The 57671-nt window shown below is 41.4% G+C and carries 54 protein-coding genes and 2 pseudogenes (2 of these 56 cut by a window edge); 17 read left to right on the top strand and 39 right to left on the bottom strand.

The features are described 5' to 3' along the window. The 6 genes from L5L77_RS05455 to L5L77_RS05430 all read left to right on the top strand — a co-directional run. Positions 1-641, top strand: partial view of an amidohydrolase family protein gene (locus tag L5L77_RS05455; protein WP_263184980.1) — the final stretch only. It extends 706 nt beyond the left edge of the window; 641 of the gene's 1347 nt are visible here — the last part of the coding sequence; the start codon falls outside the window, past its left edge; its stop codon occupies positions 639-641. Positions 642-719: 78 nt separating this feature from the next. Beyond that, positions 720-1100: an Rcs stress response system protein RcsF gene (rcsF, locus tag L5L77_RS05450; protein WP_263173654.1), complete on the top strand. Its 381-nt coding sequence runs from the start codon at positions 720-722 to the stop codon at positions 1098-1100. A 193-nt stretch (positions 1101-1293) separates the two neighbouring features. Continuing rightward, the gene (gene tsaA / locus L5L77_RS05445) at positions 1294-2028 is read left to right on the top strand and encodes a tRNA (N6-threonylcarbamoyladenosine(37)-N6)-methyltransferase TrmO (protein WP_263222256.1); all 735 of its coding nucleotides are present in this window, start codon (positions 1294-1296) and stop codon (positions 2026-2028) included. Beyond that, on the top strand, positions 2029-2658 hold the full coding sequence (locus L5L77_RS05440; RefSeq protein ID WP_263222253.1) for an acyltransferase: 630 nt from the start codon (positions 2029-2031) through the stop codon (positions 2656-2658). Between the two features lie 27 nt (positions 2659-2685). Next, the gene (locus L5L77_RS05435; protein WP_263184978.1) at positions 2686-2901 is read left to right on the top strand and encodes a hypothetical protein; all 216 of its coding nucleotides are present in this window, start codon (positions 2686-2688) and stop codon (positions 2899-2901) included. Positions 2902-2962: 61 nt separating this feature from the next. Beyond that, positions 2963-4678: a proline--tRNA ligase gene (locus tag L5L77_RS05430; RefSeq protein ID WP_263176958.1), complete on the top strand. Its 1716-nt coding sequence runs from the start codon at positions 2963-2965 to the stop codon at positions 4676-4678. Between the two features lie 140 nt (positions 4679-4818). Here the strand turns inward: L5L77_RS05430 and L5L77_RS05425 are convergent, their stop codons facing one another. Together L5L77_RS05425 and L5L77_RS05420 are read right to left on the bottom strand one after the other, a co-directional pair. Further along, a complete protein-coding gene (locus tag L5L77_RS05425; protein ID WP_317629704.1) occupies positions 4819-4989 on the bottom strand; it encodes a helix-turn-helix domain-containing protein in 171 nt (56 codons plus the stop codon). A gap of 9 nt (positions 4990-4998) precedes the next feature. Continuing rightward, positions 4999-5685 carry an AraC family ligand binding domain-containing protein gene (locus tag L5L77_RS05420; RefSeq protein ID WP_263184976.1) on the bottom strand — a complete coding sequence of 229 codons (687 nt, stop codon included), beginning with the start codon at positions 5683-5685 and terminating at the stop codon, positions 4999-5001. Positions 5686-5886: 201 nt separating this feature from the next. Here L5L77_RS05420 and panB point away from each other — a divergent pair, with 201 nt between their 5' ends. The 6 genes from panB (at position 5887) to L5L77_RS05390 (ending at position 12424) form a co-directional block, all read left to right on the top strand. Then, entirely contained in the window at positions 5887-6729 is an 843-nt protein-coding gene (gene panB / locus L5L77_RS05415) for a 3-methyl-2-oxobutanoate hydroxymethyltransferase (protein WP_263184975.1), read from the top strand. A gap of 136 nt (positions 6730-6865) precedes the next feature. Further along, positions 6866-7990, top strand: coding sequence for a patatin-like phospholipase family protein (locus L5L77_RS05410; RefSeq protein WP_028761134.1), 1125 nt, complete (start codon positions 6866-6868; stop codon positions 7988-7990). A gap of 194 nt (positions 7991-8184) precedes the next feature. Beyond that, a complete protein-coding gene (locus L5L77_RS05405) occupies positions 8185-8424 on the top strand; it encodes a hypothetical protein (protein ID WP_105252028.1) in 240 nt (79 codons plus the stop codon). A 148-nt stretch (positions 8425-8572) separates the two neighbouring features. Then, entirely contained in the window at positions 8573-9283 is a 711-nt protein-coding gene (locus L5L77_RS05400; RefSeq protein WP_263184974.1) for a YjbF family lipoprotein, read from the top strand. A gap of 10 nt (positions 9284-9293) precedes the next feature. Further along, positions 9294-10079 (top strand): capsule biosynthesis GfcC family protein, encoded by a 786-nt coding sequence (locus L5L77_RS05395; protein WP_263166600.1) that lies wholly within the window; start codon positions 9294-9296, stop codon positions 10077-10079. Next, the gene (locus tag L5L77_RS05390) at positions 10079-12424 is read left to right on the top strand and encodes a YjbH domain-containing protein (RefSeq protein ID WP_263222250.1); all 2346 of its coding nucleotides are present in this window, start codon (positions 10079-10081) and stop codon (positions 12422-12424) included. Before L5L77_RS05395 ends, L5L77_RS05390 begins: the two co-directional genes overlap by 1 nt. A 108-nt stretch (positions 12425-12532) precedes the next feature. On the opposite strand, the gene L5L77_RS05385 is transcribed toward L5L77_RS05390, so the two are convergent. The 5 genes and pseudogenes from L5L77_RS05385 to L5L77_RS05365 form a co-directional block, all read right to left on the bottom strand. Continuing rightward, entirely contained in the window at positions 12533-13627 is a 1095-nt protein-coding gene (locus L5L77_RS05385) for an NADH:flavin oxidoreductase/NADH oxidase (protein WP_105252024.1), read from the bottom strand. 33 nt (positions 13628-13660) lie between these two features. After that, positions 13661-14200: a dTDP-4-dehydrorhamnose 3,5-epimerase gene (gene rfbC, locus L5L77_RS05380; RefSeq protein WP_263222247.1), complete on the bottom strand. Its 540-nt coding sequence runs from the start codon at positions 14198-14200 to the stop codon at positions 13661-13663. A 44-nt stretch (positions 14201-14244) separates the two neighbouring features. Continuing rightward, positions 14245-14412, bottom strand: a pseudogene (locus L5L77_RS05375) (sugar phosphate nucleotidyltransferase); the annotation flags it as partial. Between the two features lie 216 nt (positions 14413-14628). Beyond that, a complete protein-coding gene (locus L5L77_RS05370; protein ID WP_263222245.1) occupies positions 14629-15999 on the bottom strand; it encodes a GAF domain-containing sensor histidine kinase in 1371 nt (456 codons plus the stop codon). Further along, positions 15996-17537: a DUF3369 domain-containing protein gene (locus tag L5L77_RS05365; RefSeq protein ID WP_105251973.1), complete on the bottom strand. Its 1542-nt coding sequence runs from the start codon at positions 17535-17537 to the stop codon at positions 15996-15998. The genes L5L77_RS05370 and L5L77_RS05365 overlap by 4 nt, the downstream gene beginning before the upstream one ends. A gap of 259 nt (positions 17538-17796) precedes the next feature. Between L5L77_RS05365 and L5L77_RS05360 the strand changes: the two genes are divergently transcribed. Together L5L77_RS05360 and L5L77_RS05355 are read left to right on the top strand one after the other, a co-directional pair. Further along, the gene (locus L5L77_RS05360) at positions 17797-18249 is read left to right on the top strand and encodes a copper resistance protein NlpE (protein WP_263222244.1); all 453 of its coding nucleotides are present in this window, start codon (positions 17797-17799) and stop codon (positions 18247-18249) included. Between the two features lie 197 nt (positions 18250-18446). Next, the gene (locus tag L5L77_RS05355) at positions 18447-19160 is read left to right on the top strand and encodes a HutD family protein (protein WP_263222241.1); all 714 of its coding nucleotides are present in this window, start codon (positions 18447-18449) and stop codon (positions 19158-19160) included. A 26-nt stretch (positions 19161-19186) separates the two neighbouring features. On the opposite strand, the pseudogene L5L77_RS05350 reads toward L5L77_RS05355, so the two are convergent. The 18 genes and pseudogenes from L5L77_RS05350 to rfaH all read right to left on the bottom strand — a co-directional run. Beyond that, a pseudogene (locus tag L5L77_RS05350) lies at positions 19187-19342 on the bottom strand (GDP-mannose 4,6-dehydratase); the annotation flags it as partial. A gap of 174 nt (positions 19343-19516) precedes the next feature. Beyond that, positions 19517-20527: an NAD-dependent epimerase gene (locus L5L77_RS05345; RefSeq protein ID WP_263222239.1), complete on the bottom strand. Its 1011-nt coding sequence runs from the start codon at positions 20525-20527 to the stop codon at positions 19517-19519. A gap of 36 nt (positions 20528-20563) precedes the next feature. Then, positions 20564-21730 (bottom strand): nucleotide sugar dehydrogenase, encoded by a 1167-nt coding sequence (locus tag L5L77_RS05340; RefSeq protein WP_263222237.1) that lies wholly within the window; start codon positions 21728-21730, stop codon positions 20564-20566. 216 nt (positions 21731-21946) lie between these two features. Continuing rightward, entirely contained in the window at positions 21947-22729 is a 783-nt protein-coding gene (locus tag L5L77_RS05335; protein WP_263222236.1) for a glycosyltransferase family A protein, read from the bottom strand. Position 22730: 1 nt separating this feature from the next. Continuing rightward, positions 22731-23840, bottom strand: coding sequence for a glycosyltransferase family 4 protein (locus L5L77_RS05330; protein WP_263222234.1), 1110 nt, complete (start codon positions 23838-23840; stop codon positions 22731-22733). Beyond that, positions 23818-25011, bottom strand: a complete 1194-nt coding sequence (locus L5L77_RS05325; RefSeq protein ID WP_263222232.1) for a hypothetical protein — start codon at positions 25009-25011, stop codon at positions 23818-23820. Before L5L77_RS05325 ends, L5L77_RS05330 begins: the two co-directional genes overlap by 23 nt. Positions 25012-25440: 429 nt before the next feature. Continuing rightward, positions 25441-26868 carry a lipopolysaccharide biosynthesis protein gene (locus L5L77_RS05320; protein ID WP_263222230.1) on the bottom strand — a complete coding sequence of 476 codons (1428 nt, stop codon included), beginning with the start codon at positions 26866-26868 and terminating at the stop codon, positions 25441-25443. Between the two features lie 42 nt (positions 26869-26910). After that, the gene (locus L5L77_RS05315) at positions 26911-27975 is read right to left on the bottom strand and encodes a TDP-N-acetylfucosamine:lipid II N-acetylfucosaminyltransferase (protein ID WP_263222228.1); all 1065 of its coding nucleotides are present in this window, start codon (positions 27973-27975) and stop codon (positions 26911-26913) included. Next, positions 27968-29101, bottom strand: coding sequence for a dTDP-4-amino-4,6-dideoxygalactose transaminase (rffA, locus tag L5L77_RS05310; RefSeq protein ID WP_263222227.1), 1134 nt, complete (start codon positions 29099-29101; stop codon positions 27968-27970). Before rffA ends, L5L77_RS05315 begins: the two co-directional genes overlap by 8 nt. Before the next feature lie 3 nt (positions 29102-29104). Then, the gene (locus L5L77_RS05305; RefSeq protein WP_263222225.1) at positions 29105-30253 is read right to left on the bottom strand and encodes an acetyl-CoA carboxylase biotin carboxylase subunit family protein; all 1149 of its coding nucleotides are present in this window, start codon (positions 30251-30253) and stop codon (positions 29105-29107) included. Further along, positions 30250-30927, bottom strand: coding sequence for a hypothetical protein (locus L5L77_RS05300; protein WP_263222224.1), 678 nt, complete (start codon positions 30925-30927; stop codon positions 30250-30252). The genes L5L77_RS05305 and L5L77_RS05300 overlap by 4 nt, the downstream gene beginning before the upstream one ends. Before the next feature lie 7 nt (positions 30928-30934). Further along, positions 30935-31798 carry a glucose-1-phosphate thymidylyltransferase RfbA gene (gene rfbA, locus L5L77_RS05295; protein ID WP_263222221.1) on the bottom strand — a complete coding sequence of 288 codons (864 nt, stop codon included), beginning with the start codon at positions 31796-31798 and terminating at the stop codon, positions 30935-30937. A gap of 76 nt (positions 31799-31874) precedes the next feature. Then, positions 31875-32963 (bottom strand): dTDP-glucose 4,6-dehydratase, encoded by a 1089-nt coding sequence (rfbB, locus tag L5L77_RS05290; RefSeq protein ID WP_263222219.1) that lies wholly within the window; start codon positions 32961-32963, stop codon positions 31875-31877. 13 nt (positions 32964-32976) lie between these two features. Beyond that, on the bottom strand, positions 32977-33726 hold the full coding sequence (locus tag L5L77_RS05285; protein ID WP_263222217.1) for a glycosyltransferase family 2 protein: 750 nt from the start codon (positions 33724-33726) through the stop codon (positions 32977-32979). Further along, on the bottom strand, positions 33727-34716 hold the full coding sequence (locus tag L5L77_RS05280) for a sugar transferase (protein ID WP_263222216.1): 990 nt from the start codon (positions 34714-34716) through the stop codon (positions 33727-33729). A 97-nt stretch (positions 34717-34813) separates the two neighbouring features. Then, positions 34814-35788 carry a Wzz/FepE/Etk N-terminal domain-containing protein gene (locus L5L77_RS05275; protein WP_263222215.1) on the bottom strand — a complete coding sequence of 325 codons (975 nt, stop codon included), beginning with the start codon at positions 35786-35788 and terminating at the stop codon, positions 34814-34816. 148 nt (positions 35789-35936) lie between these two features. Beyond that, complete coding sequence (locus L5L77_RS05270) at positions 35937-38423, bottom strand: SLBB domain-containing protein (RefSeq protein WP_263222213.1); 2487 nt, start codon at positions 38421-38423, stop codon at positions 35937-35939. A 1012-nt stretch (positions 38424-39435) separates the two neighbouring features. After that, a complete protein-coding gene (rfaH, locus tag L5L77_RS05265) occupies positions 39436-39942 on the bottom strand; it encodes a transcription/translation regulatory transformer protein RfaH (RefSeq protein WP_105251953.1) in 507 nt (168 codons plus the stop codon). A gap of 472 nt (positions 39943-40414) precedes the next feature. On the opposite strand from rfaH, the gene L5L77_RS05260 reads away from it, so the two are divergent. After that, entirely contained in the window at positions 40415-41920 is a 1506-nt protein-coding gene (locus tag L5L77_RS05260; protein ID WP_028761163.1) for a peptide MFS transporter, read from the top strand. A 116-nt stretch (positions 41921-42036) separates the two neighbouring features. Here the strand turns inward: L5L77_RS05260 and L5L77_RS05255 are convergent, their stop codons facing one another. Next, on the bottom strand, positions 42037-43140 hold the full coding sequence (locus L5L77_RS05255; protein WP_263222212.1) for a response regulator: 1104 nt from the start codon (positions 43138-43140) through the stop codon (positions 42037-42039). 121 nt (positions 43141-43261) lie between these two features. Continuing rightward, complete coding sequence (locus L5L77_RS05250) at positions 43262-44047, bottom strand: VacJ family lipoprotein (RefSeq protein ID WP_219233968.1); 786 nt, start codon at positions 44045-44047, stop codon at positions 43262-43264. Between the two features lie 219 nt (positions 44048-44266). On the opposite strand from L5L77_RS05250, the gene L5L77_RS05245 reads away from it, so the two are divergent. Both L5L77_RS05245 and L5L77_RS05240 read left to right on the top strand, forming a co-directional pair. Further along, positions 44267-46174, top strand: coding sequence for a hypothetical protein (locus tag L5L77_RS05245; protein ID WP_263222210.1), 1908 nt, complete (start codon positions 44267-44269; stop codon positions 46172-46174). 61 nt (positions 46175-46235) lie between these two features. Continuing rightward, positions 46236-46544, top strand: coding sequence for an EscU/YscU/HrcU family type III secretion system export apparatus switch protein (locus L5L77_RS05240; protein ID WP_263222209.1), 309 nt, complete (start codon positions 46236-46238; stop codon positions 46542-46544). Between the two features lie 53 nt (positions 46545-46597). On the opposite strand, the gene L5L77_RS05235 is transcribed toward L5L77_RS05240, so the two are convergent. From L5L77_RS05235 to flhF, 12 genes are all read right to left on the bottom strand, one after another. Beyond that, positions 46598-46996: a DUF2802 domain-containing protein gene (locus L5L77_RS05235; protein WP_028761168.1), complete on the bottom strand. Its 399-nt coding sequence runs from the start codon at positions 46994-46996 to the stop codon at positions 46598-46600. 230 nt (positions 46997-47226) lie between these two features. Next, positions 47227-47721: a chemotaxis protein CheW gene (locus tag L5L77_RS05230; RefSeq protein ID WP_006082380.1), complete on the bottom strand. Its 495-nt coding sequence runs from the start codon at positions 47719-47721 to the stop codon at positions 47227-47229. 7 nt (positions 47722-47728) lie between these two features. Further along, positions 47729-48724: a chemotaxis protein CheW gene (locus tag L5L77_RS05225; RefSeq protein ID WP_263191057.1), complete on the bottom strand. Its 996-nt coding sequence runs from the start codon at positions 48722-48724 to the stop codon at positions 47729-47731. Then, positions 48708-49499: a ParA family protein gene (locus tag L5L77_RS05220; protein WP_028761170.1), complete on the bottom strand. Its 792-nt coding sequence runs from the start codon at positions 49497-49499 to the stop codon at positions 48708-48710. The genes L5L77_RS05225 and L5L77_RS05220 overlap by 17 nt, the downstream gene beginning before the upstream one ends. A 71-nt stretch (positions 49500-49570) precedes the next feature. Next, positions 49571-50092 (bottom strand): membrane anchored protein in chemotaxis locus, encoded by a 522-nt coding sequence (locus tag L5L77_RS05215; RefSeq protein ID WP_263222268.1) that lies wholly within the window; start codon positions 50090-50092, stop codon positions 49571-49573. A 13-nt stretch (positions 50093-50105) separates the two neighbouring features. Continuing rightward, positions 50106-51233: a chemotaxis response regulator protein-glutamate methylesterase gene (locus L5L77_RS05210; protein WP_263222207.1), complete on the bottom strand. Its 1128-nt coding sequence runs from the start codon at positions 51231-51233 to the stop codon at positions 50106-50108. A gap of 20 nt (positions 51234-51253) precedes the next feature. Beyond that, positions 51254-53503, bottom strand: a complete 2250-nt coding sequence (locus L5L77_RS05205; protein ID WP_263184947.1) for a chemotaxis protein CheA — start codon at positions 53501-53503, stop codon at positions 51254-51256. Positions 53504-53518: 15 nt separating this feature from the next. After that, positions 53519-54256, bottom strand: a complete 738-nt coding sequence (locus L5L77_RS05200; RefSeq protein ID WP_263184946.1) for a protein phosphatase CheZ — start codon at positions 54254-54256, stop codon at positions 53519-53521. 13 nt (positions 54257-54269) lie between these two features. After that, positions 54270-54653, bottom strand: a complete 384-nt coding sequence (gene cheY / locus L5L77_RS05195; protein ID WP_007649667.1) for a chemotaxis response regulator CheY — start codon at positions 54651-54653, stop codon at positions 54270-54272. A 47-nt stretch (positions 54654-54700) separates the two neighbouring features. Beyond that, the gene (locus L5L77_RS05190) at positions 54701-55414 is read right to left on the bottom strand and encodes an RNA polymerase sigma factor FliA (protein ID WP_028761175.1); all 714 of its coding nucleotides are present in this window, start codon (positions 55412-55414) and stop codon (positions 54701-54703) included. Further along, on the bottom strand, positions 55407-56288 hold the full coding sequence (locus L5L77_RS05185; protein WP_006082389.1) for a MinD/ParA family protein: 882 nt from the start codon (positions 56286-56288) through the stop codon (positions 55407-55409). Before L5L77_RS05185 ends, L5L77_RS05190 begins: the two co-directional genes overlap by 8 nt. Before the next feature lie 4 nt (positions 56289-56292). Beyond that, positions 56293-57671, bottom strand: partial view of a flagellar biosynthesis protein FlhF gene (gene flhF / locus L5L77_RS05180; RefSeq protein ID WP_131523092.1) — the 3' portion only. Its footprint extends 4 nt past the window's final position; 1379 of the gene's 1383 nt are visible here — the last part of the coding sequence; its start codon lies off the right edge, out of view; its stop codon occupies positions 56293-56295.

The raw sequence follows: 57671 nt of genomic DNA, 5'->3' as shown, positions 1-57671 counted from the left end.
AGGCCAAGGGCAAAGATAACAACCAGGATGAAGACCAACAGTCCGCGACCAACAACCTGCGCTGGCAGGCTATGCTGCCGCTATACCAAGGCAAAGCGACACTGTTTGCCCATGCCGAAAGTGTTGGCCAAATTGAGCAAGTGATCGCCTTGACGAAAAAATACCAATTCAAACTGGTAATTGTCGGCGGATACGATGCATGGCGTTTGGACTCAAGCCTAAGGGAAGTTAAGGCTGGGGTCATTTACCCTCATACCTTGAGCCTGCCTAAACGTAAAGATGAGCCAGTCGATTTACCCTTTAAGATCCCATCTTTACTCGCCAATGCAGGTATTCCCTTCGCCCTTGGGTTCTCATCGGACTGGAATAGCCGTAACCTCCCCTACGCCGCAGGTTACAGCGCCGCCTATGGTTTAACGCCTGAACAAGCACTTAAGTCCATCACCTTAGATGCCGCAAAACTGTTAGGTGTGGAGGATTTAGGTGCGATAGCGGTGGGATACCAAGGCAGTGTCGTGCTGTCAGAGGGGGACATTCTCGACCCTATGACCAATAAAATTGAGGCAATCTGGATTGAAGGACGGCAGATAGATCTGAATAATCGCCATCAGCAGCTTTATCAAAAGTACCTTAAGCGGTAGAATTTACTCAGATAATAATATCGCATCGGCGCAGCCTACCAAGGCTGCGCAGTTTTCTCCTCAACCTCAGGTCAAACCATGAAAATTATCCTCTCAAGTGCATTAGTGCTCCTGCTCAGTGCCTGTGCAAGCGACTACAGTTTTAACAGTAATTTGGACAGTGAGGCGATTAATGACTATTTCAAGGCATCCGATGTCGTCCTTTATGAAGGTGATACCTTGCCTAAAGGTCATTATGAGTTAAAAGGATTGGTCGAAGGTGAGTCCTGTCAGGCCGATGCTAACGGTGCGCCTGCGTCACTTGCCGATGCCAGAACCGAAGCCCGTCGCAATGCGGCAGATAAAGGGGCTAACGGCATTATCATCAAGCAATGTGTCATATTTGAAGAAGCTGCCCAAGGTTGTATCAGCCGTGCATTATGCGTTGGTCAAGCAGTAAAAACGGCTACAACAGAGTAAGCCTCACGCATATTAAGCATACTGCTCGTGGCGTGATCCTATAGTGTTCTAAGATTGCCCCTATCAACCGCTTAATGACTAATCGTTTCATGACCTACGCTGCATAATTAGCGCTCAAAGATGGGCCTTAATGATGAGCTTAGAATGATGAACTTAGGCGGTTGTTATACTTACCCTTTAGGTAATTTTTTGCATGATATTTACCAACCAAATTATCGCAGTGGCAACATGCCGCACGCCCTATAAACAAAAATTTGGCATTCCAAGACAACCCGGACTTGTTGAAGCGCGCGGTTATGTCGAACTCGAACCCCATGTGAATCATATCGATGCGGTGCGTGGCATAGAGCAATATTCCCATCTCTGGTTACTGTTTTGCTTCCATGAGAATCTTGCCCAAGGTTGGAAAACCACAGTGCGCCCGCCGCGTTTAGGCGGCAATGAAAAACTCGGCGTGTTCGCCACTCGCTCCACTTTTCGCCCCAATGGTATAGGTCAGTCTGTAGTGAAATTGCACGGCGTAGTGCAGCGCAAGGGCAAAGTGTGCCTCGAAATTTCCGGTATGGATCTGCTCGATGGCACACCGATAATTGATATTAAGCCATACATTCCTTTCTCAGATTCGATTATCGATGCTGTAGGCGGCATTGCCCAAGACGCGCCTAAACTGATTTCAGTGGTGTATTCTGACCATGCCAAGACGCAGATTGAGCGTTACACCCTGCAGGAAACCTACACAGATTTAGCCGTACTTATCCGCGGTGTGCTCGGCCAAGATCCACGTCCCGCCTACAAAAAAGCCAAGGACGATCCTAAGTTATACCAAGTCGCCCTCTATGATTTAGATGTGTTCTGGCACATGGCGGTCGATGATAATGACCAAGAATACATCTTAGTATTAGAACTCAAACCGGGGAAATGTGGCTAAATGTCTGCGCCAACGCCTACATCAAAACCTGATTATCAAAGCCAGCATAAAAAGCGGCTCTCTTGGATGCCGTGGCTGTATTTTTCCTTAAAAGAGAAACATTTAATCTGGGCTAAACCTTGGCAAGACGATATTCAAGCAAAACTTTGTGCCCTCGAAACCATCAACATCGGCGAGCAATGCTTTATCGCCCCCGAGGCGCAGTTATTCGCCGAACCCAATCGTGATATCCGCATGGGTAATCGCTGCATGATCGCCGCCGACTGTTTCTTACATGGGCCTATCAGACTAGGGGACGAAGTGGCGATTAATCATGGTTGTTCCTTCGATGGCGGCAGGGTCGGGATTCAGATAGGCAATCAAACCCGCATCGCCAATAATGTCATCCTTTACGCCTTCAACCATGGCATGGCGCCAGATACCCCCATATATCAACAAGCTGCCAACTCCAAAGGCATTGTTATTGGCAAAGATGTGTGGATTGGCGCTCAGGCAGGCATAGTCGATGGTGTGACCATTGGCGATCACGCTGTGGTCGGCATGGGCAGCATAGTGACGAAAGATGTACCCGACTGGGCGATAGTGGCTGGCAACCCCGCCAAAGTGATTGGTGATAGACGAGATAAGTAAGCAATAAGGATTATCTTGATACTAGCAGTGACGAAGTCACGCTCTAGCAGCGCAGCGCTCTTCCTTGCGTTATCCGTTATCCGTTATCCGTTATCCGTTATCCGTTATCCGTTATCCGTTATCCGTTATCCGTTATCCGTTATCCGTTATCCGTTATCCGTTATCCGTTATCCGTTATCCGTTATCCAGCATCAAAAAATGCTATTTATCTCCCAGCTAGTTGAATTTAACCTAAATCCCTAGGTGACATCACCAAAGCAGGTGATAAAATGGCGACCATTCAACTCAAATTTGGACATCGGTAATGCGCGTCAGCAAGTACCTGCTATCAACACAGAAAGAAACTCCTGCCAACGCAGAAGTCATTAGTCATCAATTAATGTTACGTGCGGGCATGATCCGTCGTAATGCGTCGGGCCTTTACAGCTACCTCCCCACGGGCTTACGCGTATTGCGTAAAGTCGAAGCCATTGTTCGTGAAGAAATGAACAAAGCCGGTGCAATTGAAATTCTAATGCCTATGGTGCAACCGGCAGACTTGTGGGTAGAAACAGGTCGTTGGGAAAAGTTTGGTCCCGAGCTGTTACGCTTTAAAGATCGTCACAATCGCGACTTCGTATTGGGGCCAACCCACGAAGAAGTGATCACAGATCTCATTCGTAAAGAAGTCAGCTCATACAAGCAATTACCGCTGAACCTTTACCAAATTCAAACCAAATTCCGTGACGAAGTTCGTCCACGTTTTGGCATGATGCGCTCACGCGAATTCTTGATGAAAGACGCCTACTCTTTCCACCTTGACGTCGATACCATGAATGAAACCTATGAGGCTATGTACACAGCCTATAGCAACATTCTATCGCGCATGGGCTTAGCTTTCCGCCCAGTTTTAGCTGATACGGGTTCAATCGGTGGCAGCATGTCACACGAGTTCCATGTTCTAGCACAAAGCGGTGAAGATTTAATTGCTTACTCAACGGGCAGCGATTATGCCGCTAACATTGAGAAAGCCGAATCACCTATGCCAACTGAACCACGCGGCGCAGCCACTGAAGCATTGCGTTTAGTCGATACCCCAAATGCGAAGACCATTGCGGAATTAGTTGAGCAGTTTGGTTTGGATATCACTAAAACGGTCAAAACCTTGATCGTAGTCGGTGCAACCGAAGCCGCTCCGCTAGTGGCGTTAATCGTTCGTGGCGACCATGAACTCAACGAAGTCAAAGCCGACAAGTTAGACTTAGTCGCATCACCATTGGAAATGGCGCCAGAAGCCCTAATCCGTGACGCCATTGGCGCAGGTCCAGGTTCACTTGGTCCTATCGGTCTTAAAATCCCTATCGTTATCGATCACAGCGTTAGCGTAATGAGCGATTTTGCCGCCGGTGCTAACGTTGATGACCAACACTATTTTGGTATCAACTGGGAACGCGATCTGCCGACAGCGCAAGTTGCCGACATCCGTAACGTAGTCGAAGGCGAGCCAACACCTGATGGTTCAGGCACTTATGCTATGGCACGCGGTATCGAAGTGGGCCATATTTTCCAACTGGGCACTAACTACTCTAAATCGATGAACGCGACTGTACTTGACGAAAATGGCAAGTCACAGGTGCTACTGATGGGTTGTTACGGTGTCGGCGTGAGCCGTATTGTGGCAGCAGCCATCGAACAAAACTTCGATGACCGTGGCATCATTTGGCCAGAAGCGATTGCGCCATTTAGCGTGGGTATTCTGCCAATGAACATGCACAAGTCGCACCGCGTAACCGATATCGCCGAGCAGTTATACAAAGACTTAAATGAAGCGGGTATCGAAGTGTTATTGGATGATCGTAAAGAGCGTCCAGGTGTGATGTTCGCCGATATGGAACTGATTGGTATCCCACATACAGTGGTGATTGGCGATCGCAATATCGATGCTGGCGTATTTGAATACAAAAACCGCCGCACAGGTGAAAAACAAGATATTCCATTCGATCAACTGCTCGACTTCCTGAAAAACGCAGTTAAAGGCTAAGCCTCAACGCAAAATGTAGACAAGCTGAAGATCAAAAACGAAACGCACTTGAGCCCAGCTTAAGTGCGTTTTTTATTGGACTTTTTATTGACCTTCATCGTTCACATTGGCTCGCAACATGACTTTTTATATGCGGCTGTTTACCGCTGTATTTTGGGCAAGGTATTTTGCGCTAACAGGTACTGACTCGGAGCGACGCCCATCAACTGCCTAAACATATAACCAAAGGCTGAACCCGAGGCATAACCTAAGGATAACGCTGTAGTGAGCACAGATTCACCTCGGCTGAGCATTTGAATCGCCACCTGCAATCTAAGCCTTTACAACCATTGGCTATAACTCAGCCCTGTTTGCTGTTTAAATAATCTCGCTAACGTGCGGGCCGAGGCACCGACCTCCCGCTGCCAATCCACCAAAGTACGTTGCTCACTTGGATTGGCAAGCAAAGCCTCGGTAATGCGCAGTAATTTTTTATCCCTAGGATAAGGCAAATCCAAGGCGACCTTAGAGGCGAGTACCATAAAGTCACGGATCACCAGCAAGAGCCGCATGACGCTATCCTTAAAATCGGGATCAATTAGCCCAGCCTCACTCTTCACTAAGGCATTAGCCTCTTGCAGTAATAACTGCAAAACAGGCTTCACACTCAAACAAGTACAGTCGGGTGGAAACCCGCCTATCCTGGTTTTATCCAAATACAGACTACTCAATTGCACCTGACCTAGTGCGATAACCTCATGATCGACAAAGGGAGGCACCCACACCGCTTGCTCAGGCGGCACAATGTAACGCCCCGCAGGCGTGATCACACTCAACACGCCTTGACTGGCATAAATGACCTGTCCCCAGGAATGACTATGGCGCTGCACATGTTCAAACGGCTTGAGTGTTCGCTTAAGCAACATGATTGAGGCACTTAGCCCTACGGCGGCTAAACGTGAAGGTGCGACCTGCGTGTGCTGAGTAATATGCTGCTGGGATAAATGCGTGTCAGTGACTTGATTCAAAGTGTTATCGCCCAAGGTGATTTTTATATCGAAGCTTCTTTTCGTATTATCGAGCCTCTTCCGTATAGAAGCGCCTCTTTATTTAGAAGCACCTTTTGTAAATAAGTGTCTTTTTATCTAGACATTAAGTCAATCTATCGAGCTAAAGCCAAAGCTGCAAACGCTAACATGTCATATCAGACTGAATAAATTGGAGATGACATGAGTATCCACATGGATAAAAACCGCGTAACGCCCGTTACATTACAAAAAATGAAAGATAAAACCCCCATAGTTGCTCTCACCGCCTATGAAAAGCCGATGGCAGAAATTATCGATCCCCATGTGGATATGATTATCGTCGGCGACTCCGTCGGCATGGTGGTTTATGGGCAAGACTCTACACTCGGGGTTACCTTAGAAATGATGATTAATCATGGTCTTGCTGTCACTCGCGGCGCAGCACATGCCTGCGTTATTATCGATATGCCCTTTGGGAGTTATCAAGTATCGCCTCAGCAAGCCTTCAGACATGCCAGCCAAGTATTAATACGCACAGGCGCGCAGGCGGTAAAACTCGAGGGTGGCGCAGAGATGCTCGACACCACTCGTTTTTTAACCCAGCGAGGGATCCCTGTGATGCCACACATAGGATTAATGCCGCAACACGTGAATCAATTGGGTGGATTTAAAACCCAAGCAAGGGATGCCGCCGCCATCGAAGCCCTCGTTAGTTTAGCGAAAGACTTTGAGCAAGCAGGCGCTTTTAGCATACTGATTGAAGGCACATCCGAGCTCGCGGCGCGCACAGTGACGGCAGGAGTCTCAATCCCAGTCATAGGCATTGGCGCCTCACCCGCCTGCGATGGTCAAGTGCTCGTGACTGAGGATATCTTAGGCTTATTTTCTGACTACACGCCTAAATTTGCTAAACGCTATATCGACTTAGGACCATTGATCACTAAGGCCTGCGCCCAATATGCCCAAGAAGTGAGAACGGGTGAGTTTCCAACATCGGAGCATTGCTTTGGCCTCAGTAAAACGACTAAGGTTACTGCGGATTAATTGTCTAAAGCGAAATGTTCCAGTAATCGAATAAACGATAAATCGAAATTTACAACTAATTGAGTCTACCGACTTGCTTTTTATAGGGGGGCGTTGCTTTAATAAAACTATTAAAACAATAAATTGAGTCTGAAGATTGCCTACATCAACTGCATTAGTCTTAGGCGGTGGCGGCGCTAGGGCCGCCTACCAAGTCGGCGTGCTAAAAGCACTGGTCCAGCTTTATCCACGCAATCATGGTATTCCCTTTAAAATTATTTGCGGAACCTCTGCGGGTGCCATCAATGGCACCGCTATCGCGACCCATGCCTCTTGCTTTCACCTTGGTGTCAGAAAACTCGAATGGGTTTGGCGTCATTTTGAAACCCGAAAAGTCTACCGAGCTTCGATCACCGGTGTTCTCAGCCATCTAACGAAAATGGCCCTCAAAGGCATGCAAGATGATAAGGTCAATACCGATGCAGGCAGTCTGCTCGATAATGATCCGCTAAGAGGCTTACTCAATGAGCTCATCGACTTTAAACGTATCGACCGTAATATCCGTAATGGCTCACTGACGGCACTGAGTGTGGATGCCTCTTGTTATAATAACTCTCGCTCAGTGACCTTTTTCCAAGCCGCGAAAGAAATCGAAAACTGGACCCGTGCCCGTCGCAGTGGCGAACGTATCATGCTCAATACCGAGCACCTACTCGCTAGTTCTGCAATCCCTATGGTATTTCCATCCATTAAACTCAACCAAGCCTATTATGGTGATGGTTCAGTCCATCAGCTAGCACCGCTCTCAAGCCCTATTCATTTAGGCGCAGAAAAACTCTTAGTCATTAACTTAGAGAGCCCACACAAGCACTTTCCGATGGAACTCGAATATCACCCAAAAACAGCGACAATAGCGGGTCATCTGCTCGATACCATCTTTTCAGATACCTTAAATAGCGACCTTGAGAGACTAGAAAGGATCAATAACACTTTAAGCCTGATTCCTGAGTCAAGTCGTAACAAACTCGCCTTGCATCCGATTAAAGCCCTAGTCATCAAACCTAGCGAAGATCTCAGCAAAATTGCTGCCCGCTTCTATGATGACATGCCATGGGCCGTCAAAACCTTACTCGGCTTCATCGGCATAGACAGGCAATCAGACTCAAGTATTGTGTCCTACCTACTCTTCGAAAAAACGTATACCAGCGCTTTAATCGACTTAGGCTATAAAGATGCCATGGAAAAAATCGATGAACTTAAAGATTTCTTTTGTTTAAAATAAGCTAACGACTTAATCAGTTTCTTCACTAAAAATAATGCCAAATGGATAGATATAGCTTGAATATTAGTGCCGAAATTCAAACTTTCGCATGAGCAAGAAGATGGATTTAACATTGATAATTTTGTTTGCATCGCTTACTATGCTGTACTAGATTATCAAAAAATCATGCACATTTTTTCAAAAAGGGAATCACGATGAAAAAAACTTCACTAGCACTTATCGTTGCAATGACAGCATTCAGCTCTATGGCTGCAAATGCAGTTGAAGGCAAAGCAGCAGGCGCTAACGCTGCAGCTAACAGCACTGGTTTAATCGTTGCTGGTTCTGTTGCTGCTGGTGCTGCAATTGCCGGTGCTGTTGCAATCTCTAACAGCTCTGATGGCAACCCAATCACGAGTACAGGTACTAACACTACCACTGGTACTGGCAACTAATCAGTCTGATATAGCTATCAAACAACCGCCTACTGGCGGTTGTTTTTTTTGTTTCTCTAGAGAAACGTGAGAATTACTCCATTTCTTGAAATAAATCTCACCTCTCTCTACATTTGATATTTATGACTATTGAGAATAAGCAACTCGGATGCGTATAAATAAAAAACTACTATCACTACTCACAGCCTCCATTGCATTAATGGGAATTTCTGGCTGTAGTCAACGAATTAGCGCCCTCAACGATACGATGAAATTGGCTTTCGTTGGAGATAGCGATGTTAAGCTCACAACCGAGCAAGTGAAAGCTAATCCCTATGCCAGCATTTATGTCAAGATTGATGACACCCCCCAAGCATTTGTTGTTTTAGCCTTTGCGGAACCGAAACAAACTCTCACCCCAGTCAGACCCGTACCGGAAGTAATTGAGCTAAAATGGCTCTCCGCGGATAACGCTATGTTAGTGACGGTGAACGGACGTTTAGTAAAAACTCAAAGTCTACTTACTGGCAATTTAGCCGCAATAGAAAGCTCTAAACCCGATCCTATTCTCTTGGGCTTGCATTTAAGCAGTACTCCTAAAACTTGGACTCGAACTATTGATTGGCAGCCAGGATACCACTATGGATATAAGATTAAGTCGCAGTTTGCTTTTATTGCCGAGGAAGAGATACTCATCAACGATACGCCAACTCAAGCACTGCATTACAGTGAGCTAGTATCAGTGGAAGGCCTGAATATCCAGTATCAAAATGAATTTTGGTTAAAGCCAGATAATGGACACGTCATTAAAAGTCGCCAGAAGATAGCACCAAATCTACCTTTTATTGATATCACTTTACTTAAGCCATTTGCATCCTAGTGGAACCATTATGAGATATTACATAGCGCCATTGGCACTTGTACTTAGTTCGGTATTAACGACAACTGTTCAGGCTGAAACTCAGCTATTCATCAGCACATCAATAAATCAAGATGCTCAGGTTCAACTGAACTATCCTGCAGCAGTGCGTATTGAGCAAATAGTGCAAGATGGATTAGTCCAACTTCCAAAATATAATAAGACCAATCAAAATGAAGTCGTGCCTATTTATTGGTTAGGTGCAGCATTACTCGATATTGAGAATACCGCCGTATTAGAGACTAAACGCCAGCAAGTCTTAACCCTGCTATCCAAAATGGGCGAAGCTAAAGACGACAGTGCTTACATCGCCAAGCTAGCTAAACTTGCACAATTCATTCGCAACTTAAAACTTGGACAACGTGTAATACAACCACTGGATGTTGATGTTATTCGAATTAATGATTCGTATAATGCGCTGATTAATGGTCGTTTTCTATTAGTTTTACCGCCTCGTCCAACAACCGTCACTGTACTTGGTGCAGTGGCTCAAACGGGGAGTTTTACATGGCAGAATCAACTAAGTAGCAAAGATTACCTCAAGCAAGCAGGCATACTCGATAATGCTGAAACTAGTTTTATATGGATAATTCAACCCGATGGACAGGCAATAAAACAACCTATCGCCTATTGGAACCATCAGACTCAGGATATTGCACCTGGGGCAACACTTTACGTTGAGTTTTCAAGCGGCTTTGGTGACGACACGAGTTTGAATGAAAACATGATTGAATTACTCAGGAATCGGGCTCTGTAATGAAAAACTCTCTCCATTCTTTAGGTCGTCTATCCGCACTATCTTTGGCACTTTTGCCACTATTACATGCGACTGCCGATGAATTTAGCTATCCCACACTCTTAGCCTCGCAATCAGATTTTGGCGGTGTTGGTTTAATGCAGATGCCAACGGGGCGTATGGCACCTGAAGGCGAGTTTAATTTTGCCACTAGCTATAACGACGAATACCAACACTTTACGGCCTCTGTACAACTTTTCCCTTGGTTTGAAACCACAGTTCGTTACACCCAAGTACAAGACTTACTCTATAGTAGTGACCCCAATTTTAGTGGAAATACAAAATACACGGATAAGGGCATAGACTTTAAAGTCCGTCTACTTGAAGAAAGCAACTGGCTACCAGAAACCTCGATTGGTGTCCGCGACTTTGGTGGCACCGGATTATTCGATGGTGAGTTTATTGCAGCCACTAAACGAGTTGGGCCGCTGGATTTCACCTTAGGTATTGGCTGGGGATATATCGGTAATAGCGGCAACCTGACATCGGATAAAAAAGATCTCAACTATAACTGCGATCGAGATACGTCCTATGGTGGTAAAGGTGGCACAGTTGATTATCAACGTTGGTTTAAAGGTTGTGCGGCCCTCTTCGGCGGTGTCGAATATCAAACGCCTTGGGACCCACTACGCGTCAAAGTCGAATACGATGGTAACGACTACCAATCTGATTTTCCAGTTGTTCGCGGCGGTATTGCTATGCCACAGGACAGCAAATTTAACTATGGCCTATTATATCGGTTCGGAGACTGGGGAGATCTGCACTTAAGCTATGAGCGCGGAAACACTTGGACGCTTGGTTTTAGCCTACAAACGAATTTTAATGAGTTAACACAGATTAAACGCGATCCTGCTGCAGCGAAATATAAGCCAATTCCTGCGGCACCGTTAACACATGTGCAAACAACCAATACGCCATTAGATAGTGTTAATTCTTCAGAACAAACGCCTGCAATAGCCAGCGCCACCTTAGATAACACAACAGAAATCGCTGACGTTCATTTAATACAGCCACAAGAGGGCATGTTAGAAACAGCAATTAACTGGTCGAAAGTAGCACAGGATCTACAATCCATTGCGGGCTATAACAATCCTAAAATTTACCTTGACTCTGACAGCATCACTGTCGTTGGTGAGCAAACTAAGTTTCGAGATAGAAATGAAGCCCATCAAAGGGCGGCAACCATACTCGCCAACAATAGCGATCTAACTCGAATCAAAGAGTATCGCTTGATTGAAACTCACTATAGCCAGCCAATTACCGAAACTCGTATTAATGCGGAAAAATTTGCGCAAGTAGCAAGTTTTGGCTATCTGAATGCGAAGATTACAGACGCAAGTCAAGTCAGTGTCCCTTCATTACCTCAAGGCCAACTAGTCACACACTCAGACAAAAATTGGTTAGACAAGCTTGGCTTTGATATTTCACCAACTATGGTGCAATCCTTCGGTGGTTCGGAAGGCTTCTACATGTTTAATATCGGCGTTACAGGTAGTGCCAACTATCGATTTACCGATAACTTCGAATTTGGCGGTTCTCTCTACCTTAATTTATACGATAACTACGATAAATTTTTATATGACGTGCCACCAGACGGCACCGACTTAAAACGCGTAAGAACCTTAATCCGCCAATATGTTCACGATAACCCAGTGAGAGTTAATAACCTGCAACTCACTTGGATGGACAATCTTAGCGATAATATTTCCTATCAAGCCTATGGTGGCTATTTAGAGATGATGTATGGCGGTGTTGGTACTGAGTTCCTATATCGCCCACTTAATAGTCAATGGGCCTTTGGGTTCGATGTTAACTATGCTAAGCAGCGAGATCCCGATAGCATGTTTGGGTTCTTTAAGGATGAAAATCAATTTGACCCTCTCACCAATCGTGCTTATCGAGTTCAGACTGGCGTAGTGACTGGACATGCAACGGCTTATTATCAACCTGAGTGGTTTCCTAATACCTTACTCAGAGTCAGTGCAGGACAATATCTCACCGAAGATAAAGGCGTGACTGTTGATTTCTCTAAACAGTTTGATAGTGGTGTTATCGTCGGCGCATTTGCGACTAAAACTAATCTATCGGCAGATGAATACGGTGAGGGAAGCTTTACCAAGGGATTCTATATTTCAATCCCATTCGATCTAATGACGGTTAAGTCTACCCATAGTCGTGCTTTCCTATCATGGATGCCGTTGACCCGCGACGGCGGTCAAATGCTTGGCCGTAAGTACAACTTGTTCGATGTAACTGATGCACGTGCGCCTTGGTATACCAGACCCAGTGTTGACCCCATTAAATAATTAGTACGCAGTAAAACCTCAAAACGGGCAAGATAATTCTTGCCCGTTTTGTTTTCTGCCATTAGGACTAACTTACAATAGTAAAATCTGCACTGCCAAATTAGCTCACTACTTTATTGGCGATTTAATCCCATGTGGCGATGAACGTAAGTACTGTGGCGGCGCTTTCACAGTTGCACCTAATATTGCTGCCGCATGCCAAGGCCAATGTGGGTCATAGAGCATAGTGCGAGCAAGTGCAATAGCATCAGCCTGTCCTTGTTCCAGAATCGTTTCCGCTTTATTGGCATCCGTAATTAATCCCACTGCAATCACAGGTGTGTTTACCTCAGCTTTAATGGCTTCGGCAAAAGGCACTTGAAAGTGTTCTGCAACAGGGATTTGTTGTAGCGGACTTAATCCACCTGTACTCACATGGATAAAATCACAGCCTCGGGCCTCTAATGCTTTTGCCAATACTAGGCTTTGGGTTAAATCCCAACCGCCATCAACCCAATCGGTTGCCGAAATCCGCACACCGAGTGCCATCTTAGGCGATATCACTGCTTTAATTGCATCGAACACGGCCAACAATAAACTCAAACGATTTTCTAAACTGCCACCATATTGGTCAATGCGTTGATTCGATAGTGGGGATAAAAATTGATGAAGTAAATAACCGTGAGCAGCATGAAGTTCAATCGCATCAAGCCCTAATCGTTCGGCACGTTGCGCCGAACTGACAAATGCCAATATAAGCTCATCAATTTCATCCAATGTCATCGCACTCGGTAATGCTGTACCTTCGTTAAAAGCCTGCGCGGAAGGCGCTATCGTCTGCCAACCATTATGTTCATCGGGTGCAATAGTGCCGCCACCTTCCCAAGGTTTTCGAGTTGATGCTTTACGCCCCGCATGGGCGAGTTGTATCGCCATTGGCATACTTGAATACTTGCGAATAGATTTGAGGGTTTTATCTAAAGCAGCCTCCGTTTTGTCATCCCATAGGCCTAAATCTGCATAGGAAATTCGGCCATTGGGCAGAACAGCGGTAGCCTCTAAAATGAGCATTCCCGCACCCGATAACGCCATGCTCCCTAAATGAATCGTATGCCAATCGGTTGCTTGGCCGTTTTCTGCCGAATACTGACACATAGGCGCGATGATAATGCGGTTAGCTAACTCGAGTTGACCTAAGGTTAAAGGCGAAAATAATAAACTCATTGTCATTCCTTTTAATACAAGCAGTGATTGGCTTTATGAGGGTGTACTGGCGATGCTATCTCTGGTGGATAAAATCGGTGCGGCAATTAATGGCCAATCAATGGCAAACTCAGCACAGTTCCAAGCTAAAACGCTTTCATCTTCAGGATCATAATATTGGGTACATTGATAAATAACATCAGCATAATCACTAAGAACATAAAAACCGTGCGCAAAGCCCGGTGGGATCCACATTTGCAGATGATTCTCTGCCGATAGCACTCGCCCAACCCATTTTCCATAGGTGGCCGAGTCAGCCCGAATATCGACGGCAACATCAAAAATGCTCCCTGCACAGACCCGCACCAATTTACCCTGCGGTTTTCGCCGTTGAAAATGCAAGCCTCGCAGAACATTGTGTTGCGAACGACTCTGGTTTTCCTGCACAAATACGGGAGGCTCAAGTCCTCTTGCAGTGAAACAAGCATCAAAATAGGATTGCCTGAACGTTTCCTTAAAAAAACCACGCTCATCACCAAATACTTGAGGTTCAAACACCAATACTTCGGCTAATTCTGTTTCGCTATATTTCATCCAATACCTGCTTATAGAGTCATGCACGAAACAGCGAAATAGTAGGGTATAAAAAGGATCAATATATCCCGAATCTCAGCTTGCATCAGAGTGGCCAAAGGGTAATAAATCATTGGTTTATCATAAATGGGCAGTAATTGCTTACAGACAACCTGCGTCATAGGATAAAGACGCGAGCCAGTACCGCCCGCCAGTAAAATGCCTTTTCTCATTGAAATATTTAGGATTGATAAGCCATGTTGAAGTGCCAAGATTGTAGCATACAAAATGTCGCGAGCAGGAAGAACAGATAACAGGACTGTTGGCGGTTAATGCAGGAAAAACAACGCAACAGAATAGTAAACCGCAAAAGCTAAATACCATTTTGGCTCAGTAAGATTTCAATTCGTCTTTTACTTAATAAACATATAAGAAGACGCTAACCCATCTCAACCCTTACTACTTTCAGGGATCAGCATCTCAATACGTAACCCCTGATTAGGCGCTGAGAAGAGTGACACATTACCATTCAGTTTTTGTGTGATCAGATTATAAATAATCGACATCCCCAAACCTGTTCCGCCACTCTGCCTTGCGGTGGTGAAAAAAGGCTCAAATGCTTTGGCTTTCACTTCATCGGACATGCCTACGCCATTATCTTCATAAATCATCTTGATCTGCGAAGCCATTTTTTCAACTACTATCACAATTTGCTTATCACCGACAAAATCATCGGGAAAAGCATGGCGAAAACTGTTCGCGACTAAGTTAGTGAAAATTTGTGCGATCGCACCGGGGTAAGAATCAATAAAAATATTATCGTCAAGTTCGACCTTTAAAGTAATATTTTTCTTACGCATCAAGGGTTTTAATGAACTAAATATTTGAAAAATGTAATTCTTCAGATTAAAGCGCTCGCGTTCCAGTATCGATTGGTCTGCAGCAGTACGCTTGAAGTTATGCACCAGTTCTGCAGCACGGGAAAGATTACGCTCAATTAAGCATAAACCATCCTGCATTGTATTGATAAAGCTGACAAATTTATCCTCATCGAGCTCGTTTTTCTCAAAGAGTCCTTTCAATAGGGATAACTCATCCAAACAATGGGTCACTGATGTGACAGCTATGCCAAGGGGGGTGTTCACTTCATGGGCAACACCGGCGACTAAGCTGCCTAAGGCCGCCATTTTTTCATTTTCAATTAAGTGCTTTTGGGTTGATTTTAAAGTCGATAATGCCGTTTCAAGCTCTGCGGTGCGCAGCTCAACTTGATGCTCAAGATCGGTATTAATGAGCTTGAGCTGTTGTTGATATTCAATGATCTCTTTAGCACTCATGGCTCGACCAAAAAGGTCGGCCAGTGCCGAGGCAAAAGCCTTCTCATCCCGAGTCCATTCCCTCGCCTCGCCCTGATGTTCAGAACAAATAATCCCCACCATTTTTCCGTGGTGACGAATAGGACTATCCAACAAAGAGCTGATCTGATTCGGTTTCAGATAGGTTTCGACAAATTCTTTAGTGGCGGGATCCGTTTGCGCCTTATTGGCGACAATTGTGCGCTCATTGTCGAGCAGGCTAAAGTAATAAGGAAACTGCGCGCGAGTGAGCACTAACGCTTCTTGCGGCTGTTGATTGTAGAGTGAATAATAACAAGTGATACTCTGATTATCCGGACTCAACAACCAAATACCCGCCCGAGAGATCAGTAATCCCTTACAAATTGAGCTCACGATAAGTTGTGATGCTTGAATGAGATCACCCTCATCAATAACCTGAGACTTACTGACATCAAATAAAATTCGATCAAGCATTCGGGTCATAGCGGCTCGTCCGGAATATGAATATGTAGGGAGGCAAACACATCTAACAAATCAAGGCTGGCTTCACATAACATGGGATCAAACTGTTTACCCGATTGCGCTAAGATGTACTCGCGCACCGCCTCAACAGACCAAGCCTCTTTGTAACTTCGCTTGGAAAGCAAAGCATCAATCACATCAACAATCGCCATCAGGCGGCCTTCAATAGGAATGTCTTCCTGCGATAGCCCACGGGGATAACCTTGCCCATCCCAACGTTCATGGTGAGTATAAGCAATTCTAGCGCCCATTTTGGCAATGATACGATTTGAGCCTACCAACAGGTTATAACCCTTCTCCGCGTGGGTTTGCATAATCGCCCATTCCTCGGCGTCGAGTTTACCGGGCTTATGTAAAATACTCTCAGGGATACCAATTTTGCCTACATCATGAAGAGGCGCCGCATAACGAATGGTTTCGATAAAGTCTGCCTTCATACCAATAGCAATCGCGAGCATTTCTGTCATGCGCGCTACTCGGCGCACATGGGCTCCAGTCTCCTTACTGCGCTGCTCAATGGCATCTCCAATGATTAAAATGAGCTCCCTTTGTGTCTGCTGCACATTTTCGCGGCCCGACAAGTTCTCAAAGGTTAAGCTCACATTTGCCGCAAATAGCTCAAGAATGCTGACTTGAAAATCCGTTAACTTAGTGTTGTGTTGTAAATATAAAATACTGGTGACATGTCCACTAAGCTCATAAAATCCAACATAAATATTGTCACGGATCAGCGAGGTTTTTAGCGCTATCGCTTCAATAATATGTTCACGCACATCCCCTGGCAGAGTCTCAACGCTGCCACCTTCAAAGTAACTGATCATATCTCCCGTGGCGGCCAGCAGATTCATTTGAGTATCGAGGTAAAGGTCTTGATGATAACTCGTGAGATAAAGAGCCGAGCTTTCAAGATTGAGCAGCTGCAAGGTCTGTTCGAGCACTGCACTACCAAAGTTATGCAATGTATGGCTCTTAAGTACAGAGGTGGAAGCAGCAATCACTTTCTCCATCCCCTTTTGGCTTTGCTCGATAATTTTTATATCGCGATAGGAGCGCAATGAGGTGTACACACAAGACTTAAGCCGAGCCGCGGTGAGCTCTGTTTTAGCTTTATAATCATTAATGTCAAAATCCCGAATAACTTGCTCTTCAGGTGCTTGCCCTGGCTGACCCGTACGTAAAATGATGCGGGTACTGTGGTTATTTAATTCAGTGCGAATTTTTTGGACTAACTCTAAGCCTGCATGATCGGTTTCCATGACGACATCAATAAAGGCCAAGGCGATATCTGATTCAGTTTGAAATAATGTTAAACCTTCAGCAGCGCTGTAACAGGAGTAGAACTGCAAGACTCGATTATCTAAGGTCAGATTTTTTAGCGCAAATCGAGTTACATCATGGATCCCAGGTTCATCATCAATAATGGCCACCTTCCAAATGCCTTGTTTAGGCTTATGGGATGTATCTTCGATAACATCAGCACTTTTCTTAAATAACGCCACAAAACCACCGTTTACGATGAATAGTTACGTTTTAGTATAGATTCAATCTTGAAAGTGACTAGTTTCAAAGGATAAATTATCGTCCCGTTGATTACCGCTTAGGACTAACAACTAACATACTGGCCACTTAAAACCCACACAAAAACAACTTAAGTTATTGTTATAAAAATAGAAATAGCAAAAGTTAGCCTATCCTAGCCTTGGCGGGTATGATGAGTGCACTTGATGCATAATTCCCAAAATTTCTATTGGAGCTACTATGAAAAAATCACTATGTTACATCGCACTACTGGCTTTATTCACCACGGCTTGCTCAGAAGCACCAAAAGAAGAAACGGCAGTCAATACAGCCCAAGCTCAAACAGAAGCGGCAAAATCCGTTCCAGTAGGTGATACCAGCCAGAACTCGCTCGATTGGGCAGGTAGTTATGAAGGCGTATTGCCTTGCGCCAGTTGTGAAGGAATGCAAACCCTAATCACTTTGCAAGCTGATAATAGCTTTGTTCAAGAAACCGTTTATTTAGGTAAAGATGAAAAGATTTTAAAACTGATGGGTAAAGTGATATGGGACGAACTGGGCCAGAAAATCACCCTAGAAGATGGTACACAATATTTGGTCGGTGAAAATCAGTTGATCATGTTAGACACTGAAGGCAAACGGATCACCGGCGAACTTGCTGCAAATTATGTGCTGAAAAAGAAAGGTCTATAAAAGCAGAGCTGGCAACTAGCACTAAACTGCGGTACTAGATTATAAATAACGGAGGCTTTGCACTTACCGTAAGAGCAAAGCCTCCGTACCGTTATCAATAAGTCACGCAGAAATGTTCTGCAACCGCAAAGCGACGTTCTAGAAGTTGTGAAGCTAAAAAGGCGAAACAAACCTTCTTAACCAGTAAAGAGGTTATTTTGAATAACAGCATACAACTGATCCGCTATCAAGATTGCCCATCAACGCCATGGAAAAATGGTGGTGGAAGCACAAAACAGCTACTCATTTCCCCCATCAATGCCGAACTTACTGAATTTGATTATCGGATCAGCATTGCAAGTATTAGCAGCAACGGACCTTTTTCATCATTTATTGGCATAGACAGGCAACTGGTCATTCTGGAAGGCGATGGTGTTGAACTCAGCATCAATAGTCATGAAGGGACAAAACAGATAAATGGCCTTGGAGCTGGAGAAAAGATATCAGGAAATACAAATACAACTGAATATAAGCGACTCACACCCACAGATAGCCCATTCTGCTTTACTGGTGAAACCTCAATAACAAGTCAATTATTAAGCAGTGATGTTATTGATTTCAATGTCATGACCAAACGCGGCGCATTTAAAGCGCATACGCAAAGGCTTAGCTTTGATGACACATTTATCGAAGAACAGATTACAACCTCAAACTGCCCCCCAAATGAACTGCAAAAAACTGAAGCTTACGTCCCTTTCATCCAAATACTCTGCTGCTTAGATACCGTGACATGGGAGCACAATGGCCAGGTTATCAAGATCATGCCCTATGATATTCTCGTTTTCCAACAAGGGGATGGTATAAGGTTAAAAACAACAAGACCAAGTAGACTACTTAAAGTGTCTATTACTGCTACTGCCAGTCCTCTATAACAGTATTTGCAGGTTAAGCTCCAATATTACTCAATTGGCGCGTTAAAATACCGAGCCACTATCCACTCGACAGTTTTTCTGAGCCCAGAATCGAAGGACTCTAATGGTTGCCAACCAAGTTCTCGCTGGATCTTGCTCGCATCAATGGCATAACGCACATCATGCTCAGGTCTGTCTGTAACGTCGTTTGTTTAAATCAGCATACGGACCAAGGCAGAACCGATAAAGCAGACTCCACCGGTAATGAGTATTCGCTTATCGCTAACCCAAAAGTAGAAGGTTAGAAAAACAAAAAGCCGAATCTAAAAAATTCGGCCATCATAAAAGCGTGTACATCTATATTAGCTCTAGCAAAGTTAACTCACTTTGTAGTAAGTACGATACCAATCTACGACGCTCTGAACGCCTTCTCGAACACTAACTTTAGCCTTATAGCCAGTTGCAGTGAACAGGTCCGCCGTATCGGCATAGGTTTTATAAACATCACCGGCCTGCATTTCCCTAAAATTTTTAATAGCTTCCCTACCTAATGCCCGTTCAATCTCTTGGATAAAATCCATCAAATTAATCGGGCTTCCATGGCCGATATTATACACTTTATAAGGGGCAGAGCTGCCAGCGGGTGTGCCGGTTTCAACCTTCCAAAGTTCATTACGCCTAGGTATCACATCTGCGATACGCACAACCCCTTCAACAATATCGTCAACATGGGTAAAATCACGCCACATATCACCGTTATTATTAATATCAATTGGTTGACCTTCTAGTATTTTCTTAGTGAAAATAAAGGGCGCCATATCAGGTCGCCCCCAAGGGCCATACACAGTAAAAAATCGCAAGCCAGTGGTAGGCATATTGTATAAGTGCGAATAACTATGTGCCATCAGCTCATTAGACTTTTTGGTCGCCGCATATAAGGATACAGGATGATCAACAGAATCAGAGGTTGAAAATGGCGTTTTTTCATTTAGGCCGTAAACAGAGCTGGATGAAGCATAAATCAAATGCTGTACTTTTGTATGCCGGCACCCTTCTAAAATATTAAGATGCCCCACTAAGTTACTATCTGCATAGGCCATTGGATTATCAATTGAATAACGAACACCAGCCTGCGCCGCTAAATGTATAACCCGGTCAAAACGCCCATTAATAAATAAACGCGAAACAAGGTCACGGTCCGCTATATCCAACTTAATGAATGTAAATGAAGTATCACTGACGATAAGTGCTAACCGAGCTAGTTTTAGAGAAACATCATAATAGTCATTTAAGTTATCAACACCAGTAACAGTATGACCACAAGCCAACAACCTTTCACAAACCTTCGCTCCAATAAAACCTGCTGCACCTGTCACTAAATATTTCATTTTTACATCCCAAATTCAGCACTTAACTCAACAAAATTAATCGCTACCGAATAAATCACGGGTGTAAACTTTTCCAACAACATCCGCGAGCTCTTTAGCCATGCGATTCGACACAATAACATCAGCCTTAACTTTAAATTCAGCTAGATCTGTCACCACTCGGGAGTGGTAAAATTCAGCCTCTTTTAATACAGGCTCATAAACAATGACTTCTATGCCCTTAGCCTTTAAGCGCTTCATAATCCCTTGAATACTCGAAGCACGGAAATTATCAGAACCCGACTTCATGATTAGACGATAAATACCCACTACTTTAGGATCGCGACTTAAAATGGACTCAGCGATAAAGTCTTTACGCGTCGTATTAGAATCCACAATCGCACCAATAATGCTGTTAGGTACATCGGCATAATTAGCACGTAATTGTTTTGTATCTTTAGGTAAACAATAGCCACCATAACCAAACGAAGGGTTATTGTAATGGTCGCCGATACGCGGATCCAAACACACTCCCTCAATAATTTGCTTCGAATTTAAGCCATGAGTCTCTGCATAAGTATCAAGTTCATTAAAATAGGCAACTCGCATAGCAAGGTAGGTATTTGAGAATAATTTTACCGCTTCAGCTTCAGTCGAATCGGTAAATAATACCTGAATATCTTTTTTTATCGCTCCTTGCACTAATAAATTTGCAAAGACTTCTGCACGTTCGCTACGCTCCCCCACAATAATCCGTGATGGATGCAAGTTGTCATAGAGTGCCTTGCCTTCGCGCAAAAATTCTGGTGAGAATAAAATATTATCACAATTATATTTTTCTTTAACCTTGGCAGTAAAACCCACCGGCACAGTAGATTTAATAACCATTACCGCATTGGGATTTATCGCCAATACATCTTGAATAACGGCTTCAACAGAAGATGTATTAAAATAATTGGTTTTTGGATCATAATCAGTAGGCGTAGCAATAATGACAAATTCAGCGTTTTGGTAAGCTAAGGTTTTATCCAAAGTAGCAGTAAAATTTAGCGGTTTGTTGGCTAAAAAATTACTTATTTCAGCATCAACAATTGGGGAAATCTTATTGTTAAGTAATAAAATTTTTTCTTGAACAATATCTACAGCAATAACTTCATTGCGTACCGCTAACAACATAGCATTAGATAGGCCAACATATCCTGTACCAGCAATGGCAATAATCATCTCACTTTTCCCATACTTTGTAATAAAAAGCTACACAATGGCAGCAAAGTTCAAATAAATATTGAATTAAAAATAATCCACATCAGTGTTGGAACGAGCTAAAGCCAATCCAAATACTTAACACAATATTAAAATCGTTAAATAGCAAGCAAACCATAAAATAAATCGAATAAATATTTTATATAGTACAAAATATAATAAAACTTACCCAACACATTATTTAGGATTAAATATAAAAATTGAAAATAAAGAGTGCACTAATAGTTTAGGCGATAATTTATAAAAGTTTTTGAAGCAAAAGGCATGAAACAAAAAAGTTCCCGAGATGTAACCATAAATATATCTAAATGCAATCAACCTTGAAAAAAGAGCAGGATAACTATTTAACCCAAGGCCACTAGAGATATCTGGATGCATACCAACATCTAATGGAGAATAAATTATCTTACTGCCATTCTTAATCAATCTACTTAAAAAAACAGGTTCATCACAACAATAAAATTTTGAACCTGCGCCAAGGTTTTCAGGGAAAGTAGCAGCAGAAGATCTTATGCTAGAAAGCCGAACTGACACTTCAATCGTTCCAATACTTAATATAGTTCTCAAAGTATGAATAAATGACTCATTACCAAACTTTGGCAATCTACCAAATGTAGGTGTTGTATAACTTAAAGTTACACCGCTAACTGATGAGTCGCTTTCATAGATTCCAATTAACTTTTCAACAAAATTTGCATATACAACATCATCATCGCAAAATAAAACAATGTCACCAATTGCATGTATTAAGGCAAAATTTCTACTTTTAGTAACGCCCTTTTCAAACATTGCAAAATATCGAACATCATCTCTTTCACTAAAAAAATGTTCAACACTCTCATTTTGAGAGTTAATTTGATGAACAATTAAAATTTTCAATCGAGGATTAGGTTTCGGAATATTGTCTAACAGTTCAAAAATACGTTCACCACAAGTGGCATAAAGCATCTCTAAAATCATATTATCTATTGCCAAGTAAAATTAAATTATCTCTCAGAGTTGCCCAAGAATACTCAGATTTGAATTTATCAACAATATCAGCATCTGGTAATTTTTTAGAGGCTTCAATTATTTGCAAAGCATAAGAACGAGGGTCATTATCAGCGAAAAAAACAAGATCATTATACCCACTAAACACCTCTTTTGTTGCAGTATTGATACCTGAAAGATCTGAGTCAATGGCGATAATGGGAAGAGACGAAAAAGCCGCCTCTAATAGAACTTGCCCGAACGGCTCATAAGTTGAAGGAAGACAAAAAATATTGACAGAACCGTATAGTTGTTCAGGTTGATTTGCTTTACCATAAAAATTAATTCGTTCAGATAAACCTAATGCTGAAGCATGTGCCTCTAACAAAACTTTATCGGGTCCTTCACCAGCGAGTAAAATTTTAAAATGATTAGGTAGATGCACAAGCGACTCTATAACCAATTTAAAGTTTTTAACATCAACAAGTCTACCAATACCAAAGATAACAATATCAGAATCATTATAGCCACATTCCTGCCTAATCATTTGTCGCTTTGTATCAGCTAATCTATAAAAACGCTGTTCATCTGCACCAGGTTTAAACTTTAGTAAAGGGCATATTTTATTAAAACTTCTAACTTGATCATGCATTTCCGAACTAAAAACAACATTATTCTTACATTTTTTGATAACGTGACGTTGGATCCATACATGAATCCAAAATTTTAATCTTGAAATAATACCTTTATTTTCTTGTATGTTTTGAAACTCATAAATACCAGGAATCACATAAATATAGTCTTTATAAAAAAATGCGATCAGAAATGCTAACAAATGATGCCTAACAATAACCAGATCGAACTTATATAAATCAAAAACTCGCAACAAAACCCGAAAAACACCTCTATTGGATATCACGTTATTATTATTATAATAACTTATTTTTACGTTACTCTTCGTATACTTAGAGTCCAATTCTTTAGTGATTAGATGGCATTCCCAACCAGCTTCAGAAAAAACTTTAATTAAACTTCGGATTGAATTTTCAACACCGCCAATAGCAGGTAAAAAGGAAGTATTAGCAAATAATACTTTTTTCATAACAAACCCTATTAGTAGAACTAAAATAATATGATGAATACGCCATCCCCAGCCCAATCATCAAACTCCCAATTAATGCACCTTTTGAGACTTCAACCATTAAAGCGCTTAACTGAGTAATAAAACAGCTGATTAACCAAACAGGAAAAATATAGATCAAAAAATCTTTTTTTGCACCATTTAATTTATTAACCTTATAGTTCACTTTTAAAAAATGCTTTAATATTATGCAAAATGGTAAAGTAAAAAGTAATAAAGTCCCAAAAATTCCATATCTATATAACGAAGTTGATAACCAAGACTCGAGCAACACTTCCTTTCCCAAGCCCAGCCCCCAAAAGATATTATTTCCCAAAATCAAACCTAAGCTATCAAATATCTGCAAAATCCTGACACCTAGAGTATTAGTATCCTGCTGATTATGATAAATATTAAAAGATGTCCTGATTAAATTCCCCGAATAATTATTATTCAAATATATCAGTATATCGCCTAAAAATTGCAGTAAAATTAAAAATGATAATGTAAAAAAAATAAAAAATAAATTTCTATAAAATTTATTGAATTTAAGATATAACGAAAAAAACAAAATAACTAAAAGAGCTAAAACACCTGTTTTAGACTGTGTAAAAACCACACCTAATACACCACAAAATAAACTAACAATACTATAAAAGGTAAACTTAGTATGGAGGGAGACAAATAAAATAATAATCAATGACGAAATGTAAAAAAATGAATTATAGTAAGGCAATGCAAAAAATCCTACTGAAGAATTCATTATATCAACCTTATCCGATATTTTAAAAATAAAAAAGACAAGGTCAATTAAAAAAGGAGGTCGTACTATTTCAATGACACCAACAACGAAAGACAAGACAACCAAAAATGAAAATATTTTTGATGCTCTTATATAAAATCCTCCAGGTTCATTAACAGATAGGACGTAAAAAGCGCTAGTCAATAAAAAAAGTAAAAATGGTCTGACAAGACTCATTACATCACTCAAGCCTGCTGGAGTTTCAATCCCAAACAAATAGCTCAGAATCAACAAAACTTGTAGAGAAAAATAAAAAACAAGAATCTTAAAAAAATTAAGATTCCTAAAATTAAATCGGAACAAAAACAATGAAAGAACAGATAAGGCAGCCATATAAATATTTATATGCATTTGACTTCTGTTAAGCAAAGATGGAAATAAAGGCATTAACACTGAAGATATCATGAAAAATTTAAAATAAAAAAATCTAGAATTAATTGAATTAAAAAACATTATTTCCACTCAAAATGTAAATTTCACAATATAATTTTCATAGAATTTAACATTTAGAAAATCACCTATAATAAAAAATCCACCTAAAACCCCAGCAATACACATGAAATTATAGCCTTATAAATAAATCTATCCCGCAACATTTATCAACAACATACCATTAACTAACAACTCCAATAGGTTAACGCTCTTTCACTTATTATAAGTTGAATTTAATCGAAAAATTCAAAACATTAGTTCCGTAGTCAAAGATAATTAACAACACAAGACTTGTGAAGAAAACTATTAAATTTTTTTGACCTTTCCCACAATACATTATATCCCTCATTACAATGAATGCTTATTAGCATTAATCAAACTTTTACTTTTTTGAGCAATTACCATAAACTCACGTCTAAAAAAATAACTACAATAGCAGAATAGCCCTCCCCAATACAGATACATTAAACAACCAAGAAGGTCTTTTTTAAGCGCACCAATTACTGCACCTACTACGGCTAAAAAAGTAAAACTGTATAATGCAACTCTCGGTAAAGGTTTCCAAACTCTGATAGCAAACTCAGTTCTAAGAATAAGAAATACCCAAAACGCGAATGCAGTGCTGCTAGCTGCCCCTGCAGCACCAAACCGAGGGATCAAAAAAAAGTTACAAATAAGATTCACCATTAAAGCAAGAATACAAGCTAGCATCGAATAAATTGATTTTCGAGCAACACCTATTCCAACAACAGTGGTTTCAGAGAGTGTATAAAGAAGTGGATAAGCTAGACAAGCGACTAAGATCCATTGCACTGCCTTATATTCACTTGGCAAAATAAAAGGCACAATCCAAGAAAATAAACCAGCAAAGCAAAATAGCAAAACAACTAGTAGCAACACATAACGGCTTACCATAATGACTTTATCGTAGCCTTCATCATTAGTAGCCCATTTATATACAGTCGGTGCCCACACTGTAGAAAATACTGATTGAAAAATAGTCGCCGCTGCCGCGAAGCTTACTGATATAGAATATACACCTAGCTCACTAAACGTACTCCAACGGCTTAACAGAATCCTATCGACTGAAGTTAACCCCCAAAATGCAACGCCTCCAATTATCAGCGGTAAACCAAATTTCAGCATTTGCAGTAACTGTCGTAAATTAATAGTTTCAGATAAACTTAAACGCCATTCGGCACGAGTATTCCAAGCAAAAATGAAACAGGCTAATACTATCGCTAAAGTATTAGCTAACAATAAATTACTAAAAGATTTAGTAGTATCAAATAGCAAGTAGATGAGTATGATAATGAGAACAAATGCTTTAGGTAATAATTGACTCATTGAAAAAGCAAAACCGCGCTCATTCATCCGTAACACAAGCGATAAAAAGCGCGACAGAAAACTACATAGCAAGGCAATGCAGAGTAACCAACTGATATAATTTGATTTTATCGAGAAAACTAATTCAGCTAAAAATGATCCTAATAATAAACATATTGTTAGACTAATCAACAACAATATCAAACCAGGCAATACAGCAGTTTTCAATAACAGTGGCTTATTCGCTGAATCATGGAATTCACGAACATAGCCCTGATCAAGTCCAAGGGTAAAAAATAAGGTCGCAAAGCTTAATAATACCTGTAGCAAAGCCATTTTGCCAACATCTTCTTGGCTAAATACCCAAGCAATAATAGGTAACGAAATAATCCCCAACAATGCGGCACCAACAGGCCCTATGGCAAACTGGAGTATTTTTTTAGGTGTCATAATGAATACAACTCTTTGTACTTTTCTTTCTGTAATAAAGTATCATGAAAAAACTTTTTTAAGTTGTTGTACCAGATTTGTCTCACTAAAATATTCACGCACTAATTTATTATTACCGATAGCAACCTCAACAGACTGGGGAGTAAGACTTAAATCATCTAGCGCAAATACCTTAATCCCCAATTTAGTAAATAATGCAAAAGAGCTAGTATCCGAACGCATAAAAACAGTTTTACCACGTCCCACTAAATTAATAATATTACCCATTGCCTGCTGGCGATTATGTGCAAAAAAGGCAATAACTACTGTATCTAATATTTTGTTATAATCTGTTAATGGCATAAACTTCATTAATGGATAGAATTTGTTACCGAACATCGAATCACCTAAAAGCTTAATCTTTTCAGCGTACTCTGAGTTGCCATAGGATAATGGACAATAGATTCTATCGATATTATCAAGTTCTAGTTTAACGAGTTCTTCAAAGACATGCTGATGATTATTGCTAGGATCAGCAGAGTTCCCTACTAACAAATTAATTTTGCCGTGTTCATTTATCTTAGAAATGATATTATCTGAAGAAAGCAATTCCTCACCACTGTAAACATTACTTTTGTAGGTTATAGCCTCGTACAACACCCCCTTGGCGCCATACCACTGCTGAGCATTCTGATAATCACCATCTACATAAGTGATAAAACCGCCCAATCGACTAATTAACATTCTTCGAAAAAACTCGAATATCCGAAAACGGTTATTTTTAACAGCTAGCTTATGGCAATAAAGATCGCCGCCCCAAATAGTCCATACACATTTTTTATGTAACCAAGGCATTAAACATAATAATATTATGAGTTGTTGCATAAATAACCCATGCAATATAATTTTATCATGAGAGTGTAAGGCTAATACGAGTTTATATAATACATTAAACTTTTTAAAAGTTACAAAGTGAAATGTATTATTGTTTTGCGTGTAAGGGTATTTTTCAATATCCCCAAATGTTAATATTGTATGCGGTTGTTCTGAGAAGTACTGTCGTACAATACCAATAAAGTCAGGGATAAACTTATCCAAACTGGCTATGTGTAAGATTTTTTTATTCATTACTGTTTGAGAATTCACTTATTATTTTACAAATATAATCTACTTGCTCATCGGTTAATTCATAATACAGTGGCAATCTGACTAATGTATCTGTGAAAAAATCCGAATTAGGTAAAGCATATCCAATGTACTTTGATTGATAATATTCACTTGTGTGTAGTGATAGATAGTGAAACACCGCATGTACACCGTTCTCTTTCAGATGTTGAATCAAAGCGGTACGTTGTTCCAGGTTTTTACATACCAGATAAAACATATGAGCATTATTAGTGGAATATTCTGCTAATTTGGGTAACTGGATATCTTTGTTGGCTAGTTCAACATTCAATATTTCATAATAACGTTGCCAAATAGCTTTGCGTCTAGCTTGAATGGTATCAATATTCTCAAGCTGAGCATAAAGATAAGCAGCAATAATATCTGACGGTAAAAAGGATGAGCCAATATCTACCCAACCATATTTAGCAACTTCACCGCGAAAAAATGAAGATCGATTAGTACCTTTTTCACGGATAATTTCAGCACGATGAATATATTGCTCATCATTGATAACTAGTAAACCACCTTCACCTGCAATAATATTTTTAGTTTCATGAAAGGAGAAAGTCCCAAACGTGCCGATACTACCAAGCGGTTTACCCTTGTAATAGCTATCAATAGCTTGGGCTGCATCTTCTACCACAGGGATGTTATGTTGCTTGGCAATCGCCATGATGGCATCCATATCACATGCAAGGCCTGCATAATGCACCACTACGATTGCTTTGGTATTTTTGGTAATGAGTTGCGCGATTTGCTCTGGATCAATATTGGGGTTATCTTTGTAACAATCGGCAAAAATAATCTTAGCACCACGTAAAGCGAAAGCATTAACAGTGGAAACAAAAGTATAAGAAGGTGCAATTACCTCATCACCTGGTTGAATATCAAGCAGAAGCGCGGCCATTTCCAATGCATCAGTGCATGAAGTTGTCATTAGCACTTTTTTAAAACCATAGCGTTGTTCAAAAAACTCATGACATTTTTTGGTAAATAAACCGTCACCAGAGATTTTTCCTGATGCTACAGTTTGGGCAATATAAACTAATTCCTTACCATGTAGGTAGGGTTTATTAAATGGAATCATTTATTAAAATCCTAATGCTTGTAATATTTCATTTTGCCTATTTAAATTTGCAGTAATTAGTATATGACCAAGCCTATCTGCACTAGATGCAATTTTTATTTCACTGTCAAAAGAACTACTCATTAAATTAGAATGAACTACATTAATAAAATTATCATCAAATAATCTACGCGACCTATTCAAATCATTTTCATTAAAAATAAACTTCACAATTGAAACCCTAGAGTTTAACTTTTCTAAATAATAATCATTTAAATTAAAAAATTCTCCCATAGAGATTGCCAAAACTGCTTTAGTAAAATCAAACCCAGTGCTGTGTAAAACCAAATCAGAACCTATATAATCTCCTCCCATTCGAGAGCCAATTTCAATGATATATGCATCACCATTTTCATTAATTTTCAATTCAGTATGCGCAGCACCATTAGACATATTTACAGCAACAAGCGTTCTATAAACCAAGTCATTTATTAAACTTCGCTCTCCAGCAGTAATTCTAGCAGGGCAAGTATGTCCTCTTTCTATAAAATCAGGAGAGCCCGTTGTGAATTTCTCCGTAATTTGAAGTATTTCGTGAACCCCATTGAAGCTAATGGATTCAACACTGAATTCTCTTCCTGTGACAAACTCTTCAATCAGAATTTCCTTTGAAAAGGATTCTTCGAAAGCTAGCTTTATAGCTGTACTAAGATCGTTTACTGAATCAACTAACGAGATCCCTCTACTGCCAGAACGATCTACAGGCTTCACTATGACAGGATAAACAGGTATGCTCACACTCTGGATATTATTCAAAAAAGTAAAATGAGGAACAGGTATTTTATTCTTTACAAGGCGCTGACGCATTCTATATTTATTTGTTGTGTACTCGGTACATTCTAAACTGTTACCTACTAACCCGAGATGATCAGCAATATAGTTAACAGTTATATTAGCTAGATCTGAGCCTATCGAACAAATACCATCAATCCCAATTATTTTGCATTTATCTAATATAGTTTTTTTTTCAGTAATACTTATTTTATAAAAATAATCACCAATTAACTCGTTGCCTCCCCAAGAAAAAACATGAGTTTCAATGCCCTGCATTTTGGCTAATCTAATCAATGGGAGTTGGAACTCACCAGAACCAATAATTGCAATTTTTTTCATGCTACGTAGACTCCAAGTTGGGGATCTATACTATCAATAAGCCTTGCAGGTACACCATAGCATTTTGAGAAGTCTACAATATTTGAATTAATCAAACTACTTGCCCCCACTAAACATTCACTACCAACGGTAATAGAATCAACCAACGTAGCACTAAAACCTATAAAAGTAAGCCTACCAATTTTTGCAAATCCACCCAAAGTAGCATTGGCAGCAATGAAACAATGACTATCCACTTCGACATCATGACATATAGTTACATTAGACCATATTGTCACATTATCATGAATAATAGCGCCCTGCTCAATAACAACACCATCAAATACAATAGTTCCATGTCCAATAATATCACTAGACACGCTTGCATTTGGAGAAATTATTGTTGCGACTTCTCTATTGCATGCTCGCAACTTTTCATATGCAGCCTCTCTTTTTCGCATGCATTTGTAACCAATAGCCAACACGTAAGATGCATCTGGATACATTTGTATGGCATCGTTGAAACCAACAACTTTTAGCTCGCAAAATGTCTTTGGCAAACTAGAAAGATATTCCTCATCAACACATATGGCTACAACCTCTATTTCATCAATTTTATTGCAAAGGGAGATTATGCTATTCGTAAATGAAGAACATCCAAAAATTACTAACTTTTTCTTAGTAACAATTTTCATTTTTTACCTATCTAATTAAGGATTTAAGGTACGTTCCATAACTATTTTTAGACATCTGAATAGCAGTTTCAGTTATATTTTTGTCTGTTAGCCAGCCAACCCGCCAAGCTATCTCTTCCAAACAAGCAATTTTATAACCTTGCCTCTTTTCAATAGTTTCAACAAATGAAGCGGCCTCTAATAGACTTTCATAAGTACCTGTATCTAACCAAGCAAAACCACGTCCTAAGAGCTCTACGTTTAATTCACCCATATCCAGATAAGCTTGATTAATACTAGTAATTTCTAATTCGCCGCGCGATGAAGGCTTAACATTCCTTGCAATATTCACAACTCGATTATCGTAAAAATATAAGCCTGTGACTGCAAAATTAGATTTGGGTTTTATGGGTTTTTCTTCAATACTAATGGCCTTTTGATTTTGATCAAATTCAACCACACCAAAACGCTCAGGATCTTTCACTTGATAACCAAATACTGTTGCTCCCGTTGATCTTGCAGCAGCTTTTTTAAGTATGGGTGAAAAACCTTGCCCCCAAAAAATATTATCCCCAAGGGCTAAACACACACTATCGCTGCCAATAAACTCTTCACCAATAATAAATGCTTGTGCTAAACCATCAGGGCTTTGCTGCACGGCATATTGCAGATTTATGCCAAAATCACTGCCATCACCAAGTAGACGTTGAAATGAAGATTGGTCCTCAGGCGTTGTGATAATTAAAATATCCTGTATCCCTGCCAGCATTAGTACAGAAATGGGATAATAAATCATGGGTTTATCGTAGACAGGTAATAGCTGTTTCGAAACCCCTTTAGTAATCGGGTACAAACGAGTACCAGAACCGCCAGCGAGAATAATTCCTTTCATAGTAAAATCAGTTCCTAGATAAAGAGATCCTAGATTTAAAGAAAAACTAGGACATAAAACAAAATAATAAAAGAGATTAAATGCCTAAACGCTCTCGCTGATAGCTACCATCTTGGACATGCTGACACCACTCTTGATTCGCTAAATACCATTCAATGGTTTTACGAAGGCCTGTTTCGAAGGTCTCTTCTGGTTGCCAGTTAAGCTCATTACTCATTTTCGTGGCATCTATGGCATAGCGGCGGTCATGGCCGGGTCTGTCTGTGACATAAGTTATTTGCTCAGCGTAAGGAGTATCTTTAGGCATTAGAACATCTAAAATACTGCAGATGGCCTGTACCACTTCAAAATTCTGCTTTTCGTTATGACCGCCAATATTATAGGTTTCACCGACTTTGCCACTTGTAACAACTTTATAGAGTGCACGAGCATGGTCTTCTACATATAGCCAATCACGGATCTGATCACCTTTGCCATAAATAGGTAATGGCTTGCCTTCGAGTGCATTAAGGATCACTAGCGGGATCAGCTTTTCAGGGAAGTGATAAGGACCATAGTTGTTGGAGCAATTAGTCACTATGGTAGGTAAGCCATAGGTACGTAACCATGCACGAACTAAGTGATCACTTGATGCTTTAGAAGCTGAATACGGACTGCTAGGAGCATAAGGTGTTGTTTCAATGAATAATGGTAACTCTTTATTCGCTGAAGGCTCCGTACTATCTTCAATATCATCAGGATGCGGTAAATCGCCATAAACCTCATCAGTGGAAATATGATGGAAGCGAAAGGCATTTTTTGCTTGGTCAGATAAACTACTCCAATAAGCACGTGTAGCTTCAAGCAGAGTATAAGTACCAACGATGTTGGTTTGAATAAAATCTGATGGACCTGTAATTGAACGGTCGACATGAGACTCTGCCGCTAAATGCATAACAGCATCAGGTTGATACTGTGCAAATACTCTATCTAGTTCTGCTCTGTCACAAATATCAACTTGCTCGAACGCGTATCTTTCATTTTTGTCTACGCTTACAAGTGACTCAAGATTGCCTGCATACGTCAGTTTATCTACGTTAATCACATAATCTTGGGTGTTGCCAATAATATGGCGAACTACTGCAGAGCCAATAAAACCTGCTCCGCCTGTGACTAAAATTTTCATTTAACTTCTCTTTCTATATCCGATTTTTCAAAAAACCTTTATAAGCATATATTCCAAAACATTTTATCGTTTTTAATATATTCAAACCTACAACATCTCGATAAAAAGACCATTGCCATTTTAAAATACTCATCTTATTCTGAGTCATTCCTGTATCAATACGATATTTCGCTAAAACATTTGACATGCCATAAGCTGTATCAATATCTTTCAAAATACTAAGCCACAATCCCATATCCTGCCGTTTTCTAATTAAAGGCATATAACGTTTACCAAGTACTTTTGCATTATATATCGCTGTCAAGCATCCAATTACATTACCAGTTAAAAGCTGCTCATAAGTTGTCATATTTGGAGGCGTAATTATTCCACCATCACCATTTGAACTAAACTTTTGATAAGCACTGTATGAGAGTAAAACGTTATTTTTCTCCATAAACGTTATCTGAATCGACAACTTATTCGACAACCATAGATCATCAGAATCTAAAAATGCAATATAATCGCCTGTCGAATGCCTAATACTGTTATTACGCGAAGCACCTGCTCCAGAATTTTCTTCCAGTTGAAATAGTTTTATTCTTTCATCTTTGACGCAGTATCCACTTACTATCTCTTTAGTAGCATCCACTGATACATCATCAGTAATTAGTAACTCCCAATTTTGATATGTTTGAGAAAGTACTGATTCTATACTTTCAACGATTGTGTTAGCGGAGTTATAGCTTGGCATAATAATCGAAACAAGTGGTTGATACTCCATTTAGCGCCCCATACCAAACAAAACAACTTTAACAGTCTTCAGCAAAATTTTAATATCTAACAAGGTGCTATGATGCTTAATATAATAAATATCGTATTTATGTTTCCAAACAGCATCCTCAATTGAGGCGCCATAGGGATAACTGACTTGTGCTAATCCTGTAACTCCCGGTTTAACCGCATGGCGAAAACGATAATAAGGAATTTCTTTTTCTAACTCGGCGATAAAGACTTCACGCTCGGGTCTAGGGCCGACTATTGACATTTCGCCTTTTAGAATATTAATAATTTGCGGTAACTCATCGATTCGAGTCTTGCGGATAAAGTTACCCACTTTAGTTACTCGAACATCATTTTGTGTTGCCCATTGTGCTCCGGCTTTTTCAGCATCACTGCGCATAGAACGGAATTTTATCACTTCAAATTCATCATTATATTGTCCAGTACGTCGTTGCTTATAAAACACAGGCCCAGGACTTTCTAATTTAATTGCTAGGGCAGTTATCAAGCCAATAGGTATAGCGATAGAGCAGAGCAAAAAGGCTGCAAATAAGTCTATTACACGTTTAGCTAATTGAGTACGTTTAGTCGATAGAATAGAAAAGGCTTTCTGGTGCAAAAAATAACCACTATGGAGTAAGCGAACTTCTGTATAACCAAGTCTTTCGTCTAAATAACTGACCAGTGGTTCAACCCAAGCGCCAAGCTCAGTTGCTTTAACTAAAAATTGTCTTTGCTCTTTTGTCAAACGCGCACTTTCAAAGTGGCAAATTACTTTGCAACTTAGATCTGTAATGCTGTAGTCATTAACGATCATATCGAATGAGTAATCATCAATAATCTCACCTATCTCTAACTCCCTATCCTTAGGGCAATAGACATAAATAACCTCCTGAGTTAGCACCTGTCGTTTTGACTTAAAACGTTTAATTAATGTTTTAATTGGTTGAAACTCTTCGGCATCTACTATTTCATTGACTCGTAAATTCATACAAAGACCTAATTTGTTAACCATTAGGATGGCCTATGGCATGCAGAGCACAGCTATATGACTTTAAAATCAAATGCGGAAACCCTACGTTGATATTCTATACACTCTGTTTACGAGCAAAGTGCCTTATTAAAACAAACATCACACCTAACATACCGCCAAGCATAGTGCCTAATACGCAAATTAATGCGCGTTTAGGTTTTGCCTTTTCTTCAGGTACTAATGCTGGATCTATGGTTTTAAATACGTACTCATCTCGTACTTCAGCGAACATAATGGTTTTAGCTTGTTCTTCCACCAACTTATAAAGAATCGTTTTAATATCGGCGACATTAGTTAGGGCAATTTGTCTATTTAAAAACTCACTGCTGCGATTAGCCTCAGCAACATCACGCTCTTTCATGACTTTATTAATATCTTCGATTAACCAAGTAACCCATTGTTTTGCAACGCTTGGGGATACATGCTCAACCGCTAGAGTAACCATTCCAGTTTCTTTATCCGTATTAATAGCTAATATTTTACTAAAAACTTTATAGGCTTCCTGCATTGAAGGTTCTGATTTAAGTGGAGGGTCAACTTCGCGTACCCAATGATTTGATTTAACATCATAAAGATCCGCATCGTATACGATTATATCTAAATCTCGATCCCACTTTTTTACAGCCATTAAATCGGCAAGAATATTATATTTTTGAACAAACTCACTGGTAAATTGGCGGGATTTTAATACCTCAATGGCTAATTGAGTTTTATCGACACCACCCTTAGCGCCTAAGTTCACTCCAGCTAAGCTGGCTAAACCGCCAAATTGAGACGCTAATGCGCTTAAGTTACTACCTTGCTCTGCTGATGCTGGTGCCAGTAATGCCTCAGACTTATAGATATTGGGTTGCATTATCGCAAACACCACAGAACCAATTGCGAATACTGCCGTAATGGCAATGATTAACCATTTGCCTTGCCATATAACCGAAAAAAGTTCACGAAGATCAATTTCGTCATCTTGCACTTGAGGAAATCTTGCGTCGGATTGGTATGTGTTTGGATTTTGAGTAATTTGTGTGTTCATTTTTTAGGTTCTAGGTCCTAGATCCTAGATGCTAGGCCCTAGGAAAGCTTAAAGATATTTAAAGAAGGTTCGAGAAAATAAAAGGTGCTAGGGCCAAGTGCGAGCTTGTGTCCTAGCAGTTGCGGATCAACGCCCTCGAACCTTCCTTCTACAGCCCTGAGATTACAGACACTGCAACAGCAGTATTGTAGATAATGCCAGTGACTTGACTCCAAAGCGTTAAGTTGTCTTTATATTCAGTATCTAATGGTACAACAACTGTGTCTCCTGGTTCTATAGCACTGCCACCATTAAACCAGAAGGATGTGGTTGGCATTTCGACCGAGCCATCAGCCCTTAGAATATATGAGCGAGATTCATCGGCACGTTTACGTGCGCCACCAGATAATGCTAAATATTGGTCGAATGTTAAACCTTGTTTATATCTATGTGTGCTTGGGTGCTGTACTTGGCCCATGACTGACACGGTTTGATTAGTCGCAGGAATATACAACGCATCCTCATCTTCAAGCATAAGGTTAGCACTATCGATACCCAGTTGGATTGCATTGATATCAACAACTAATCGACCGACAGTTTTAACATTTTCAAGCTGATTTAACATCAGCTGCGCATCGTTATAACCAATGGTTGGTGTATCTTTTGTCAATGCTTTAGCGGCGATTTCACGACGTAATTCATCAGCAAGTTTTGATAACTCAAGCTGCTCTTTATCTTTTACTGACTTACGTAAAAATACAGCACTGCGAGGAGCTGCATCGCTCGTCAAACCACCTGCGCGAGATATCACATCTTTCAAGCTTTCGCTACGCTGAATACTGTAAGTACCGGGAAACTTAACTTCACCCTTGATAGTTACCCAGCGAGTCTCCTGCCAATCAGGAAGCGTGCGAACAGTTAGGATGTCACGGCTTTGTAGTATAACGTTTGCAGTTGGTACATTTTGCATGACCTGATCTAAGCTCAGCTGCATATGTTCAACCGATACACCGTTTTGCTCAGAAACATTTTGACGAGTCAATTCAGCCGAAAGTGTATAGGCACCTTCTTCTAAACCACCAGCCGCAATGAGTAATTCTTTAACATCGCCATTAATAGTAATGGGGTATTGCCCAGGAAAACGCACATTTCCATTGATGCTGACTAACTTAGCGGCATCACCGAAACGACTCTGCTCTCTCAATTTTTTAACTATAGGTTTTAATAACTCTTCACGGTCTGCGTAATCAAAAACAATGATTGAATCACGCGGATTTAGCTTAGGATTATAATGTGATTTAGGTTCTGCTATCGCTCGTCCAAGCGCAATACGTTCCACTTGAATATCACCGCGTTGATTTATTTCACGGACAAGTAAGGAATAATCCAAATCAGCGGATATGGTTAGATCCCCCCAAACTGAAGGGAGTAAATCGGCAACAGTTAAACCTTTAGTCCATTGATATTTGCCTGGACGAACAACAGCACCAGCCAAAGTAATCGCATTATCAATACGGCTAGAGGCTGACCTGACGTTTAGTAGGTCGCCATTTTTAACTAAGGTGTTTAAACCACCATTTTCTGTTAAATCAACACTTACTACAGTTTTAACTGATTCATTACTATAACGTTCAACTGTACTTGCTTTTGGATAAGCGCCCGGATTTAAACCACTGGCCATGCGAATAACATCAGCCATGGTTTCATTATTTTTAAGTTCATATATAGCAGGACGACGAACTTCACCAATCACGCTAACTGAACCACCTGATGATGGAATAAAAACCACATCACCTGATTGCAAGCGAATATCACCTGATGCATCACCACGCAGAAGTAAATCATAGAGATCTAGGCGACCTACTGTTTTACCTGCTCGTTTAATTTGTATGTCACGCAAGCTACCAATTTGATTCACACCACCGGAAATAAATAATGCTTGAGTGATCGTCGATAAACTAGAAACAGTGTAGGAGCCTGGTTGAAAAGCATCACCAGCAACAAAGATACGAATTGACCGTAATTCGCCCATTGTGATATTTGACTCTATGCCAATCATACTTTGGCTAATTTTTTGCTGTAACAATTCGCGTACTTCTGAAAAACTCAAACCAACAAGCGATATTGGCCCTAGACCCGGAAATTGAATTGCTCCATCACGACCAACGGTTAGCGTGTACTGGTTATTCTCTTTACCAAACAACTGAACATTTAAGCTATCACCGGGACCAATCATGTACTCAGCAGGCACTGGCACATCGTTAACTGGTGCAAAAGTGCTTGGCGAACCCGCAAAGAGATCGTAACCAAAACGCTTTAGTTGATTTTCTTTATTGTCTTCAATAGCTTCAACCTTTGCCTCTGACTTCGTCGCCTGGTTTAGCTGGTCACTTTCAGATTGGTCAACTACATCATTATTGGCAGCACGTGGAGTCACCACAGTTGGATTTTCAACTACTGTTTGAGTAGCTGAACCACCAGTGATCATCGAAGGGTCAACGCCATATTGACGTGCTAGCCTTTCTTGTTCTGACTTAGGTAAAGCTTTGAACTGCTCGATCATCTGTGGAGATGGCGTAATGGCATTAGCCTGCGCGCCCATCAAAATCGCGGCACTTATGCCTAGTATGATGAATTTTTTGACTTGTTGTAGCACCAGATATCTCCGTTTATAAAAATGAGTCAAAGCTTATTATTGGTTTTTTAGAGGTAAAACCTGAGTTTCACATTCAAACACTCGGCAATCAAACGCCATTTAGAGTGTACAAAAAACTAACGATTCTTTGGGGTAAATGTTGGATTGTTTACATCATCAAGCAACTACGGTTAATCGTATCATGACTGAATAAAGGTAAAATTGGGCATATTAATGGCTATTGAGGCTCCCTGCATTACCCATTTAATAAAGTTAATGAAGAAACTGTTTTTCGATAAATATCCCTGTATACCTGCCAGTTCGGTATCCGAACCTCTCGTTCGAGAGATTAACCTGCGGTTTCTCGCCTTTCAAACACGCTACCGATCCGCGTGGCGGCCCGAGGCCTTCGGCGTCCGCTTAACGAATGAAACTTTTCATTCGTTGCCTTTCAGACACGCTACCGCCCATAGATTGCGGCTTCTATATTGCCCTTCGCGACGCGAAAACTCATATTTTTCATGTAATCAAACCTCATCATTCTTTATAAAAAGAATTACAAGACTCCAATCCATTTGAATTTCTAGCGAGTGATATCACCACTCTTGTGGGGAAAAACACGCCAAATTATTAATTAGAACAAGACTATCGCAGCCTAAACCCAATAGTCACCTAAACGTCGATGCAGGCCTTAAGCAGCTAAGCTTGCGCATCAACTAAAGATTCATTTTTAACAACATACCAATGACGTTAAGAAGGATAAACGACAATCTTAAAGTCTGGTTACATAAGTTTACTTCAAACCCGAAAGCTTGACTGGTTAATTAACAAGCAATTGCAAGTCAATGTTTCAAATTTTAGCGATAAATTAAAATCTTAATGATTTCAATTTTGTAAAAACCCATAAAAATCTTATTATTTAATAACTTAACAAAATGTTATCCATCTCTGACAAAAAGCCTTAATAATAAGAATAGTCAATTTCCTACAAATATTTCATCTTAATTCTTACAATGAAACTTGTGTTAATTAGTTAACTACAAACTCTTTCAACCGTTTGCTCAGGTACAGTAACCGTCTTTATCTGCCCCATAATGTTAAAAAGAACATGGCAACGTTTATTTGGGCATTTTTCTTGAAAAATGCCTTCGAGATCAACAAAGGGCCCATCTGTAAAACGAATTTTTTCCCCCGTTTTTAGCTCTAATTCTTCGGCTAATACTGTTTGGGAAGGCGTTAGTTCTTTCATGCGAATGGCATGGATAATTCTGTCGTCAATGGGCGTCATTTTCTCTTGACAATTAACGATTCGATTCACACCACGAGTAGAATGGACCTGCCTGACACTTGTCTGGCTTGGGTCAAAATTGATGAATAAATAATTTGGAAATAGTGGTACACGACAAACTTGTTTGCGCCCGCGCTGAGATTTCTCTTCAGAGACCATAGGCAAATACGTCTCTAAATTTTGAAGTGCTAAGTTTTGTTGTGCTCTCGCTTCACTACGAGGTTTACAATACAAAAGGTACCATGCCTTCATAAGCTAATCTCACTACCCTATAAATAAGTGATGTCCATTCACGGGTCGCAATCATAGCAAAGATGCTCAAGTCGGTGGAAGTAATTTTTCGACTATTCCTGTCTCTCGCTCGGTATGCATACAATGACGCTTACATTAACTAATTCATAATTAAAATCACAACACTATACTGCTGATAATGTCACCACTTAGCTTACCAAAATTGACTTTGGTTGCTTTTAAGGGGTATATAAGGTGGGATTTTAGCGAAAATACTCATTTTACTGCTAAACACATTACTTTTATTATAAGAACGTAACAATAACCCATACGTAACTAGCGGTTATTCAACAATTAATGAATGCTATAGCGCGAATTAATGGTTGATTAAACCTGCAGGCGATATTGGGACGAGCAACAACCATTTTTCTGTGGTGACATCATCCTGTTTCAGGGGCCCACAGGCAATCACGAGCTTAAGGTGGAAGACTTCATGAGCGTAGCAAAACCACAAGGAACGATGCTTGGGCATCCCAAGGGATTGTTCCTGCTGTTTACAACAGAACTTTGGGAACGATTTAGTTATTATGCAATGCGTGCCATTTTGGTACTGTATTTAGTTGACCAGGTGGGTAAACAAGGCGGTGGCGGCTTAGGATTTAGCCAAGCTGACGCTTTATCCTTGTATGGTACTTTTACTGCGTTAGTGTATTTAACGCCGCTGATTGGTGGTTGGTTAGCTGATAATTTTCTGGGTCAGCGCAAAGCCATTTATTTTGGTGGTGCGTTAATGGCGGCTGGCCAATTTATGCTAGCTGCGCCTCATGCTTGGTTTCCTGGTATTGAAACGACCATTTTTTATATCGGTCTAGGTACACTCATTCTGGGTAATGGTTTGTTTAAGCCGAACATTTCCACTATGGTGGGCGATCTCTACGAGGAAGGTGATCACCGTCGCGATGGTGCATTTACTATTTTCTATATGGGAATCAATTTAGGTGCGGCATTATCCGGCTTTATTGTTGCTTGGGCTTATACTAGCTTTGGCCACACTGAAATGGTTAATGGCCAAGAGGTTTTTGTTAATAACTGGCAGGCAGGTTTCTTCTGTGCTGGTATTGGTATGCTGCTGTCGCTGGTGATTCAATTTTTATTTGCTCAAAAACTGTTAGGTAACATTGGTACCGTGCCAGCGGCCAAGCTAGAACGTGAACGCCAGGCTAAGCTAGGCAATACCCGTAAAGAACCACTTACTAAAATTGAGCGTGATCGTCTCAAGGTAATTATGGTGCTGGGTTTGTTCACGATTATTTTCTGGGCGGGCTTTGAACAAGCGGGCGGATTAATGAACTTATTTACCAATGAGTTTACTGACCGTTACATAGGTACTTGGGAAGTGCCCACGACTTATTTCCAATCGCTAAACGCTATTTTTATTGTGTTATTTGCCCCTGTAATTGCTTCTATCTGGATCCGTTTAGGTAAAAATGAACCTAACTCGCCAGTGAAATTTGCCTTAGGTTTGTTCTTATTGGCGATTGGCTTCTTGTTCATGATTGGCGCTGTGGTTGAGATGGGTAGCGATCCTACTGCTAAATCAAGCATGTGGTGGTTAGTGGGTGCTTATTTCTTCCATACTATGGGTGAATTATGTTTGTCACCTATTGGCTTGTCTATGGTGACTAAGCTTGCTCCACTGCGCATAGCCTCTTTGATGATGGGCGCTTGGTTCTTGTTTATTGCGATGGCGAACAAGGTTGCTGGGGTCGTAGGCTCTTTGATTGGTCACGGTGGTGGCAAAGAGGAACAACTTGCTAATGCTATGTCAATTTTTGCCGGTATTGCGATTACAGCTGCTCTATCTGGCGTGATCCTGTATTTTATGGCTGACAAATTAGTCGATTGGATGCATGGCGCAGAAACCAAGCATCATACTGAAGCCGAAGCCTTAGAAAGTGAAATTGCAGTGACGGCTGAACATGAAGCGATAAAACGTTAATTATCCTGTTCAACTGTTTTTGACTGTTAAAACAAAACGCCTTACTCGCAAGAGTAAGGCGTTTTTGTTAAGTCAGCTATTCGGTATACTCAATTTAGCCAAAGCGTCTAAAAAAACTAAAGGCTTAACTGTAGAAAACCACCAGCAGGTAGCGTTGCATCATAGACTAAGCCCTTAAACTTGTTATCAAGTAAAGCTTGTTTATGCTCAGGCTCACTTGTCGCAATACATAACTGTTCTTGCGGTAAAATACTGCGGAACTGAATGCTCGGTTTACCCCAATCTAACACGCCAAGCTGAAGACTCTCAGACAGTGCTAACGGGCTTAATCCCTCGTCATTACGCAGATAACAACGTAGCCCCTTACCCGCCTGTGCAATAGCAGCACGGTACTTAGTTAGCTCAATGGCAACATAAATCATATCGGCTTTAATATCGAGACCAGATTTCACTAAACGCTCGTTCAAATAGCTCATCATGTTAAAGGGTTCAATAATGCTCTGACTCTGACCATTTCTAAAATCTTTGAGCTTCTTATTAACAAAACTTCTCAGCAGAACGCAGGCAAACGCAGCTCGATTATCCTCTGGGTACAAATGGGCCATGTACATAATCAGGTAATCACTACCTACCATAGTTGAATCAATGAAATAACTGCTTATATCGCTATTTTTATAAAGGCTATAGTCAACCTTGGCTGCCGGATAACTAATATTTGAAGCGGGAAAGAGTTGTTGCTGAACTTGTTTTGCCGCAGCAACACTTTGCTCAAGCAATGCTAGATTATCACTTAATTCTTGGTGGGATAGCGCGTCAAAATCTGCGGATTGAGTATCATCAATGTAGGAACTATGAAGGCTTTGTTTAATGGCTTGTTCAATAATAAATAAATCAGATACTGGCTTAACGAGATAATCACTTGCGCCAATGCGTAAGGCTTCTACGACGTCAGCCATGACATTATTACCCGAGATCACGATAGAAGGTACTAAAGGTGCTAACCTTGTCATTTCCTTAAGCATATCGAGCCCACCGAGCTTAGGCATACTCAAGTCTGCAAGAACAATATCGAAGCGCTGCGATTTAAAAACTGACAATCCTTGTTCTCCATCACAGGCTTGTGTGACTTGCGCACCTCTACTATCGAGAAAGCTTGCAACAATCTGCCTAAACACGGGGTCATCTTCAACTAAAAGAACCGCAACACCATTTAACGCCATAAAGGTTCCCGAATAAAGTTCATCGCATAGCCATTACTCAAGTGAATATGCCAATAACAAAATTTAACAAGGCTAGCATTTGATGACTAAAGACAAATGCTGTCAAGTACGGCCAATAGGGTTACTCAAGCTCCTGCATATACTGATCGAGCAACTCATCATCATCTTGCTTTTGAGGGACATTACCATCATAGACTTTATAGTCCATGTGCTGTAAATATGCATCTTTGACAAAGGCATAAGGATCGAGTGCATTATCAACAAGTCGCTCTTGATCGATTGCTGATGCTCTAGAATGAAGGTTTTTAAGTCCCCATTTAACAATGGATTGCCACATTGTTAACTCCGACAATGGGAAGTATAGACCATCAACCCAATCAGACGCGAGTTCTCGCACAACATAAGGACCCGCAAATGGCGCCATGAAGTAAGGTCCATTAGGCACCCCATAATAACCCAGCACTTCATTAAACTCATCTTGCTTGCGGCTCATACCCATCATGTCAGCGACATCAATGACACCTAATAAGCCGACAGTAGAATTGATTGTAAAGCGTCCACCAGCATTAGCTGCCCAACCCCACTTACCCTGCAGCACATTGTTTACTAAGCTGCTAGGTTCCTCTAAATTCTGCACAAAGTTATTGATACCTGTTTTAGCAGGCGTAGGAATATAATCGTTATAACCATGGGCTACAGGACGATATAAATATCTATCTAGGTAGAGATAGTTGAAGTCCCACATAGCTCGGTTAAAGCCTTCGAACGGATCGCGGGGATCATCATAGGTAATTTGTACCTTAGCAGGTGTTTCCTGCTGAATGGTATCTGGTAGGGATACTTCAGCCGATTGCACTTTAGGCAACAGCATTAACCCCAAAGATAATCCCATCCATTTTAACTTCATATCGCTCTCTTAATATAAATGTACTGTTTAGACATCAAATTTTCGCTAAAGTGACAATACAAAAATGACGATATAAAGATAATTCGTCTTAGTGGCATACTATCCAGTATGACAGTTCCTTTGTCACAAGGCGCATAAGCATACTTGGCAAAAAAAATTGGTCAATTGTTAATTTTACTAAACGAATGTATCGCAGGATAAACTATATAAGGTTATTAAATGGAGTCGATTCCACTTGTCAGCAGTCAAAATTCGCAGTTACACACTGCGATGGCTAACACTGATGCCCTCAATGCTACTCCACGCCCCATTCCAGCTCAGGTGCAAACATCACCTGAAGGAGATAGTATTATTCTAAACGGTACAGAATATAATTTAAAGCTAGTTAATGCTCAACAGCGGCAAATATTGTTGACTGCTAATAGCTTTTTAGTCACGCCCAATGCGCAAAACAGCTCAACTCCAACTACGATAGTGCAAAACTCCACTAGCCAACTGCTTGCCTTAGCTACACCTCTCGTACTGAAAATCCCTGAGGCAGTGATCAATCTGGCGCAACAAAATGGCATCTCTCAGACGCAGCTTTCAGCGCTCGCGGCTCGCACACAGGGCTATCCATTACCCAACGTCACTATAGTTAACAAGGAGCTTCAATTTGCTAATGGTACCGTTGTAGCACAAGATCCTGGACCCCAGCTGAATCAAGGTGAATTCATCGCGAAAATAGCCTTTCAACAAGGGCGCCCTATTTTATTACTCACCCCAATACAGAGCAAACTCGAAATCATAATTGGGGCGCCAGTAAATGAAACTCAGGTTCCCACAAATAAACCATCTTCTGATCTTGTGATCGCGAAAATTGAACCAGCCCAGATCATTGCCTCCTTTCTAAAAAAACTCGAAAATATCAACTTTCTACCTGAGCCCACAAAACAAATTGTGACAGCCAAAGTCGATATAATGCAGCTTCAAAGTAAAGTAGATATTCCATCAGCGCCTACTGCGACTGGCTCACAGAATATCTCTAACGCGCAAGTCATAACGCCAACAACTAAAGACCTAGGTCAGATCAGCACCCAAAACTCAGCCCTTGAAAATCGGCTTGAGGGTCAATCACCAGCATCACAAATGGGTGAAAACGTAAATAGCAAAAACGGGTTACCTCAAGGCTCAAAAACGTCACAAGAAATCCTAAGTGTGAGTCCTACAGACATAAACAAACTTAAGAATATTTTAGGATCCAGTAGCCAAAAGAGTGAACAACAAGGCAATGATGCTAAGACTGATACTTCGATAAAAGTAGCTGATGTCTTACAAAAAGCGTTCAATAAAGCGGGGGCACTTCCTATTGAGCTATCTCGTTCTAATAGCAACTCGAATTTAGCATCTGAGTTATTGAAACTCCTACCGCATTTAGGGCTACCACCACTGAGCCAATTAAATGATATCGATGAGCTCAAAGCCAATATTCTCGGTCTAGCGAGTCTAAATCTTGCTACGCCTCAATCAAATCAAGCCTCTATGCTCATGAATGGGAGTGCAATTACCTCACTTTTTCAGCTGCTACTTGGCTTTAAAGCCAATAACAATTCGAATTCCATGAGCAAAAAGCTTGTCGACTACCTTGAGCAGTTACAAGCTAAAGTGGGCTTCTCCACTAAACTACTTGGGCAACTGAGCAAAGCAGGAGGCCTTGATAGCATGGGACTATTAGCCTCTAACCTGCATTTATACCAACAAGCAAGTAATGAGAGCGCAGGCAATTTGGTGTGGTTCTTCGCCCTTCCCTATGGCATTAACCAACGTCAGGAGCAACTGGAAGGGAAATTTGAGCAAGAAGCCGATCCTGATGACCCAGATAAAAAAATGGGATGGCGTTTACAACTGAAGTTTAATCTAGCACAAGGACCTCTGCTGATTTCAGCCCAAAACCACAATCAACAATTAGATATCCAGTTCAAAGGCAATAGTCAGATACTACTAAATAAGGTTAATAACTTTTTAACGCCCTTAAGCCAAAAACTATCACAACTGGGTTTTACGCCTGGTGAACTATCAACTCAAATAGCGCAAGTACCAGCAACCTTATTACCTGGTGATCATTTCCTCGTAAAGACAAAAGCTTAATGAGTGACAATGTTCCAACACTAATATTGAGTTCATTATACAAAACATTGGAAATAACGATATGAGTGAAGAGAGTGAACCTAAACAAGCTGTCGCACTGAGCTACGATGGCCGTAACGCTCCTAAAATAGTCGCGACTGGTGAAGGGCTTATCGCAGAAGAAATTATTGCCTTAGCTAAGGCTAACGGCGTTTATATCCATCAAGATCCCCATCTGAGCCATTTTTTGCAATTGCTAGAGTTAGGAGAGAAAATTCCCAAGGAGCTTTACCTGCTTATCGCCGAACTGATTGCATTTGTGTATATGCTCGACGGTAAATTTCCTGAGCAATGGAATAATATGCATAAAAAAATTGTCGAGAAGGCATAAAATAAAAAAGCTAATTCAGAAAAATTAGCTTTTAGTGTTCAATTGGCTACCGATTACTTACGATGCAGACGGATCAACAGCTCGGCTTCAGCTTTAGGTAATTCGCATTCCTTAATCAATTCGTCGACGCCAGCACCAAGCGCGACCATCTTCATGGCTCGAGTATAAAGTTTTGCCTGTGGATCCTGTTGAGTCGTCTCTTCAATTCGTTCAGACTGTTGCAATATGCGTTTCTCTAATTCAATAACACGACGGCCTACACCGATTGTGCCACTGCGTAATTCTTGCAATTCGCGTTTAAAAGACTCTCGCTGCCGATCGCCCTCTTTAACTAACACAGTCAATGCCTCAACTTTGCTTCTTAATTTACTCAATTGCTTTTGTAAAAAGAGTACTAACCCTAAGCATGCGATGACATAGACTAACGCTGCGATCAAAAATTCATCGCCCATCAAAGATCCTTATACTCACTCAAAACCATAGATTAGGAGTTGGCTTACAATTAAGTTATCTATTCCAAAGTGCTCACTTAACGTCACCAATATAATTGGCCATTGTTCAAGCTATGATAAAAAGACTTCGTCTATCCATAAATCGTAAATACTCAACATCATCGATTTATTCGCAAATAAACAAAATGGCTGAATGAATTCTAATCATTCAGCCTTATCACACTCATTGATTAGATCTGAGTCAACTCAGCCCATTCTTCATCGGACAATAATTTGTCGAGATCAACTAAGATAAGTAATTCATTGTCGCGATTGCTCACGCCTTGAATAAACTTAGCACTCTCTTCCGTTCCAACATTTGGCGCATTGTCAATTTCAGAGCGGCGCAAATAAACCACTTCTGCAACACTATCAACTAAGATACCAATGACCTGCTTTTCAGCTTCGATGATAACGATTCGGGTTGAATCATCAACTTCAGCAGACTGCAATCCAAAACGTGAGCGGGTATCAATTACAGTGACAACATTACCACGCAAGTTAATGATGCCTAGAACATAATAGGGGGCACCAGGTACGGGGGCAATTTCAGTATAACGCAGCACTTCCTGCACTTGCATTACGTTTATACCGTAAGTTTCATGGTCCAACTTAAAGGTAACCCATTGTAATACTGCATCATCTTTACTTGCAGCGACTGCTGCTACATTTCTTGTATCTTTCATGTTTACCTCAACCAATTGAGTCCTGACAACCTAAACCCGCATTAAGCATTTCAACTAAGGCTTGTACGTGCAAAATGCCACACATCTGTTCTTTCACTACACCCGCTAACCAAGGGCGTTTACCCGCTTGACTACGCCAGTTGACTTGCGATTTATTAATTTTTACCGCATTGACCAAGGACTCACAAGTCAATCCCCAGTTACTGCCTTCTAATAATACAAGATATTGATAATTTACCGATTGCGCCAGTTTATCTGTGTATTTTTCTGGCATAACCCACGCACAAGTGTCGACAATGTTCAATTGTTCCTCCCTATGCGTCTGTACACCAAGAAACCATGCGGGTCGACCAAAGATGTGGTTTATCCGCTCAACTTTTACTATTCCACCTAAACTCACCAAAGGCACAGCCAATGTCAGCCCTGCTACTTTAAAGAATAGTACCTGAAACTCATCATCGAGCACTTCTTGCAAATCTTTTGTCACACTAGGAGGCGTAATGCCGACTTGTGTTTCTGGCACAACCACTGGCTCAACGATTTCATCAACAACGGTTTCATTAACAACAGGCTGAGCTTGTGGTACTTCCACCACAACAGGTTGAACATCAATAGGTGGCGCTATCTCTACTGAAGGTGGTATCGGTTCTAACCTTGCAGTCTTTAGTACTGGCGCGAGTAATTTCTCTAACGCTTGCTTATTCACTTGAGCTACAACCTGGCTTACCGGAGCAACAAACTCATGTTGTCTTGGCGCCGCTTTTGGCTGCAACTGCGCAATAGGCGTTATGGCCTTCTCTACATTCTGCGGTGCGGCAGTGCGACCATTTTCAGCCAAAATTGCCGCATCGAGCAATGCTGCCTCCGTTTGATTAACGGCAACATTTTGATTTGAGTCTGCTTTTACAATGCTTTGAGGGGAAACAATCTGGTTTGGACTGTCGTCTTCCTGCAGCAATAATGCGAAAAAATCAAAAACAGTTTCATCAACCGATTTTGACATGGCCAAACTCCCCAACTAATAAGAAATCTAATAATCTTTCATAGGCTTTAACGCCGCGGCAACCACTCGCATAATGCGATGCTGGTAAATGTGCCAAACTGGCATCTCTAAACTTAGTGTCTACTGGAATAACGTCTTTCCACAAAGTATCACTGTATTCGGCACCAAGAACTTGCAAAGCCGCAGGTGATGCTTTGGTGCGTTTATCGTACATGGTTGGCACAACAGTGTAACTGTAGCGCGTCTTCTTAGATCGCCCCATTAACTCCATCGTTTTAATCATCCGCTCTAGCCCTTTAATGGCAAGAAACTCCGTCTGCACAGGAATAATGATATGCTGACTTGCCGCAAGCGCATTGACCATTAATACCCCGAGTACGGGTGGGCAATCAACGATAGCAACATCATAATCATCAGCAACCAGTGCTAATAAATTACGTAGTACTAATCCCATTCCTTCTTGATGACCTAAGGCTCTGTCTAAGGTAGCCAATGCCATAGTTGCAGGCAATAAATCCAAACCATCGACTAAGGTTGGCACTACATGGGATAAAACGAGTTCCTTAGAAAGGTTTTTATGGGCAAGAAAAACATCAAACAACGAGCCTGGAACCTCTTCAGAATCAATACCTAAGTAATAACCTAACGAAGCATGTGGATCGGTATCTATCATAAGAACACGCTTACCACGCTTAGCTAAAGTTCCCGCTAAACTCGCTACCGTCGTGGTTTTACCTACGCCACCTTTTTGATTCGCTATGGTCCAGACTTTCAAGAAGTGACCCCTATCTATACTGGTTAATACGCTAATGAACTAGAAAATTGTGAGTTCACAAATTCTAAAAATTACTGCTCTTTTCTGGTCGTGACTCGAATGCCGCCATTGGGCAAACTAATCACTTTGACACCATCGGCATTCTCAGATATCACCACGGGCAGCATCTCTGCATTTTGGGTTGCAATTGTCTGAGAAACAGCTTTAACCTCTTTTTCTGGCGCTTGAAGCTGTTTAGGAATAGAGGATTCCAGATTAGTTTTTTCCTTCGCCGTATCTATTTCAGTATCTGGTTCGCCCAGCAAAGGCGGAATGCTATTTTGTACCGGCTCAGGACCAATCGCTACAGCCTTCTGCTCACCAGGAGCCGCTAATTGCAACATTGCTTTAGTCTGATCGGGATGAGACGCTAACCAAGTTGCAATGGCTTCAGCCTGTTCGTCAGGTACCATTAACAGCACCTGAGTCGATTCCAAACGTTTTACATCCGCCTGCAGTAAACTATTCTTACGCTTGTAATCTAGGCTTAAGGCACCAAGAACCAAAATGGCTATGCCCATCAACAAGATGATGAGCACACTATTTGTGCTCATCGGATATTGATTTTTAGACACGAACAGACTCTTTTAAAATACATTCGGCCATGTTGTCTAAGGCTATCGACTGGGTGGCAATCCCGGCACTCGCAACGGCTTGTGGCATACCATAAACCACACAACTGGCTTCATCTTGCGCCCAAATGGTAGCGCCTACAGCTTTCAACATACGTGCGCCTTCTCTGCCATCCGCCCCCATGCCAGTTAATACAACAGCAAGCACATCACCACTAAAGGCTTTAGAAGCAGAAGCAAAGGTGATATCCACACAGGGCTTATAATTCATATCAGCACTGCCTGCGATAACTTTTAATCGGCCACTTGCTCCAGTACGTTCAACCATCATTTGCATACCACCCGGCGCTAAATATGCACAACCAGGTTTAAGAAGATCGCCATTAGCGGCCTCTTTTACATCAATCTTACATAAGCCATTTAAACGACTCGCAAATGCAGGGGTAAAGGCAGCAGGCATATGCTGGATTAATAAAATAGGATGCGGATAGTTTGCCGGAAACTGCGTGAGTATTTTTTGCAGCGCAACCGGACCACCAGTAGATGTACCGATCAGCAATAATTTATACTGTTTACCACTTGCACGAATCGTCGTTGCCGTTGAGGTTCTAGCAGGAGCTGCGACAGGCGTATGAGCCGATATACTGGTTGAACCTAAAACGCTACCTGTTGGACGCACGCTAGTTGTTGGCACAACCACAGGACGTGCAATCGGACGAAACATTCTGCGTCGTCCCAATGCCTTAACTCTTTGTTGCAACAATAAAATGGCATCATCTTTGTTGGTCGCAATATCTTCAAAACGTTTAGGTAGAAAATCTAATGCACCAGCATCTAAAGCGTCTAACGTTGCTTTAGCGCCATCATGGGTTAAAGAAGAAAACATCAAGATCGGAGTCGGACACTTAGCCATGATTTCACGAACAGCAGTAATACCATCCATGACAGGCATCTCAATATCCATAGTGATAACTTGGGGATTAAGCTCAGCAGCCAACTTCACCGCTTCGGCCCCATTTGAGGCCGTCGCGATCACTTCCAGTTCAGGATCTTGATTGACTATTTCACTAACACGTCGTCTGAAAAAACTTGAGTCATCAACGACTAATACTTTAATGGCCATTCCATTCCTTAGCTTGGAAACTAATTCTTACTTTTCGCATAATGCTTTAGCAATCCAGGAACATCTAAGATCAGTGCAATACCACCATCCGATGTAATTGTCGCACCAGCCATCCCAGGTGTGCCATGTAACATAGCGCCAAGAGGTTTAATAACGACCTCTTCTTGTCCTATTAAGGCATCCACTACAAAACCAATTTGCATCATGCCTAATTGCACGATAACCACATGACCATGCTTTTTATCGCCATGTTTAAAAGTCGTTTTGTTTCTATGTAGCCAGTGTTCCAAATAGAACAAAGGTACGGCCTTATTACGTACTATGACAGTCAGTTGCCCATCAACTATATTGGTTTTTGTAAGATCGAGATGGAAAATCTCATTCACGCTAGATAGAGGTAATGCAAACACTTGTTTAGCGACATCGACCATTAAGGTAGGCATAATCGCCAGTGTTAACGGTACTTTAATCTCAAGTATCGTTCCCTTACCTTTCATGGAATCAATATGTACAGTGCCATTCAGCTGGGTGATACGAGTTTTTACCACGTCCATCCCAACACCACGGCCTGAAATATCTGAAATCTCAACTTTAGTTGAAAAACCTGGTGCAAAAATCAAATTATAGGCTTCGCTGTCTGTCATCCGCGAAGCAGAATCTTCATCGAGCACACCACGATTTATGGCGATTTTTTTGAGTTTTTCAGGATCCATGCCTGCGCCATCGTCTTCGATTTTCAGCAGTATATGGTCGCCTTCCTGACTTGCTGATAAGGTAATAGTTCCCGTTCTTGGCTTACCACTAGCTTCACGCTCGTTTGGCATCTCGATACCATGGTCCACAGAGTTACGCACTAAGTGGACGAGCGGATCGGCAAGCGCTTCAACGAGGTTTTTATCTAAGTCAGTTTCTTCACCGACCATGATCAAATCAATTTCTTTGTTTAGTGTACGAGCAAGATCACGTACCACCCGAGGGAAACGACCAAACACTTTCTTGATCGGTTGCATACGGGTTTTCATCACAGCGCCTTGCAAATCGGCAGTAACGAGATCTAAGTTCGCGAGAGCTTTCGACATCTCCTCATCATCACGGCTGATGCCTAAGCTCACCAATCGATTACGCACTAACACTAACTCACCCACCATATTCATGATCTGGTCGAGTCGTGCAGTATCTACACGTACCGTTGTTTCACCCTGAGGCACATTCGCAGAGCTAGCCTTAGCAGGTGCTTTATCGACAACCGCAATTTCCACCTTAGGTTTTGCAGCAACGACTGGGGCAGGAGCTGGTACTGCGGCTTTTACTGGCGCAGGAGCATGTGGTGCAGCAGTAGGTGCTACAGTCGAAACAGGGGGCGTAGGCGCTTTTACTTCAGCTTTCGCAGGTGCTCCGCCTTTCCCATGGAGTTCATCGAGTAATCGCTCAAACTCATCATCGGTAATTTCATCAGCATCTACAATCGGTTGAGGCGCAGGTGTTGCCACAACCTTAGGCTTAACAGGCACTTCAGCCTCAGCTTTAAATTTACCTGAGCCATGAAGTTCATCCAGTAACGCCTCGAACTCATCATCAGTGATGTCATCACCTGATGTTGAAGGTGTTTTAATTGGTGCAGCAGGCTTGACAGTAACAGGCTCAGATACAAATGTGGTAGCAGCGACCGCAGGTCCCTTTCCTGAACCATGAAGCGCATCCAATAAAGCTTCAAATTCAGCATCATTGATATCATCGATACTTGAAGACGTATTTTCAATGGAAGATGAGTTATCACTTATGTCAGCAGGGATTTCTTGAAGGGTAGGAGTATCAATAATGACTTCAACAACAGGTTCTGGCTCTACAACCTTGGCAGAAGCGACTTCAGATGGCAAAGGCGCACCTGAACTGAGCATTTTAAGTCTCGCTAACAAACCTGAATCGGCGGGATCTTGTTGCTCGCCCTGCTGGGTTTGCGCAAACATGGTATTAATTGCATCAACAGCCTGCAAAATAATATCCATCAACTCTGCGTTAACGCTACGCTTGCCTGTGCGCAATAAATCGAAGGTATTCTCAGCCTCATGACAAACATCCACCATGGGAGTTAAGCTAAGAAAGCCAGCACCACCTTTAACGGTATGAAAACCTCGGAAAATGGCGTTCAGCAAGTTAGTATCATCAGGATTATTTTCAAGCGCAACGAGTTGCTCTTGCAGAAGCTCTAAAATTTCACCGGCTTCGATTAAAAAGTCCTGGAGTATCTCTTCATCTACATCAAAGGCCATCAAATTGACTCCCAGTTAGAAACCCAGACTCGATAGAAGATCATCCACTTCGTCTTGACCCGTTACCACATCTTGACGAAGCTCGGCATTCATTATCGGGCCTTCTGCTTCAATATTATTTTTCTGAGCAATCTGACTTTCAATCATAGGTTGCTCACCAAATACCGTCAGCATAGAAACCAGATTACTTTCTACTTCCATTACTAGATCAATAACACGACGTATTATTTGTCCTGTTAAGTCTTGAAAATCTTGCGCCATCAAAATTTGATTAAGCAATTCACGTAATCGAGTCGAGTCATTTGCACTACGAGACATAAGGTCTTGTACATCGCGACAAAGGCCCTTAAATTCAGTCAGCGCTATCTCGCGTCGCATTAATCTGTCCCAAGATGGCATGACATTTTGAATATTTACGGTCACGGCATTGGCCAAAGGTAAACATTCTTCAACCGCATCCATGGTTTTATTTGCAGCTTGTTCGGTCATGTCAATAACGTAATTTAAACGTTGCTTGGCATCGGGGATCTCTGTATTGGCTAATTCAGCAAGACGATTATCAACTTGAAAATCCATCAGCGCACTATGAAGTTGCCGAGTTAATTTACCTACTTCTTCGAATAATTCTCGTTGCAGTGGAGCAGCAAGCTCCCGAAATAAATCATCAGCCTGACTTTGCTCACCTGCACTTAATAATTCAACTAAATGCTGAGCTTGCTCGAGCGTGATGAGCCCTGATGTTTGTGACTTCATAGCTCATCCTTGCTCAAGCGAGTCGTTCGAATATTTTATCTAACTTCTCTTTCAGCGTTGCAGCGGTAAAAGGCTTAACCACATAACCATTCACTCCCGCTTGAGCGGCAGCAATAATCTGTTCACGTTTTGCTTCAGCAGTTACCATTAATACGGGTAAATGCTTTAGCGAATCATCAGCGCGAATTGCTTTTAACAGATCGATTCCTTGCATACCAGGCATATTCCAATCTGTAACAACAAAATCAAAATCCCCCTTTTGCAACATCGGCAGGGCTGTTGAGCCATCGTCTGCTTCTTGGGTGTTATTAAACCCCAAGTCTCGCAACAAGTTCTTGATGATACGCCTCATTGTCGAAAAATCGTCAACAATGAGAATCTTCATATTCTTGTCCAAGGTTTCCTCCGGTGAGCTGACATTCTGTGCTCGATTAATAATTATACTTATGTCCAGTGCTTGAGTTTAGCTTTCAATCGCAACATTGCCTGACTTAATATCTGGCTAACCCGCGATTCACTGACTTCAAGAATGGCGCCAATCTCTTTTAAATTCAATGCTTCATCGTAGTACAGGGATAACACTAATGCATCTCTTTCAGGCAATAATTTAATTGCCTCAACCAGAGCAGAATGAAATTGGTTCTCAGCTAATGCTTCAAATGAATCATCATCGGACCGATCACTCACTGTAAGTATATCCTGAGATACGCCTAAATCTTCTATCCCTATGATTTTTCCGACAGAAACATCGTTAAGAATATGATGGTACTCATCGAGCGTCATATCAAGTTTTTCTGCAATTTCTGTGTCGCGTGCATCACGACCCAGTTCTTGCTCTAACTCATCAATAGCGTGTGCAACCTTACGATTGTTACGATGAACGGAACGAGGGACCCAGTCGCCACGACGAATTTCATCTAACATGGCTCCACGTATGCGTATGCCGGCGAAGGTTTCAAATTTCGCACCCTTGCCACCATCAAACTTGGATGATGCTTCTAGTAACCCCATCATCCCAGCTTGGAGTAAATCATCTAACTGCACAGATGCAGGTAGTCTGGCGAGTAAATGATGCGCAATTCTTTTAACCAACGGAGCATACTGTTCAACGATCGACGATTTATTGTCTAAACAAGTATACGCAGCGGCTTTATTCACTCGTTTTTTCCTCTTGAAAATCTGGTCGTTGTACTAAACGCTCAACGAAAAACTCCAAATGCCCACCAGGTTGCTGCGGCACAGGCCAGCTCAAAATTTTATTTGCCAATCCTTGATACGCAATCGCCGCTGGTGATTTAGGATAAGCTTCAACCACCAATTTTTGTTTACGAACTGATTTACGTAAGTTTTCGTCAAATGGAATCGTGGCGACTAATTCAAGTGCAACATCTAAAAATCTGTCGGTCACTTTACTGAGTTTAGCAAATAATTCCATACCTTCGCGTAAACTACGCACCATATTGGCAACTATTTTAAAACGGAACACGCCATGCTCACGGCTGAGAATTTTAATCAGGGCGTAGGCATCGGTAATCGAAGTGGGTTCATCACAAACAACGACTAGCACATCCTGCGAAGCACGTGAGAAACTGAGCACCATATCTGAGATCCCAGCCGCTGTATCTACGACTAGAATATCAAACTGAGTCCGCATCTCACTAAATGCACGGATTAATCCAGCATGTTGCGCCGGGCTTAATTCCACCATCCCCTGTGTTCCTGAGGTGGCTGGTACTATGCCTATCCCCTTTGGACCACGAACGATAATATCGTCAAGCTCTGCATCACCAGAGAGAACATGAGAGAGGTTACGCTCGGCACGAATACCCAGCATGACGTCGACGTTTGCTAAGCCAAGGTCAGCGTCAAGTACCAAGACACGCTTGCCTTTTTCGGCTAATGCCACAGCAGTATTAATAGAAACGCTGGTTTTACCCACGCCTCCTTTGCCACCAGTGACCGCGATTACTTTCACTTTTTCGTTATAGGGTTGATTCATCATACGTAAACCACTTGCTTGATCCAGGGTCATAAATCTACTCAAATGCACAGGCCATATTATCTGACCACGCTGTGTCTTGTAATGATTGTTGTTCTGTACTATCTAACGCTGCGAGTGCCTGCTGGGCTAAATCTAGGGTATCCGCAACTTTCATATCTTCAGGAACTCTTTGTCCGTCAGTAATATAACTTAATGGTAATCCGTTTTGGATCAACACACTTAATGCCCCTGCTAACGACACAGATTCATCGAGTTTTGTGAGAACGACACCAGATAGGGGAATGCGTTTAAAATGATTGACTGCATCTTGCAGCACACGGCGCTGCCCTGTCGCAGACAGTACCAGATAACTGCGGATAGGTATCCTGCTATTTGCAGTTAAATTATCAAGTTGCTGGTAAAGGCGCATATCTCGCTGTCCCATGCCAGCCGTATCTATCAATACTAGCTTGCGATTCCTAAACTGATAGAGAATTTGCTCTAATTCATTTAGATCATGAGCTTGCTTTACTGGGCAGCCCATTATTTTGCCATAAGTTGCTAATTGCTCATAGGCTCCGATGCGATAATGATCTGTGGTAATTAAAGCAACATGTTCAGCACCATGATGTGCCGCAAAACGGGCAGCAAGTTTAGCTAATGACGTTGTTTTACCAACGCCAGTAGGGCCAACTAATGCAACCACCCCGCCCTGTTTCACAATGTCATCACCCTGATTGTCAAGCATATTAGCAAGACTTTGTGGTAATGCTCTGACTAATTCAGCCGGCGTATAATGCTGACTCAGCGCGGCTAATTTATTCGCAACCGCAGGGGAGAATTCAGCCTCAAGTAATTTGGCTTCGAGCATAGCACCGACAGGATCGATGCGTTTTTTATGTTCCGTCATCAAGGAGGATACTTGATGTGTCAGTAAATTACGCAGTGATGCTAATTCATCACGCATAGCCTCAATATCAGCACTTTGTTTCTGTGATGTTTGTGGCTTTTTATCAAACGAGGAAGGCGCTTCACGACGTTCTGGTTTCACAGCAGTAGGGGCTTGTAAGCCCTTAGCCCATGCAGGTAACTCGGCATCAACTTGCTGATGTGACATTTGTTGATTCAAACGGCTTTGCTGCTTCTCAAGTAAGGCTTGTAATGAGTCTGCAGGTGCGGCTGGCTTAGCGCGAGTTTCTACACGAACTGGCTGTTTAGCACCCAGGGACACGAGATCGTCGCTCACGTCCATAAAGGTCGGTGCTGGCGCAGTGGCTGCAGTTTTCGCTTTAGGTTCGTCATAGTCAACGGCAGCGACAATTTCGATGCCACCGTTCACTTTTTTATTTGACATAATGACGGCATCTGAGCCGAGTGTTTCTTTCACTTGGGCCAGTGCGGCGCGCATGTCTTTGGCAAAAAATCGTTTAATCT

Origin of the sequence: Shewanella sp. SM29 (assembly GCF_025654245.1) — a bacterium.
GTDB classification, from domain to species: domain Bacteria; phylum Pseudomonadota; class Gammaproteobacteria; order Enterobacterales; family Shewanellaceae; genus Shewanella; species Shewanella oncorhynchi.
Note: the sequence above shows the minus strand (reverse complement) of the source record. Positions and strands in the feature narration are given on the sequence as shown.

Bases quoted from the DNA above. Each gene is read 5' to 3' on its own strand.
- L5L77_RS05385 (WP_105252024.1), bottom strand. From the start codon at position 13,627: ATGAGTTTATTATTTTCGCCTTTAACCTTAGGTCAACTCGAGTTAGCT.
- L5L77_RS05320 (WP_263222230.1), bottom strand. From the start codon at position 26,868: ATGACACCTAAAAAAATACTCCAGTTTGCCATAGGGCCTGTTGGTGCC.
- L5L77_RS05285 (WP_263222217.1), bottom strand. From the start codon at position 33,726: ATGGAGTATCAACCACTTGTTTCGATTATTATGCCAAGCTATAACTCC.
- L5L77_RS05330 (WP_263222234.1), bottom strand. From the start codon at position 23,840: ATGAAAAAAGTATTATTTGCTAATACTTCCTTTTTACCTGCTATTGGC.
- L5L77_RS05215 (WP_263222268.1), bottom strand. From the start codon at position 50,092: ATGAGCACAAATAGTGTGCTCATCATCTTGTTGATGGGCATAGCCATT.
- L5L77_RS05280 (WP_263222216.1), bottom strand. From the start codon at position 34,716: ATGAATTTACGAGTCAATGAAATAGTAGATGCCGAAGAGTTTCAACCA.
- tsaA (WP_263222256.1), top strand. From the start codon at position 1,294: ATGATATTTACCAACCAAATTATCGCAGTGGCAACATGCCGCACGCCC.
- L5L77_RS05440 (WP_263222253.1), top strand. From the start codon at position 2,029: ATGTCTGCGCCAACGCCTACATCAAAACCTGATTATCAAAGCCAGCAT.
- rfaH (WP_105251953.1), bottom strand. From the start codon at position 39,942: ATGAAGGCATGGTACCTTTTGTATTGTAAACCTCGTAGTGAAGCGAGA.
- L5L77_RS05250 (WP_219233968.1), bottom strand. From the start codon at position 44,047: ATGAAGTTAAAATGGATGGGATTATCTTTGGGGTTAATGCTGTTGCCT.
- L5L77_RS05205 (WP_263184947.1), bottom strand. From the start codon at position 53,503: ATGGCCTTTGATGTAGATGAAGAGATACTCCAGGACTTTTTAATCGAA.
- L5L77_RS05430 (WP_263176958.1), top strand. From the start codon at position 2,963: ATGCGCGTCAGCAAGTACCTGCTATCAACACAGAAAGAAACTCCTGCC.
- L5L77_RS05360 (WP_263222244.1), top strand. From the start codon at position 17,797: ATGAAAAAATCACTATGTTACATCGCACTACTGGCTTTATTCACCACG.
- L5L77_RS05345 (WP_263222239.1), bottom strand. From the start codon at position 20,527: ATGAAATATTTAGTGACAGGTGCAGCAGGTTTTATTGGAGCGAAGGTT.
- L5L77_RS05200 (WP_263184946.1), bottom strand. From the start codon at position 54,256: ATGAAGTCACAAACATCAGGGCTCATCACGCTCGAGCAAGCTCAGCAT.
- L5L77_RS05235 (WP_028761168.1), bottom strand. From the start codon at position 46,996: ATGGGCGATGAATTTTTGATCGCAGCGTTAGTCTATGTCATCGCATGC.
- L5L77_RS05335 (WP_263222236.1), bottom strand. From the start codon at position 22,729: ATGATTTTAGAGATGCTTTATGCCACTTGTGGTGAACGTATTTTTGAA.
- L5L77_RS05275 (WP_263222215.1), bottom strand. From the start codon at position 35,788: ATGAACACACAAATTACTCAAAATCCAAACACATACCAATCCGACGCA.
- L5L77_RS05260 (WP_028761163.1), top strand. From the start codon at position 40,415: ATGAGCGTAGCAAAACCACAAGGAACGATGCTTGGGCATCCCAAGGGA.
- L5L77_RS05395 (WP_263166600.1), top strand. From the start codon at position 9,294: ATGAGATATTACATAGCGCCATTGGCACTTGTACTTAGTTCGGTATTA.
- L5L77_RS05305 (WP_263222225.1), bottom strand. From the start codon at position 30,253: ATGAAAAAAATTGCAATTATTGGTTCTGGTGAGTTCCAACTCCCATTG.
- L5L77_RS05240 (WP_263222209.1), top strand. From the start codon at position 46,236: ATGAGTGAAGAGAGTGAACCTAAACAAGCTGTCGCACTGAGCTACGAT.
- L5L77_RS05325 (WP_263222232.1), bottom strand. From the start codon at position 25,011: ATGCATATAAATATTTATATGGCTGCCTTATCTGTTCTTTCATTGTTT.
- L5L77_RS05255 (WP_263222212.1), bottom strand. From the start codon at position 43,140: ATGGCGTTAAATGGTGTTGCGGTTCTTTTAGTTGAAGATGACCCCGTG.
- L5L77_RS05300 (WP_263222224.1), bottom strand. From the start codon at position 30,927: ATGAAAATTGTTACTAAGAAAAAGTTAGTAATTTTTGGATGTTCTTCA.
- rfbA (WP_263222221.1), bottom strand. From the start codon at position 31,798: ATGAAAGGAATTATTCTCGCTGGCGGTTCTGGTACTCGTTTGTACCCG.
- L5L77_RS05390 (WP_263222250.1), top strand. From the start codon at position 10,079: ATGAAAAACTCTCTCCATTCTTTAGGTCGTCTATCCGCACTATCTTTG.
- rffA (WP_263222227.1), bottom strand. From the start codon at position 29,101: ATGATTCCATTTAATAAACCCTACCTACATGGTAAGGAATTAGTTTAT.
- rfbB (WP_263222219.1), bottom strand. From the start codon at position 32,963: ATGAAAATTTTAGTCACAGGCGGAGCAGGTTTTATTGGCTCTGCAGTA.
- L5L77_RS05370 (WP_263222245.1), bottom strand. From the start codon at position 15,999: ATGACCCGAATGCTTGATCGAATTTTATTTGATGTCAGTAAGTCTCAG.
- rfbC (WP_263222247.1), bottom strand. From the start codon at position 14,200: ATGAAATATAGCGAAACAGAATTAGCCGAAGTATTGGTGTTTGAACCT.
- L5L77_RS05245 (WP_263222210.1), top strand. From the start codon at position 44,267: ATGGAGTCGATTCCACTTGTCAGCAGTCAAAATTCGCAGTTACACACT.
- L5L77_RS05340 (WP_263222237.1), bottom strand. From the start codon at position 21,730: ATGATTATTGCCATTGCTGGTACAGGATATGTTGGCCTATCTAATGCT.
- L5L77_RS05185 (WP_006082389.1), bottom strand. From the start codon at position 56,288: ATGACCCTGGATCAAGCAAGTGGTTTACGTATGATGAATCAACCCTAT.
- panB (WP_263184975.1), top strand. From the start codon at position 5,887: ATGAGTATCCACATGGATAAAAACCGCGTAACGCCCGTTACATTACAA.
- rcsF (WP_263173654.1), top strand. From the start codon at position 720: ATGAAAATTATCCTCTCAAGTGCATTAGTGCTCCTGCTCAGTGCCTGT.
- L5L77_RS05230 (WP_006082380.1), bottom strand. From the start codon at position 47,721: ATGAAAGATACAAGAAATGTAGCAGCAGTCGCTGCAAGTAAAGATGAT.
- L5L77_RS05225 (WP_263191057.1), bottom strand. From the start codon at position 48,724: ATGTCAAAATCGGTTGATGAAACTGTTTTTGATTTTTTCGCATTATTG.
- L5L77_RS05400 (WP_263184974.1), top strand. From the start codon at position 8,573: ATGCGTATAAATAAAAAACTACTATCACTACTCACAGCCTCCATTGCA.
- L5L77_RS05315 (WP_263222228.1), bottom strand. From the start codon at position 27,975: ATGAATAAAAAAATCTTACACATAGCCAGTTTGGATAAGTTTATCCCT.
- L5L77_RS05405 (WP_105252028.1), top strand. From the start codon at position 8,185: ATGAAAAAAACTTCACTAGCACTTATCGTTGCAATGACAGCATTCAGC.
- L5L77_RS05210 (WP_263222207.1), bottom strand. From the start codon at position 51,233: ATGGCCATTAAAGTATTAGTCGTTGATGACTCAAGTTTTTTCAGACGA.